This is a genomic window from Shinella yambaruensis (assembly GCF_022899355.1).
GTDB classification, from domain to species: domain Bacteria; phylum Pseudomonadota; class Alphaproteobacteria; order Rhizobiales; family Rhizobiaceae; genus Shinella; species Shinella yambaruensis.
The window spans coordinates 108,882-165,035 of record NZ_JALJCK010000014.1; the positions used below are offsets into that span (position 1 = coordinate 108,882).

At 66.5% G+C, this 56,154-nt stretch carries 51 protein-coding genes and 1 tRNA gene (2 of these 52 running past the window's edge); 16 read left to right on the plus strand and 36 right to left on the minus strand.

Annotation, left to right across the window (positions count from 1 at the left end; translation table 11 throughout):
- The 7 genes in view from deoA to MUU56_RS27135 are tightly spaced (at most 5 nt apart) and all read right to left on the minus strand, a layout consistent with a single transcriptional unit that may run on beyond the window.
- A protein-coding gene (gene deoA, locus MUU56_RS27105) for a thymidine phosphorylase (RefSeq protein ID WP_244770386.1) crosses the window boundary here: on the minus strand, positions 1 to 1,053 show its 5' portion. 261 nt of this gene lie to the left of the window's left edge; 1,053 of the gene's 1,314 nt are visible here — the first part of the coding sequence; its start codon is at positions 1,051 to 1,053; its stop codon lies off the left edge, out of view.
- Position 1,054: 1 nt separating this feature from the next.
- Complete coding sequence (deoC, locus tag MUU56_RS27110; protein WP_244770387.1) at positions 1,055 to 1,828, minus strand: deoxyribose-phosphate aldolase; 774 nt, start codon at positions 1,826 to 1,828, stop codon at positions 1,055 to 1,057.
- Entirely contained in the window at positions 1,821 to 2,633 is an 813-nt protein-coding gene (locus MUU56_RS27115; RefSeq protein ID WP_244770388.1) for a purine-nucleoside phosphorylase, read from the minus strand. Before MUU56_RS27115 ends, deoC begins: the two co-directional genes overlap by 8 nt.
- Positions 2,630 to 3,022, minus strand: a complete 393-nt coding sequence (locus MUU56_RS27120) for a cytidine deaminase (protein ID WP_244770389.1) — start codon at positions 3,020 to 3,022, stop codon at positions 2,630 to 2,632. Before MUU56_RS27120 ends, MUU56_RS27115 begins: the two co-directional genes overlap by 4 nt.
- A gap of 2 nt (positions 3,023 to 3,024) precedes the next feature.
- Complete coding sequence (locus tag MUU56_RS27125) at positions 3,025 to 3,996, minus strand: ABC transporter permease (protein ID WP_244770390.1); 972 nt, start codon at positions 3,994 to 3,996, stop codon at positions 3,025 to 3,027.
- Positions 3,997 to 4,001: 5 nt separating this feature from the next.
- Positions 4,002 to 5,135 (minus strand): ABC transporter permease, encoded by a 1,134-nt coding sequence (locus tag MUU56_RS27130; protein WP_244770391.1) that lies wholly within the window; start codon positions 5,133 to 5,135, stop codon positions 4,002 to 4,004.
- Complete coding sequence (locus tag MUU56_RS27135; protein ID WP_244770392.1) at positions 5,132 to 6,667, minus strand: ABC transporter ATP-binding protein; 1,536 nt, start codon at positions 6,665 to 6,667, stop codon at positions 5,132 to 5,134. The genes MUU56_RS27130 and MUU56_RS27135 overlap by 4 nt, the downstream gene beginning before the upstream one ends.
- A gap of 161 nt (positions 6,668 to 6,828) precedes the next feature.
- Between MUU56_RS27135 and MUU56_RS27140 the strand changes: the two genes are divergently transcribed.
- The gene (locus MUU56_RS27140) at positions 6,829 to 7,053 is read left to right on the plus strand and encodes a SlyX family protein (RefSeq protein ID WP_244770457.1); all 225 of its coding nucleotides are present in this window, start codon (positions 6,829 to 6,831) and stop codon (positions 7,051 to 7,053) included.
- Between the two features lie 106 nt (positions 7,054 to 7,159).
- Here MUU56_RS27140 and MUU56_RS27145 read toward each other — a convergent pair whose 3' ends face one another.
- The 3 genes from MUU56_RS27145 to MUU56_RS27155 all read right to left on the minus strand — a co-directional run bounded on the left by MUU56_RS27145 (position 7,160) and on the right by MUU56_RS27155 (position 9,423).
- Complete coding sequence (locus MUU56_RS27145; RefSeq protein ID WP_244770393.1) at positions 7,160 to 8,152, minus strand: BMP family lipoprotein; 993 nt, start codon at positions 8,150 to 8,152, stop codon at positions 7,160 to 7,162.
- Between the two features lie 217 nt (positions 8,153 to 8,369).
- Complete coding sequence (gene msrA, locus MUU56_RS27150) at positions 8,370 to 9,020, minus strand: peptide-methionine (S)-S-oxide reductase MsrA (protein ID WP_244770394.1); 651 nt, start codon at positions 9,018 to 9,020, stop codon at positions 8,370 to 8,372.
- 82 nt (positions 9,021 to 9,102) lie between these two features.
- The gene (locus tag MUU56_RS27155; protein WP_244770395.1) at positions 9,103 to 9,423 is read right to left on the minus strand and encodes a hypothetical protein; all 321 of its coding nucleotides are present in this window, start codon (positions 9,421 to 9,423) and stop codon (positions 9,103 to 9,105) included.
- 234 nt (positions 9,424 to 9,657) lie between these two features.
- On the opposite strand from MUU56_RS27155, the gene MUU56_RS27160 reads away from it, so the two are divergent.
- Positions 9,658 to 9,747, plus strand: a tRNA-Ser gene (locus MUU56_RS27160).
- Between the two features lie 115 nt (positions 9,748 to 9,862).
- Here the strand turns inward: MUU56_RS27160 and lhpI are convergent.
- From lhpI to MUU56_RS27195, 7 genes are all read right to left on the minus strand, one after another.
- A complete protein-coding gene (gene lhpI, locus MUU56_RS27165) occupies positions 9,863 to 11,545 on the minus strand; it encodes a cis-3-hydroxy-L-proline dehydratase (RefSeq protein WP_244770396.1) in 1,683 nt (560 codons plus the stop codon).
- A 204-nt stretch (positions 11,546 to 11,749) separates the two neighbouring features.
- On the minus strand, positions 11,750 to 13,000 hold the full coding sequence (locus tag MUU56_RS27170; protein WP_244770397.1) for an NAD(P)/FAD-dependent oxidoreductase: 1,251 nt from the start codon (positions 12,998 to 13,000) through the stop codon (positions 11,750 to 11,752).
- A 7-nt stretch (positions 13,001 to 13,007) separates the two neighbouring features.
- Positions 13,008 to 13,730: an amino acid ABC transporter ATP-binding protein gene (locus tag MUU56_RS27175; RefSeq protein WP_244770398.1), complete on the minus strand. Its 723-nt coding sequence runs from the start codon at positions 13,728 to 13,730 to the stop codon at positions 13,008 to 13,010.
- Positions 13,723 to 14,373, minus strand: a complete 651-nt coding sequence (locus tag MUU56_RS27180; RefSeq protein ID WP_244770399.1) for an amino acid ABC transporter permease — start codon at positions 14,371 to 14,373, stop codon at positions 13,723 to 13,725. Before MUU56_RS27180 ends, MUU56_RS27175 begins: the two co-directional genes overlap by 8 nt.
- A 12-nt stretch (positions 14,374 to 14,385) precedes the next feature.
- The gene (locus MUU56_RS27185) at positions 14,386 to 15,051 is read right to left on the minus strand and encodes an amino acid ABC transporter permease (RefSeq protein WP_244770400.1); all 666 of its coding nucleotides are present in this window, start codon (positions 15,049 to 15,051) and stop codon (positions 14,386 to 14,388) included.
- A gap of 65 nt (positions 15,052 to 15,116) precedes the next feature.
- A complete protein-coding gene (locus MUU56_RS27190) occupies positions 15,117 to 15,926 on the minus strand; it encodes an ABC transporter substrate-binding protein (RefSeq protein ID WP_064332107.1) in 810 nt (269 codons plus the stop codon).
- A 178-nt stretch (positions 15,927 to 16,104) separates the two neighbouring features.
- A complete protein-coding gene (locus MUU56_RS27195) occupies positions 16,105 to 17,622 on the minus strand; it encodes an aldehyde dehydrogenase (NADP(+)) (RefSeq protein ID WP_244770401.1) in 1,518 nt (505 codons plus the stop codon).
- A 149-nt stretch (positions 17,623 to 17,771) separates the two neighbouring features.
- Here MUU56_RS27195 and MUU56_RS27200 point away from each other — a divergent pair, with 149 nt between their 5' ends.
- Positions 17,772 to 18,809, plus strand: coding sequence for an Ldh family oxidoreductase (locus tag MUU56_RS27200; RefSeq protein ID WP_244770402.1), 1,038 nt, complete (start codon positions 17,772 to 17,774; stop codon positions 18,807 to 18,809).
- A 278-nt stretch (positions 18,810 to 19,087) separates the two neighbouring features.
- On the opposite strand, the gene MUU56_RS27205 is transcribed toward MUU56_RS27200, so the two are convergent.
- The 4 genes from MUU56_RS27205 to epmA form a co-directional block, all read right to left on the minus strand.
- Positions 19,088 to 20,050: a dihydrodipicolinate synthase family protein gene (locus MUU56_RS27205; RefSeq protein ID WP_244770403.1), complete on the minus strand. Its 963-nt coding sequence runs from the start codon at positions 20,048 to 20,050 to the stop codon at positions 19,088 to 19,090.
- A 122-nt stretch (positions 20,051 to 20,172) separates the two neighbouring features.
- Positions 20,173 to 20,877 carry a GntR family transcriptional regulator gene (locus MUU56_RS27210; protein WP_244770404.1) on the minus strand — a complete coding sequence of 235 codons (705 nt, stop codon included), beginning with the start codon at positions 20,875 to 20,877 and terminating at the stop codon, positions 20,173 to 20,175.
- Between the two features lie 229 nt (positions 20,878 to 21,106).
- Positions 21,107 to 22,168 (minus strand): lysine-2,3-aminomutase-like protein, encoded by a 1,062-nt coding sequence (locus MUU56_RS27215; protein WP_244770405.1) that lies wholly within the window; start codon positions 22,166 to 22,168, stop codon positions 21,107 to 21,109.
- The gene (gene epmA, locus MUU56_RS27220; protein WP_244770406.1) at positions 22,165 to 23,220 is read right to left on the minus strand and encodes an EF-P lysine aminoacylase EpmA; all 1,056 of its coding nucleotides are present in this window, start codon (positions 23,218 to 23,220) and stop codon (positions 22,165 to 22,167) included. Before epmA ends, MUU56_RS27215 begins: the two co-directional genes overlap by 4 nt.
- Before the next feature lie 161 nt (positions 23,221 to 23,381).
- Between epmA and efp the strand changes: the two genes are divergently transcribed.
- A complete protein-coding gene (gene efp, locus MUU56_RS27225) occupies positions 23,382 to 23,951 on the plus strand; it encodes an elongation factor P (RefSeq protein WP_064332100.1) in 570 nt (189 codons plus the stop codon).
- 278 nt (positions 23,952 to 24,229) lie between these two features.
- Positions 24,230 to 25,222, plus strand: coding sequence for an adenosine kinase (locus MUU56_RS27230; RefSeq protein WP_244770407.1), 993 nt, complete (start codon positions 24,230 to 24,232; stop codon positions 25,220 to 25,222).
- Here the strand turns inward: MUU56_RS27230 and MUU56_RS27235 are convergent.
- Positions 25,215 to 25,754 carry an SH3 domain-containing protein gene (locus tag MUU56_RS27235; RefSeq protein ID WP_244770408.1) on the minus strand — a complete coding sequence of 180 codons (540 nt, stop codon included), beginning with the start codon at positions 25,752 to 25,754 and terminating at the stop codon, positions 25,215 to 25,217. The two genes, MUU56_RS27230 and MUU56_RS27235, sit on opposite strands and share 8 nt — an antisense overlap.
- A 180-nt stretch (positions 25,755 to 25,934) precedes the next feature.
- On the opposite strand from MUU56_RS27235, the gene MUU56_RS27240 reads away from it, so the two are divergent.
- Positions 25,935 to 26,939, plus strand: a complete 1,005-nt coding sequence (locus MUU56_RS27240; RefSeq protein ID WP_244770409.1) for a 2-hydroxyacid dehydrogenase — start codon at positions 25,935 to 25,937, stop codon at positions 26,937 to 26,939.
- 181 nt (positions 26,940 to 27,120) lie between these two features.
- On the opposite strand, the gene moeB is transcribed toward MUU56_RS27240, so the two are convergent.
- Entirely contained in the window at positions 27,121 to 27,894 is a 774-nt protein-coding gene (moeB, locus tag MUU56_RS27245) for a molybdopterin-synthase adenylyltransferase MoeB (protein WP_244770410.1), read from the minus strand.
- Positions 27,891 to 29,015, minus strand: a complete 1,125-nt coding sequence (gene recF, locus MUU56_RS27250; protein WP_244770411.1) for a DNA replication/repair protein RecF — start codon at positions 29,013 to 29,015, stop codon at positions 27,891 to 27,893. The genes moeB and recF overlap by 4 nt, the downstream gene beginning before the upstream one ends.
- A 391-nt stretch (positions 29,016 to 29,406) precedes the next feature.
- On the opposite strand from recF, the gene MUU56_RS27255 reads away from it, so the two are divergent.
- Positions 29,407 to 30,081, plus strand: a complete 675-nt coding sequence (locus MUU56_RS27255) for an HAD-IA family hydrolase (RefSeq protein ID WP_244770412.1) — start codon at positions 29,407 to 29,409, stop codon at positions 30,079 to 30,081.
- Between the two features lie 181 nt (positions 30,082 to 30,262).
- Here MUU56_RS27255 and dnaJ read toward each other — a convergent pair whose 3' ends face one another.
- Complete coding sequence (gene dnaJ, locus MUU56_RS27260) at positions 30,263 to 31,393, minus strand: molecular chaperone DnaJ (RefSeq protein WP_244770413.1); 1,131 nt, start codon at positions 31,391 to 31,393, stop codon at positions 30,263 to 30,265.
- 241 nt (positions 31,394 to 31,634) lie between these two features.
- On the minus strand, positions 31,635 to 33,551 hold the full coding sequence (dnaK, locus tag MUU56_RS27265) for a molecular chaperone DnaK (RefSeq protein WP_064332092.1): 1,917 nt from the start codon (positions 33,549 to 33,551) through the stop codon (positions 31,635 to 31,637).
- Between the two features lie 799 nt (positions 33,552 to 34,350).
- On the opposite strand from dnaK, the gene MUU56_RS27270 reads away from it, so the two are divergent.
- The gene (locus tag MUU56_RS27270) at positions 34,351 to 34,719 is read left to right on the plus strand and encodes a hypothetical protein (RefSeq protein WP_244770414.1); all 369 of its coding nucleotides are present in this window, start codon (positions 34,351 to 34,353) and stop codon (positions 34,717 to 34,719) included.
- 349 nt (positions 34,720 to 35,068) lie between these two features.
- Positions 35,069 to 35,245: a hypothetical protein gene (locus MUU56_RS27275; RefSeq protein ID WP_244770415.1), complete on the plus strand. Its 177-nt coding sequence runs from the start codon at positions 35,069 to 35,071 to the stop codon at positions 35,243 to 35,245.
- Between the two features lie 9 nt (positions 35,246 to 35,254).
- Here MUU56_RS27275 and MUU56_RS27280 read toward each other — a convergent pair whose 3' ends face one another.
- The 5 genes from MUU56_RS27280 to MUU56_RS27300 form a co-directional block, all read right to left on the minus strand.
- A complete protein-coding gene (locus MUU56_RS27280) occupies positions 35,255 to 37,471 on the minus strand; it encodes a transglycosylase domain-containing protein (RefSeq protein ID WP_244770416.1) in 2,217 nt (738 codons plus the stop codon).
- Positions 37,472 to 37,677: 206 nt separating this feature from the next.
- On the minus strand, positions 37,678 to 38,106 hold the full coding sequence (locus MUU56_RS27285) for a BA14K family protein (RefSeq protein ID WP_398432458.1): 429 nt from the start codon (positions 38,104 to 38,106) through the stop codon (positions 37,678 to 37,680).
- 101 nt (positions 38,107 to 38,207) lie between these two features.
- Entirely contained in the window at positions 38,208 to 39,155 is a 948-nt protein-coding gene (locus MUU56_RS27290) for a lysylphosphatidylglycerol synthase domain-containing protein (RefSeq protein ID WP_244770417.1), read from the minus strand.
- Positions 39,156 to 39,351: 196 nt separating this feature from the next.
- Positions 39,352 to 40,743, minus strand: coding sequence for a dipeptidase (locus tag MUU56_RS27295; protein ID WP_244770418.1), 1,392 nt, complete (start codon positions 40,741 to 40,743; stop codon positions 39,352 to 39,354).
- A 117-nt stretch (positions 40,744 to 40,860) separates the two neighbouring features.
- Positions 40,861 to 41,301 carry a MarR family winged helix-turn-helix transcriptional regulator gene (locus MUU56_RS27300; protein WP_244770419.1) on the minus strand — a complete coding sequence of 147 codons (441 nt, stop codon included), beginning with the start codon at positions 41,299 to 41,301 and terminating at the stop codon, positions 40,861 to 40,863.
- Positions 41,302 to 41,734: 433 nt separating this feature from the next.
- Between MUU56_RS27300 and polA the strand changes: the two genes are divergently transcribed.
- Positions 41,735 to 44,722 carry a DNA polymerase I gene (polA, locus tag MUU56_RS27305; protein ID WP_244770420.1) on the plus strand — a complete coding sequence of 996 codons (2,988 nt, stop codon included), beginning with the start codon at positions 41,735 to 41,737 and terminating at the stop codon, positions 44,720 to 44,722.
- 174 nt (positions 44,723 to 44,896) lie between these two features.
- On the opposite strand, the gene MUU56_RS27310 is transcribed toward polA, so the two are convergent.
- Positions 44,897 to 46,702: an ABC transporter ATP-binding protein gene (locus tag MUU56_RS27310; RefSeq protein ID WP_244770421.1), complete on the minus strand. Its 1,806-nt coding sequence runs from the start codon at positions 46,700 to 46,702 to the stop codon at positions 44,897 to 44,899.
- 315 nt (positions 46,703 to 47,017) lie between these two features.
- Here MUU56_RS27310 and MUU56_RS27315 point away from each other — a divergent pair, with 315 nt between their 5' ends.
- A complete protein-coding gene (locus MUU56_RS27315) occupies positions 47,018 to 48,019 on the plus strand; it encodes a glycoside hydrolase family 5 protein (RefSeq protein ID WP_280531199.1) in 1,002 nt (333 codons plus the stop codon).
- Positions 48,020 to 48,119: 100 nt separating this feature from the next.
- Here the strand turns inward: MUU56_RS27315 and MUU56_RS27320 are convergent, their stop codons facing one another.
- A complete protein-coding gene (locus MUU56_RS27320) occupies positions 48,120 to 48,308 on the minus strand; it encodes a hypothetical protein (RefSeq protein ID WP_244770423.1) in 189 nt (62 codons plus the stop codon).
- A 153-nt stretch (positions 48,309 to 48,461) separates the two neighbouring features.
- Here MUU56_RS27320 and MUU56_RS27325 point away from each other — a divergent pair, with 153 nt between their 5' ends.
- Positions 48,462 to 49,043 carry an IMPACT family protein gene (locus MUU56_RS27325; RefSeq protein ID WP_244770424.1) on the plus strand — a complete coding sequence of 194 codons (582 nt, stop codon included), beginning with the start codon at positions 48,462 to 48,464 and terminating at the stop codon, positions 49,041 to 49,043.
- Positions 49,044 to 49,351: 308 nt separating this feature from the next.
- Positions 49,352 to 50,011: a peroxiredoxin gene (locus MUU56_RS27330; protein WP_244770425.1), complete on the plus strand. Its 660-nt coding sequence runs from the start codon at positions 49,352 to 49,354 to the stop codon at positions 50,009 to 50,011.
- Between the two features lie 141 nt (positions 50,012 to 50,152).
- On the opposite strand, the gene MUU56_RS27335 is transcribed toward MUU56_RS27330, so the two are convergent.
- Positions 50,153 to 51,139 (minus strand): Gfo/Idh/MocA family protein, encoded by a 987-nt coding sequence (locus MUU56_RS27335; RefSeq protein ID WP_244770426.1) that lies wholly within the window; start codon positions 51,137 to 51,139, stop codon positions 50,153 to 50,155.
- 260 nt (positions 51,140 to 51,399) lie between these two features.
- On the opposite strand from MUU56_RS27335, the gene MUU56_RS27340 reads away from it, so the two are divergent.
- Entirely contained in the window at positions 51,400 to 52,350 is a 951-nt protein-coding gene (locus tag MUU56_RS27340) for an aldo/keto reductase (RefSeq protein ID WP_244770427.1), read from the plus strand.
- A 3-nt stretch (positions 52,351 to 52,353) separates the two neighbouring features.
- Positions 52,354 to 52,797: a GNAT family N-acetyltransferase gene (locus MUU56_RS27345; RefSeq protein ID WP_133035507.1), complete on the plus strand. Its 444-nt coding sequence runs from the start codon at positions 52,354 to 52,356 to the stop codon at positions 52,795 to 52,797.
- A 21-nt stretch (positions 52,798 to 52,818) separates the two neighbouring features.
- On the opposite strand, the gene MUU56_RS27350 is transcribed toward MUU56_RS27345, so the two are convergent.
- On the minus strand, positions 52,819 to 53,709 hold the full coding sequence (locus tag MUU56_RS27350; RefSeq protein WP_244770428.1) for a LysR family transcriptional regulator: 891 nt from the start codon (positions 53,707 to 53,709) through the stop codon (positions 52,819 to 52,821).
- 152 nt (positions 53,710 to 53,861) lie between these two features.
- Here MUU56_RS27350 and MUU56_RS27355 point away from each other — a divergent pair, with 152 nt between their 5' ends.
- Entirely contained in the window at positions 53,862 to 54,860 is a 999-nt protein-coding gene (locus tag MUU56_RS27355; protein ID WP_244770429.1) for an aldo/keto reductase, read from the plus strand.
- Between the two features lie 188 nt (positions 54,861 to 55,048).
- On the opposite strand, the gene MUU56_RS27360 is transcribed toward MUU56_RS27355, so the two are convergent.
- Positions 55,049 to 56,154 carry the 3' portion of a glycerate kinase type-2 family protein gene (locus MUU56_RS27360; protein WP_244770430.1) on the minus strand. The gene runs 163 nt beyond the window's last position, so 1,106 of the gene's 1,269 nt are visible here — the last part of the coding sequence; its start codon lies beyond the right edge, outside the window — the gene reads right to left on this strand; the stop codon is at positions 55,049 to 55,051.

The following is a 56,154-nucleotide window of genomic DNA, read 5'->3' on the forward strand; positions in this document are numbered from 1 at the left end:
GCAGGCGGCAAGATAGCCGGAATGCGGCGCGATGACCGGCCGGATGACAGGGGCGGGCGCAAGATAGGCCTCCGGCCGCTCCATGAGGTCGGCCGGGCCGCCGAGCGCCTGCACCATGCGCCCGAACGTCTCGGCCGCCGCGCCGCTGGCAAGGGCCGTGGCGGCCCGGCCTTCGGCGGCGGCGATATCCCGCTCCAGCCCTGAGAGCACGAGCATTTCCGCCGCGAAGGCGAGCACGATGCGCTCCAGGCGCGTCCCGGCCTTCCCGCCCTTCAGGAAGGCGATGCAGTTGGCGATCTCGACGGCGTTGCCGGCGGCATCCGCGAGCGGCTGGTTCATGTCGGTGATGAGGGCGGCGGTCGTGACCCCGGCCCCGTTCGCGACCGCGACCAGCGAGCGGGCCAGCGTCTCCGCCTCGCCCCTCTCCGCCATGAAGGCGCCGTTGCCGACCTTCACGTCGAGCACCAGCGACCGAAGGCCGGCGGCAAGCTTCTTGGAGAGGATGGAGGCGGTGATCAGCGGCACCGAATCGACCGTCGCCGTGACGTCGCGGATGGCATAGAGGCGCTTGTCGGCCGGCGCGAGATCCGCCGTCTGGCCGATGATGGCACAGCCGACCTCCCGGACCGTGCGGCGGAAGCGCTCGGCGGAGGGCATGATCGTGTAGCCGGGGATCGATTCCAGCTTGTCGAGCGTGCCGCCGGTATGGCCGAGGCCGCGGCCGGAGATCATCGGCACGGCAAGGCCGCAGGCTGCCGCGATCGGCGCCAGCATGAGGGAGACATTGTCGCCCACCCCGCCGGTCGAATGCTTGTCGGCGATCGGCCGGTCGATATCCGACCAGTCGAGCACATCGCCCGAATCGCGCATGGCGAGCGTCAGCGCGACGGTCTCCTCGCGCGCCATGCCGTTGAACCAGACCGCCATGGCGAAGGCCGCCACCTGGCCTTCCGAGACGCTGCCATCCGTGAGGCCGGCGATGAAGCGGGCGATCTCCCCGGCGGTGAGGGGCTCGCCGTTCCGCTTGCGGCGGATCGTCTCCTGCGGGAGCATGCTAGTAGCTCGCGGGCGGCGGCGGCGCGGACTGGCCGCCGAGCACGGAGAGGATGTCGCCGAGAAGGCCGGAGGCGCCGAAGCGGAAGGTTTGCGGCGTCGCCCAGCCTTCGCCGAGGATCGAGGCGGCAAGCGCGAGGTATTCGCCGGCATCGGCGACCGTGCGCACGCCGCCGGCCGGCTTGAAGCCGACCGGCTTGCCGCTGTCCCTGATCGCCGTCAGCATGATCTCGGCGGCCGGCAGGGTCGCATTGACGGACACTTTTCCGGTCGAGGTCTTGATGAAGTCGCTGCCGGCGGCAATGGCGAGGTCCGAAGCCTTGCGGATGAGCGCCGCATCCTTGATGTCGCCGGTTTCCAGGATGGTCTTGAGATGCACCGGCGGCGTGCAGGCGGCCTTGACCGCCGCCACCATCTCGCTCACCGCCGCCGCGTTGCCGGCGAGGAAGGCGCGATAGGGGATGACGAGGTCGATCTCGTCAGCGCCGTCGGCGATCGCCTGCCGCGTCTCCGCCAGCACGTCCTCGACCGCAAGGTCGCCGGAGGGGAAGTTGACGACGGTCGCGATCTTCACCGCGTGGCCCGCGCCGAGGATGCTCCGCGCCTGCGCCACGAAGCGCGGCCAGATGCAGATGGCGGCCGTGTTTCCGAAACGCGTCTGCGCCTGGGCGCAGAGCGTGTCGATGGCGGCGGCATCGCAGGTGTCGGTGAGGTCCGTCAGGTCGAGCAGCGAGAGCGCCTTCTGCGCGGTGGCCTTGATGCTGTCCTCATGCATGGTCTTCGTCTCCGCCCGCAATCATTTCGGCAAGGATCGCGGCAAGCCGCTTCCCGCCGATCGGGGCCATGTCCTTGGTTTCGTGATGGCTGAGTTCGCCGCCCGTCATGCCGGCACCGAAATTGGTGATGACCGAGGCGGCGGCGACCTTCAGGCCGAGATGGCGGGCGATCAGCACTTCCGGCACGGTCGACATGCCGACGGCATCGGCGCCGAGGACGCGCGCCATGCGAATCTCCGCCGGCGTTTCGAAGTTCGGTCCCGAGAACCACATATAGACGCCGGAGGACAGCGGGATGGCCAGTTTTGCGGCTGCCCTGTGCATGCGGGCGGCAAGGTCCGCGTCATAGGCATTGGTCATGCCGACGAAGCGGTCGTCGCTGTCGATGCCGATCAGCGGATTGGCGCCGGAAAAATTGATGTGGTCGGAAATGCGCATGACCGAGCCGGGCGGCATGTCCTCGCGCAGCGAGCCTGCCGAATTGGTGAGGATGAGCGACGTGACGCCGAGCCCCTTCAGCACCTCGATGGGCGGACGCATGGCATTGGCGTCGCCGCGTTCGTAATAGTGCACGCGGCCGGACAGCACGATGACCGGCACCGCGCCGAGCGTGCCGATGACCATTTCGCCGGCGTGTCCCGAGACGGAACCGACGGGAAAACTCGGCAGGTCCGAATAGGGTATGCACAGCGGGTTCTCGACGGCCTCGACAAGCGAACCGAGGCCGGAGCCGAGCACGATGCCGTAGCGCGGCAGCACGCCGCCGAGGCGGGCGCGAAGGAGTTCTGTCGTTTCCGCGCTCATCCGATCACATCCGTCGCAAAGCCGTGCGGCAGCAATTCTTCCATGGTCATGGTCTTCTTCACCCCGGCCTCGTCGCACAGGTAGATCGGCGTCCTGGCGGTGGCGAATTCCGCGATCTTCTGCCGGCAGCCGCCGCAGGGCGGGCAGAGCGGCAGCTTCTCGGCGACGACGGCCATTTCGACGATTTTTTTGTTGCCGGCCATGATCATGTGGCTGATGGCGGTCGGCTCGGCGCACCAGCCCTGCGGGAAGGACAGGTTCTCGATATTGGCGCCGGCATAGATCCGGCCGTCCTCGGCGCGGATCGCCGCGCCGACGGGGAATTTCGAATAGGGCGCGTGCGCGAAGGCCATCGCGGCGCGCGCCGCCTCGAAGAGGTCGTGGGACATTTTCAGCGCTCCTTGACGTAGGGCACGCCGCCGGCCTTCGGCGGAATGGCCTTGCCGATGAAGCCTGCAAGCAGGATCACCGTCAGGATATAGGGCAGCGCCTGCATGAACTGTACCGGCACCCTGCCGATCAGCGGGAAGGCGTAGCCCTGGTAGCGGATGGCGAAGGCATCGAGGAAGCCGAAGAGCAGGCAGGCGAAGAGGATGTTCTTCGGCCGCCACTTGGCGAAGATGAGGGCCGCGAGCGCGATATAGCCCTTGCCCGCCGTCATGCCCTTGGTGAAGCCGGCATTGGCGGCAAGCGAAAGGTAGGCGCCGGCAATGCCGCACAGGATGCCGCAGCAGATGACGGCGCGGTAGCGCAGCCAGATCACCGAGATGCCGGCCGTATCGACCGCGCCCGGATTCTCGCCGACGGCGCGAAGGCGAAGGCCGAAGCGCGTGCGGTAGAGGATCCACCAGCTCGCCGGCACCATCAGGAAGGCGAGATAGGTCAGCGGCGAATGGCCGGACAGCAGGCCCGAATAGAGCGGGCCGAGGATCGGCACCTCGCGCACCGCATCGGCAAACGGCAGCGTGATCCGCCCGAAGCGGCCGTCCTCCGTCAGCGCCGGCGTGCGCCCGCCCTGGCGGAACCAGGCCTCGCCGAGGATGACCGTGGAGCCGGCGACGACGAAGTTGATGGCGACGCCCGAGACGATCTGGCTGCCGCGCTGGGTGATCGAGGCATAGCCGTGCACCAGCGAGAGCAGCACCGAGACGAGCACGGCGGCGAAAAGCCCCATCATCACGGATTGGCTGATATAGGCGACGCAGCCGGCGGCGAAGGCCGCGCCCAGCATCTTGCCTTCGAGCCCGATGTCGAAGACGCCGGCTCGTTCGGTGAAGAGGCCGGCAAGCGCGGCAAGGATCAGCGGCGTCGAGAGGCGGACGGTCGACTGGGCCAGCTCGATGAAGACCTGAAAGAAATCCATTGATATCAGGCTCCCTTGGTGGCGGCGACGTTGCGCGTCTTCGGCGACAGCCCGAGGACGAGGCGCGTGATGGCCGGGCGGAACATGTGCTCGAGCGCGCCGGCAAACAGGATGACGAGGCCCTGGATGATGACGATCATGTCACGCGAGATCGAGGGCATCTCGAAGGAGATTTCCGCCCCGCCCTGGTAGAGCATGCCGAAGAGCAGCGCGGCGGGAATGATGCCCGCCGGATGCGAGCGGCCCATCAGCGCCACGGCGATGCCGACGAAGCCCGCGCCCTGCACGAAGTCGAGCTGCATGCGGAACTGCTCGCCCATGATCGGGTTCAGCGCCATCATGCCGGCCAGCCCGCCCGAGATCATCATCGTGATGACGATGATCTTCGCCTCCTTGATGCCGGCATAGCGCGCGGCGGCGGGGCTGTGGCCCATGGTGCGCATCTCGTAGCCGAGCCGCGTGCGCCAGATCAGCACCCAGACGCCGAAGGCGGCAAGAAGCGCCAGCAGGAAGGAAATGTTGAACGGCGCCGTGCCGACGGAAAGGCCGAAGATCGACATCAGCCAGTCGAGCTTGGGCAGCTGGCCGCCGGCATCGAAGGTGCGGGTTTCCAGCGACATGGAGCCGAGCGGCTTGAACACCTTGTTGAGCAGGTAGTTCATCAGGCTGGCGGCGATGAAGTTGAACATGATCGTCGTGATGACGATATGGCTGCCGCGCCTGGCCAGCAGCCAGCCGGGGATCAGCGCCCAGAGCGCGCCGAAGAAGGCGGCGCCGAGGATCGCGATCGGGAAGACGAGATACCAGGGCAGCGTGTGGTCGAAGGACAGGCAGGCGAGCGCCACGCCGATGCCGCCTATATAGGCCTGCCCCTCGCCGCCGATGTTGAACAGGCCGCAATGGAAGGCGACGGCCACGGCAAGGCCGGTGAAGATGAAGGTGGTCGTATAGTAGAGCGTGAAGCCGATATATTCGCCGCGGCCGAAGGCCCCGTTGATCATGTGGTAGGCGGCTTCCAGCGGGCTTTCGCCGACGATGAGCACGACGAGGCCGGAAATCAGGAAGGCGACGGCGAGATTGACGAGCGGGATCAGGCCGTATTCGGCCCAGCCGGGCAGTTTCGCGTGCGGGACACTCATTCCGCGGCCTCCTTCCGGCCTTCCACCCCGGCCATCAGGAGGCCGAGTTCTCCTTCGCTGGCGTCGGGCGTGCGCTCGCCGACGACGCGGCCGGCGAACATGACCAGGATGCGGTCGGACAGCGCGCGGATCTCGTCGAGCTCGACCGAGACGAGCAGCACCGCCTTGCCCTGGTCGCGCATCTCGATGATGCGCCTGTGGATGAACTCGATGGCGCCGACATCGACGCCGCGCGTCGGCTGGCCGATGACCAGCACGTCCGGATCGCGCTCCATCTCGCGCGCCAGCACGATCTTCTGCTGGTTGCCGCCGGAGAAATTGGCGGTCTTCAGCCGCGGGTTCGGCGGGCGGATGTCATAGGCGGCGATCTTCTCCTCCGCATCGGCGCGGATGGCGTCGATGTCGAGCAGCATGCCCTTGCGGTACTTCGGATCGTCGTGGTAGCCGAGGATGGCGTTCTCGCTCTCCTCGAATTTCAGCACGAGGCCGACATGGTGCCGGTCCTCCGGCACATGGGCGAGGCCGCGCTTGCGCAGCTCGGCCGGGTCGGCATGGCCTGTGACGTCGATGGGCTTGCCGTTCAGCAGCACGGTGCCGGATTTCGCGCGGCGGATGCCGGAGATCGCCTCCAGCAGCTCCGACTGGCCGTTGCCGGCAACGCCGGCAATGCCGACGATCTCGCCGGCGCGGATGTCGAAGGAGACGTCGTCGACCATGGTCACGCCGCGGCTGTCGCGCACGGTGAGGTTCTTCACCGAGAGCTTGACGTCGGCCGGCTTCGCCTCGCCCTTTTCGACGCGCAGCAGAACGCGGCGGCCGACCATCAGCTCGGCCAGCTCCTCCACCGAGGTTTCCTTCGTCGTGCGCGTCGCCACCATCTCGCCGCGGCGCATGACGGAGACCTCGTCGGTGATCGCCATGATCTCACGCAGCTTGTGGGTTATGAGGAGGACGGTTTTGCCCTCGGCCTTCAGCTGTTCGAGGATGCGGAAGAGGTGGTCGGCCTCGGCCGGCGTCAGGACGCCCGTCGGCTCGTCGAGGATGAGGATATCGGCCCTGCGGTAGAGCGCCTTCAGGATCTCCACGCGCTGCTGGATGCCGACCGGCAGTTCCTCGATGACGGCGTCCGGATCGACCTCCAGCGCATATTCCTTCTCCAGCCGCTTCAGCTCGGCGCGCGCCTTGGTGATGCCGGCATTGAGGATCTGGCTCTCTTCCGCGCCGAGCATGATGTTCTCCAGCACGGTGAAATTCTCCACCAGCATGAAATGCTGGTGCACCATGCCGATGCCGGCGGCGATCGCCGCGTTCGGATCGCGGATATCGGCCTTCCGGCCGTCGACGAGGATGTCGCCATGGTCGGCCTGGTAGAAGCCGTAGAGGATCGACATGAGGGTGGATTTGCCGGCGCCGTTTTCGCCGATGATGCCGTGAATGGTACCCTTGCGGACCTTCAGGTTGATGTTCCGGTTGGCGTGGACGAGGCCGAAGCTCTTGTCGATGCCCTGCAGTTCGATTGCCAATTCGCTCATGACGATCCACTCTTACGGGGATTTGAGGCCGACGGGCCTTTCGGCCGACCGGTCTTAGTCTTGTTGCTTCCGCCGCCCTTGTCCAGTCCGATTGCGGGCCCGGGCCTCTGCCGCTATAGCTCCTGCCGCCCGGCATTCGGCCGAGGAGGAAAGCCATGACCATGCCCGACCGCCCCGACGAGACCGGGGCCGACCGCCTCGCCCGCCTGGAGGAACACGTCGCCCATCAGGCCAACACGATCGAGGAACTCTCCGACCAGCTCGCCGAGCAATGGCGCGTGGTCGAGCAACTGCGGTCGAAGCTCGACCGGCTGACGGAACGTTTCCTCGCGCTGGAAGAGGGCTCTCTCGACGCCCCGGCCATCACCCGCCCGCCGCATTACTGAAGCACGTCCAGCAGGCGCGCACCGGTTTGCCTGCGCAAGGCAAGCCCGGGATCCGGGAAGACGGAATCGGCCCGTCTGCGCGATGCAAACGGGCCGTCGCTGCCGCTTAGTAGGGGCAGGTCTCGTCCGACATGTAGTCGTGCACCTTCACCGTGCCGGCGATGATGTCGGCGCGGGCCTTGTCGACCGCGGCCTTCATTTCCGGGGTGATGAGCGGCGCGTTGTTCTCGTCCATGGCGACGTCGACGCCGTTCTCCTTGAGGCCCAGCACGTTGACGCCGGGCTGGAACGTGTCGTTCTTGGCGGTGATGAACGCGTCGTAGACGGCGACGTCGACGCGCTTGACCATGGAGGTCAGCACCTTGCCCGGATGCAGGCCGTTCTGGTTGGAATCGACGCCGATGCCGAGCTTGCCCGCATCGACGGCCGCCTGGAGGACGCCCACGCCCGTGCCGCCGGCCGCGTGGTAGACCACGTCGGAGCCCTGGTCGAACTGCGACTTGGCGATCTCCCCGCCCTTGACCGGGTCGTTCCAGGCATCCGGCGTCGTGCCCGTATAGGCTTCGAGCACGTTCATGTCGGAGCCGAGCGACTTGACGCCGCCGATATAGCCGCAGGCGAACTTGTGGATCAGCGGGATATCCATGCCGCCGACGAACGAGACGGTCTTCGTCTTGGACGCCATGCCGGCGAGGATGCCGGCGAGCCAGCCGCCTTCCTCTTCCTTGAAGACGACCGAACGGACGTTCGGCTTGTCGACGACCATGTCGATGATGGCGAATTTGGTGTCCGGATATTCGGCCGCGACCTTCTCGAGCTGGGCCGCCCAGGAGAAGCCGGCCATCACGATCGGGTTGTTGCCGTCGCTGGCGAAGCGCCGGAGCGCCTGCTCGCGCTGGGCGTCATTGGCGATTTCGAAGTCGCGATATTCGATACCGGTCTCGGCCTTGAACTTCTCCGCGCCGTTATAGGCTGCCTCGTTGAACGACTTGTCGAACTTGCCGCCGAGGTCATAGATGATCGCCGGCTTGATGTCCGCGGCAAACGCGCTTGCCGACATGGCGGCCGTGGCAAGAAGGGTGAGAAGGGTTTTTTTCATTGTGCAGCCCTGTTCGCTATTGGTTTTATAGGGACCTTCCGCGTGGGCGCCCGAAAGGCGCGCAACGGAGCCACCGACCCGTTCCCTTGGGTCAGGCTGGCGGCATCCTTGCACGGCTCCGGGAAAAATTCACCAGAAATTTTTCAACTGGTAAAAAATAGAAGCCGCCGCGAAAGCCCTTCGCGGCGGCGCGCATCCTTTTGAAAATTCTGCGAAATCAGCCGATGGCGCAGGAAACGCCCGTGCCCCGCAGGCCGCAATAGCCGCCCGGGTTCTTGGCAAGATATTGCTGGTGCACATCCTCGGCGAAGTAGAACGGCCCGGCCTCGGCGATCTCGGTGGTGATCCTGTCGGTGCGTCCCGCCGCCGTCAGCGCGGCCTGGTAGGCGTCGCGCACGCGGCGCGCGGTCGCAAGGTCCGCCGCGTCGTCGAGATAGATCGCCGAGCGGTAGGTGGTGCCGATATCGTTGCCCTGGCGCATGCCCTGGGTCGGGTCATGCGCCTCGAAAAACGCCTTCAGCAGCGTCTCCAGGCTCACCTCGGCGGGATCGTAGACGACGCGCACGACCTCGGCATGGCCGGTCAGGCCCGTCGTCGTCTCGTGATAGGTCGGGTTGGGCGTGAAGCCGCCGGAATAGCCGGCCGCCGTCACATGGACGCCCGGGATCTTCCAGAGCAGCCGCTCGGCGCCCCAGAAGCAGCCCATGCCGAGCAGCACGGTCTTGAAACCGTCCGGATAGGGACCTTCCAGCGGCCGGCCGTTGACGAAGTGGGTCTTGGACGTCGGGATGGGTTCGGCGCGGCCTGGCAGGGCTGCGCCGGGCGCGGGCATGACGGTCTTCTTGTTGAACATGTCGATCAGGAACATTTCTGGCCTCCTGGCCGGTTGGGCAATTCCAGCGAAGGTGCAAAGCGTCTGGCTTGGCGGCACCTGCGCGAAAAGGCGTGTTTCAGGCGGTGAAGCGGCCCGCGACGGGCGGGCGCCGGTAGGCGATCACCCAGAAGAACAGAGAGACGGCGAGCAGGACGACAAAGGCCGGCTGCGAGAGCACCCACATGGCCGCCGGATCCCAGGCATAGGGATGGAGGTTGCGCATGATGCCGTCGGCGACGAGCGCGATCGTGTCCGGGCTGGCCGTGCTCCAGGCGACGGCCAGCGGCGTCAGCACCGGCTCGGAGGCCGAAACCGACTGGATCGCATCGATCGTGCCCGCCATGACGGCGACGACCAGCGCAACGAGGCTGATGGCCTTCAGGATGAACCGTATCATCGCGCACTCTCCAGATATCGCCCGCGCAAGCCCAAATCCGCTCCGCTTCATTCCTGCCTATAGATAGGAAGACGTCCAGCCCTGCGCAATCCTTCGCCCGAACCCGAACATCCTTCAAAAATCTGTCAGAAAGCGGTTGATCCCGCCGCAAACCTCGGTATATATCGCGCCGTCCCGCCGGAATGGAAACAGGAAAGCGGTCCGCGCCGGATTGACCGTCGGCTGCGAGCGGACGGACAGGTGGCCGAGTGGTTGAAGGCGCACGCCTGGAACGCGTGTATAGGGGAAACTCTATCGAGGGTTCGAATCCCTCTCTGTCCGCCATATTCCCTTCAAGGTTCTCCCCTGATTTTCCGCAGGAAATCCACGCCAAGGCATATGCCTTGGCGTTCCCTGAACGCCCGCCCGGCAAACTCCGGCGGGCATTGTCGTCCTGCGGTCAGGAAAGCCAGGCGGGCAGGCGTGGGGGGACGCGGCCGGTCAGGGCGGCTTCGATACAGTCGGAGAGGTTGCCGAAGCGGACGGTGCGGCCGGAAAGGCCCGGGCCGTAATGGGCGTATTTGCCGGAATTGGTGAGGAGCGTGCGGGTCTTGGGCGGGAAGACCGGTTCGGAGATCGAGCACCAGCAGAGGTCGGGCAGGACCTGGACGCCGCCTGCCCTCAGCCGGGCAACGGTATCCCCGGCTTCCGCCATCACGTCGAGGCCGGCGGTGACGATCACGGCGACGTCCGCGTGGCACCTGCGGCCGGCGAGGGCATCGGCGAGGGCCGCGCATTCCGAGAGCGAGGCATGCGGGCTGCCGATGGCGACGAGCTCGACCTCGGCCGGGCCTTCGTTGAACATCGTCCAGACCTCGACCATGTCGGCGCGGGTGATCGTCACCCGGTCGGCCGCGGGCAAGGCCGCGCCGTCCGCCTCGGGCGTCACGCCCTCGATGTGCAGCATGGGCGCGGCGGAGGTGGTGCCGAAGGCGGCGCAGAGGGCCTTGAGGTCGTCCCGCGTCGGCCTTGCCGCGGCAAGGCCGCGCAGCAGCGGGATGCGGTCGGGCGCGGCACGGCCGGCAAGGTAGCCGATGAGCGGCCAGAAGGCATCGTCGATCCCCTCAGGCAGATCGACGTCGATGACGCGGCGCGCCTTGCGGTGCTCGTCGAGATAGACGCCGGACAGCGGCGCGCGGCCGGTGAGCGCGATGCACAGGTCGAGGAAATCGGGGTGCTTCGCCGTGCGGGCGCCGAGTACGGTGTTGGCGAAGATCACGGCATTGGATTCGGCCCAGGCGATGGCCTCGCCGGTCTTCGGCGCGCTGTCCAGCAGATAGGGCGAACAGGTGAAGGTCGGGCGGCAGCCCATGCGGACATAGGCATCGGCGAGGCGGGCGGCGGGATCGCCGAAGGACGGCGGCACGCCCTGCGCCTGCCAGTTGGCACGGTCGACGGAGATGGCGTTCATCGTGGTCGGCACGCGGACCTTCGCGCCCATCTCCGCCATCGTTTCCGCGAAGGTGAGGTTGGCGGGGCTGGCATAGATGCAGCCGTCGATATGGCCCTGCACGACGTCGACGAGTTCGCGCGCGCCCTGCTGGGCCGCCATGGCCGTGGTGATGCGCATGGCGAGCGCAACGGCGATGCCGTCGCGGCCGTCCAGCATGGCGCGGTCGTCTTCCGTCAGATCGAGCGCGGCGGTGGCGGGCGGGGCGACGGGGATCGTGAGGCCGTCAGCCTCGATGGCGGTTTCGCCGATCCGTGCGGTCCCGGCGCGACAGAGGGCATCGAAGGCCGCCTGCGAGAGGCGCAGGACCGGCAGGGATTTTCCGAACATCTCGGCGGCGATCAGGGCGCCGAGGGTCAGGACGTCCTCCGCCTCGCTGAAGACGAGGGCGGCGGGGGCGCGGCCGGTGAGGGCAAGGTCGAGCAGGACGCCGGAGCCGGTGCACGAGCCGCGGCTCGACGGCATCATCAGGATGCCGCCGGTGATCGTGACGCCATGCAGCGGGTGGTGCACGTCGATGACCCGGCCGGTGGCGGGATCGACGCCGCCCCAGAAGCTCAGCGCCTCGCCCGTCGCGATGACCGGGCCGGCGGCGGCGCCGGAAAGGAGGCTGCGGGCGGAGAGGTCGGCCATGGGACGGGTCCTGTGCTGCTGGGTGGTTCCATCAAGGATAGGCGGCGCGCGCTTGCCGGAAACGCGCGAAAACCAAGGTATGGGCGCCCGCGATCCCGAGGGACGCGGGCACGGCCTGGAGCAGGTCCGGTGACATCCGGCGCGCCGGATTGCTCCAGGATAGTGTTTTCCCGCGCCGAAGCGATACCGCTCCGGCGCAGTCGCCTAGAAACGCTGCGGCGAGAAGGGCGCGATGTCGATCGCCGCCGGCCGGCCGGTCACGAGGTCGGCGACGAGCCGCGCCGTGCCGGCGGACTGGGTGAGGCCGAGATGGCCGTGACCGAAGGCGTAGACGATATCGGGCGTGGCGCGGGCGCGGCCGATGGCGGGCAGGCTGTCGGGCAGCGAGGGGCGGAACCCCATCCACTGCACGCCGCCCGCCGGCTTCAGGCCGGGCAGGAAGGCTTTCGCCTTTTCCAGCATGGCCTCGGACCTGCGGAAGTTCGGCGGCAGCTTCAGCCCGCCGAGTTCCACCGCGCCGCCGACGCGGATGCCGGTCGACAGCCGGGTCACGACGAAGCCGTGGCCGCCGAAGGTGACCTGCGTCCTGAGGTCGAAGGCGCCGGGCGGCAGGGTCGTGTTGTAGCCGCGCTCGGTCTCGAGCGGGATGCTCTCGCCGAGCGTGCGGGCGACCTGGTGCGAGAAGGCGCCGGCCGCGAGCACGACCTTTTCCACGCGCCGCGTCCCGCCATCCGCCGTCGCGATCTCGACGCCGCCCTCGACGGGCCTGAGGCCAGAGACCTCGGCACGCTCGATCCTGCCGCCCTTCGCGCGAAAATGATCGGCGAGCGCCAGCGTGTAGAGTTTCGGGTCCGCGATGGAATACCAGCCGGGCGTGAAGGTGCCGTGCGTGAAGCGCGGGGCGAGGCCGGGCTGGATCGCGACCATTTCGGCGGCATCCATGTGGCGGAATTCGATGCCGTGCGCTTCGCGGGCCCTCCAGCCCGGCAGCGAGGCGTTCAGCTCGGCCCGGCTTTCATAGACCTGAAGATTGCCCTCCTTGCGTAGCATGGCAAGCGTGCCGGTCGCGCCGAGGAAGGGCTCCAGCTCGGCCCTGGAAAGGTCCATCAGCGCGGTCTGCGCGGCGGTGGAATGGGCGACGCGGCGTGCCGAGCAGGCGCGCCAGAAGCGGAACATCCAGGGGGCGATCTGCAGCGCGTAGGACGGCGGCACGGAAAGCGGCCCGAGCGGGTCGAGCAGCCATTTCGGCGCCTTCCTGAGGATGCCGGGCGAGGCGAGCGGCAGGATGTCGGTGAAGGCGAAGGCGCCGGCATTGCCGGCGGAAGCGCCGGCGGCGGGGGCTTCGCGTTCGAGCACGGTGACGGCGAGGCCGCGGGCCTGGGCGGCAATGGCCGCGGAAAGGCCGACCACGCCGGCGCCGATGACGACGACGCCCGGTTCGATTCCAGTCTTCATCATCGCCTCAGTGCGTCGCAGCGAGGAAGGTTTTCAGGTCGGCATCCTTCGGCGCGCCGAACAGCGCTTCCGGCGGGGCGATCTCGGCCATCACGCCCTTGTGGAAGAAGGCGACACGGTCGGAGACCTCGCGGGCGAACTTCATTTCGTGCGTGACGCAGATCATCGTCATGCCCTCGGAGGCGAGCATGCGCAGCGTGTCGAGCACTTCGCCGACGAGCTGCGGATCGAGCGCCGAGGTCACCTCGTCGAACAGCATGTAGGCCGGCGACATGGCAAGCGCCCGGGCGATCGCCATGCGCTGCTGCTGGCCGCCGGACATGCGGCTCGGATAGACTTTCAGCTTGTCGCCGAGGCCGACATGGGTGAGCTGCCTGACGGCCATCGCCTCGGCCTCGGCCTTCGACTGGCCCAGGACCTTGACGGGGGCCAGCATGACGTTTTCGAGCACGGTCAGGTGCGGGAAGGCGTTGAACTGCTGGAAGACGATGCCGAGCTTGCGGCGCAGCTTGTTGAGGTCCGTGCCCTTGGCATGCACGTCGGTGCCGTCGACGACGATGCGCCCGCCGTCGATGGTCTCCAGCCCGTTGATGCAGGTGAGCAGCGTCGACTTGCCCGAGCCCGAGCCGCCGATGATGGTCAGCACCTCGCCCTTCTCCACGGTGAGGTTGATTCCCTTCAGGACTTCGAGCTGGCCGAAGGATTTGCGGACGTTTTCGATCTCAATCATTGGACCACCGTCTTTCGAGAGAACCGCCGAGCCGGGCGATGGGGAAGCTGATGATGAAGTAGATGGCGCCGCAGATGAGCAGGATGAACAGCGGCTCCTGCAGGCGCGTGACGAGGATCTGCGAGGCACGCAGGAGCTCGATGAGGCCGAGCCAGAGCACGAGCGCCGAATCCTTCATGACGCCGAGCGTCAGGCCGATCCAGGCGGGCAGCGAGACCCGCGTGGCGAGCGGGGCCACGATGTAGCGCATGTCCTGCCACCAGGTCATGCCCAGCGAGCGGGCCGCGCGGCGCGTGGTGGCCGGCACGGAGGAGATGCCGCCGCGCACGATCTCGGTGCAATAGGCCGCCGTATAGAGCGACAGCACCACGCAGGAGGTGGTGAACGGCGCCCAGCCGAGCTTCATGATCGACTGCAGCGCATTGCCGAGCACGAGCTGGATGAGCAGCGGCACGGAGCGGAAGATGTCGAGCAGGAAGGTGAGCGGCATCGACCAGTAGGGGCCGGCCTGGTTGCGGATGACGCCGAAGAGGATGCCGAGCACGGTGCCCGCGAGGACGGAGACGGCGGTGACGGCGAGCGTCATGGCCGCGCCCTTGGCGAGGAAGCCGAGATCGGCAAGGGTGAGAGCGGTATCGAACATGGCTTACCCCTCTCAGTAGCGGAACATGCGCGCCGCGAGCACGCGGGCTGCAAGCGTCACGGCCTTGGCGATCAGGTAGTAGATGACCGCCGCGATCGCGAAGAATTCGAAGGTGCGGAACGAGCGGGCGTTCAGCTCCTGGGTGATGCCGGCAAGATCGGTGTTCATGCCGACGGTGACGCCGAGCGACGTCATCAGGATCGCCCAGACCATCTGGTTGGTGGCGGGCAGGAAGGCGACGCGCAGCATCTGCGGCATGACGATATAGCGGAAGGCCTGCAGCGAGGTCATGCCGAGCGAGCGGCCGGCGCGGGTCTGCGTCTCGGGGATCGCCTTCAGCGCGCCGCGGAAGTTTTCCGCGAGATAGCCGGCATTGTTGAAGGCGATGCCGGCCAGGAGCGCCGCATAGGGGCTGAGGTGGATGCCGAAACTGCCGAGGCCGAAATGGGCCATGTAGATCTGGAAGAGGGCCGGCGTGTTGCGCGCGATCTCGACCCAGGCGGTGGCGAAGCCGCCGAGGATGCGGTTGCCGGACAGCCGGAAGAGCGTCAGCGCCAGGGCGACGGCAAGGCCGATGGCCATGGAGAGCAGCGCGATCTGGAGCGTGACCAGCGCGCCGTCCAGCATCTGGGGCAACGCCTTCAGCGCCTGGTTCCAATGGAAAGTGTAACTGAACATTGCCGTCTCACCCTTCGGAAACGATGGACGGCGCGGGATGTCCCGCGCCGCCTTGGAAACGGCTCTTAGCGGTAGACGCCGCCGACCGAGAGGTCCGGCACGTCGCCGCCGACCCACTTCTCGTAGAGTTCCTTATAGCGGCCGGTGCGAACCTGCTGGTTGACGAAGAGGTTCAGGTAGTTGATCAGGCCGTATTCTTCGCGGTTGGTGAAGAGCGCGACATAGTCGATGTCATAGGGCGCCTTGCCGACGACGGAGATGCCGGCGAACTTGCCGCTCTTGACGTTGGACTGGGCGACCGTCGAGGTGGAGACCGTGGCGTCGATCTGGCCCTGGCTCAGCGCGAGGAAGACGTCGGCCTGGGTCTGGTACGGACGGAACTCGCCGGCGCCCCATTCCTTGACCGAGTTTTCGAGCGCGATGGCCTCGAACGTGCCGGCGGTGGCGCCGACGGTCTTGCCCTTCATGTCCTCGAAGGACTTGATGCCCGACTTGTCGTTGGCCGTCACGGCCATCTCGAAGGCGAAGTAGGGGATCGACATGCCGACGGTCTTGGCACGCTCCAGCGTGTCGGAGGTCGAGGCGACGCCGACATCGACGCGGCCGGACATCAGCGCCGGGATGCGCTCCGGGAAGGGCGTTTCGACGATCTCGGCGGTGACGCCGAGGGCCTTGGCCAGGTCGTTGCAGTAGTCGACGTCGAAACCGATCGGGTTGTTGTTCTCGTCGCGCGCGCCCATCGGCGGGAAGTCGAGAACGACGGCGCAGCGCAGCGTGCCGGACGAGATGATGTCGTCCAGCTTGTCGGCCTTGGCCGGGCTGGTCAGAGCGGTGGCGGCCACGAGGCCGAAGGCGAGGACCGAGGTCTTCTTCATAAACTCTCTCCCTGGATTGGTCTGTCGATTCACGCGGCGAAGGTCCGTCCTGCGCCGAGACTGTAAACCGCTACTAAAATACAACTAATATACAAAAAGTATATACCTGGAAGGAGAAAATATGACGGCCGGGCTTCCTCACGGGAAGCCCGGCCGTCAGGAGCGCTAGGATATTGAATCAGTTCAGGAAGTCTTCCGGCAGCAGGCCTTCCGGCATGTTCTGGTAGGAGACCGGGCGCAGGAAGCGGCGGATCGACATGGTGCCGACACTGGTGGCGCCGAAGTTCGTGGAGGCCGGATAGGGGCCGCCATGCACCATGGAATCCACCACCTCGACGCCGGTCGGGAAGCCGTTGACGAGCACGCGGCCGGCCTTGCGTTCGAGGACAGGGCGCAGGCGCCTGGCATCGGCAAGGTCGCCTTCATCCATGTGGATGGTCGCCGTCAGCTGGCCTTCGAAATTGCGGGCGAGCCTCTCCATCTCGTCGACCGAGGAAACGCGCACGACGAGGCCGAGCGGGCCGAAGACCTCTTCCGAAAGCGCGTGGTCGGCGAGGAACTGTTCGCCGGAGATCTCGAAGAGGTTCGGCAGCGCGTTGCGGCCGGTGGATTCCGTCGTCAGCAGCGGCTTGACGGTGTTGCGGCTTGCAAAGCGCGCCTGGCCGTCCTGGTAGGCCTTGGCGATGCCGTCGGTCAGCATGGTCTGCGGGCCGACCTTGCCGAGCGCTTCCACGGCGGCGGCGGTGAAACGGTCGGCATCCGCGCCGTCGGCGACGATGGCGATGCCCGGATTGGTGCAGAACTGGCCGGCGCCCATGGTGAGCGAGCCCGCCCAGCCCTGGCCGAGGCCTTCCGCGCGCACCTTCATGGCCTGCGGCAGCAGGAACATCGGGTTGACCGAGCCGAGCTCGCCGAAGAACGGGATCGGCTCCGGGCGGGCGGCGCACAGGTTGAAGAGGGCGCGGCCGCCGGCGAGCGAGCCGGTGAAGCCGACGGCCTTGATCAGCGGATGCTGCACCAGCGCCTCGCCGACCTGGCGGTTGCCGCCCTGGATGAGCGAGAAGACGCCGGGATGCACGCCGGTCTTCCTGATGGCAGCCTCGATGGCCTCGGCGATGATCTCGCCCGTGCCCGGATGGGCCGAGTGGCCCTTGACGACGACGGGGCAACCGGCGGCAAGCGCGGCGGCCGTATCACCGCCGGCAGTGGAGAAGGCGAGCGGGAAGTTGGAGGCGCCGAAGACGGCGACCGGGCCGATCGGCCGCTGGATCAGGCGGATTTCGGGGCGCGGCGCCGGCTGGCGGTCGGGAAGGGCCGCGTCGAAGCGGCGGTCGAGATAGTCGCCCTTCTCGATATGATCGGCGAAGAGGCGGAGCTGGCCGGTGGTGCGGCCGCGCTCGCCCTGCAGGCGCGCGACCGGCAGGCCGGTCTCCTGCGTGCCGATCTCGGTGATGGCCTCCGCCCGGGCCTCGATCTCGTCCGCGATGGCGCGCAGGAACGCGGCGCGTGTCGCGCGGGAGGAATAGCCGTAGCTGAGGAAGGCGTCTTCGGCGGCTTCCGCGGCCTTGTTCACCAGATCCACCGTGCCGACGGCAAAGTCGTGCGCCGGGCCATGGGCGGGCGAGGAGGTGAAGGTGCCGTTTCCATCAAGCCATTCGCCTGCGACGAGATGTTTACCGTTGGGAGTGAAAGCCATTAGACGTACCTTTCTCACGGGAAGAGGGATTCGCCCCTGACATAGACTCTTGCTGGGCGAATTGCACTTGTCGAAATCTTGTATACTCTATGTATGCAAATGATCAATCGCCAACCTGCCCCGGTCGGCAAAAGCGGAAGAGACCAAAGATGACGCAGACCTCCACCCTGACGATTGCCGCCCTTCACGAACGGGTGGAAGCGATCTTCCGCAAGGCCGGCCTCAATGCCGTGCAGGCCGGCGCGCTCGCCCGCGTCATCGTCGCCGGGGAGCGCGACGCCTGCAAGTCGCACGGCATCTACCGTATCGAGGGTGCGCTGCGCACCGTCAAGGCCGGAAAGGTCAAGCCGGACGCCGTGCCGGTGCTGGATGCCAACGAGGGCTCGGCCATCGTCAAGGTCAATGCCGGCGGCGGCTTTGCCAACCCGGCCTTCGAACTCGGCGTGCCGGTTCTTGCCGCCCGCGCCCGCACGCTCGGCCTTGCCGCGCTCGTCATCAACGACTGCACGCATTTCTCCGCCCTCTGGCCGGAAGTGGAGGCCGTGACCAAAGAAGGCCTTGCCGGCCTCGTCATGTGCCCGAGCTATGCCACCGTCGCGCCCACCGGCGGCAACAGGCCGCTGCTCGGCACCAATCCCTTCGCCTTCGGCTGGCCGCGCAAGGGCGATGCGCCCTATGTCTTCGACTTCGCCACCTCGGTCGCCGCCCGCGGCGAGATCGAGCTGCACCGCCGCGCCGGCAAACAGCTGCCCGAGGGCTGGGCGATCGACGCCGAGGGCAACCCGACCACCGACCCGGAAGCCGCGCTCGCCGGCGCCATGCTGCCCTTCGGCGGCCACAAGGGCTCGGCCATCGGCACGATGATCGAACTGCTCGCCGGCATCATGATCGGCGACCTGACGAGCCCGGAAGTGCTCGACTATCTCGGCACCACGACGCTTGCGCCCTTCCATGGCGAGCTGATCATCGCGATGTCGCCGGAGTCCTTCTCCGCCGGCCGGCCCGGCGATCCCTTCGCCCGCGCCGAAGTGCTGTTCGAGGCCATCGTCGGCCAGGGCGCCCGCCTGCCCTCGCAGCGCCGCTTCGTGGCGCGCAGGAAATCCGAGGCGGACGGTGTCACGCTCACCGCCGCCGAGATCGAGCAGCTCGACCGCCTGCTGGAGAAGGGGCTGGATGCGATCTCCTGATCGCGTCGCTCTTTTCATTAGCCGGCGAATAGTCTCGCGGCTCTGGCGCATTAACGCATATCCACTCCACCCACCGTCGTCATCCTCGGGCTTGACCCGAGGATCCATTCCACAGCGAGGACGTAGCGGGAAGGTGGATCCTCGGGTCAAGCCCGAGGATGACGAAGGAGAGGGCAGAGTGCGGAGGGTAGAGTGCGGGAGGAGCGGTCGATCATCGCCGCCAAAACAAAAGGCCCTCCTTGCGGAGGGCCTTTCCTGTTGCGAGAAGGCGTCAAACCTTACGCCTTGTAGGTCTGCACGGCGCCCGGCAGCTTGCTCCACTCGGCATACCAGGTGTCGAACAGCTTCAGCTGGGTCTCGACATAGCCGCGCTGGCTGTCGGAGAGCGCGTCGGTCTCGTTGAAGTGCAGCGTGTATTCCTTGTCGCCCTTCAGCACCATCATGTGCTTGAAGTAGAGGACGAGGTCCGGGCCTTCGTCGAAGGAGGAGAGCACGGCGAGCGCCGATTCCAGCTCCAGCGCGCGGGCGCGGGCATCCGGGTCGCCCTTGGCGGCGGCCTGGGCGAGATTGCACATGTGGAGCACTTCCTTGGGCAGCACGCAGCCGATGCCGGTGATCGCGCCGACGGCGCCGCAATCGACGAAGCCGGTGAAGACGCAGGTATCGACGCCGATCATCAGCGAGACGTCATCGTCGCGGCTGGTGATGTTCTCGGCCGCATAGCGCATGTCGGCCGCGCCGCCGAATTCCTTGAAGCCCACGAGGTTCTTGTGGTCCTCGCGCAGCGCGAAGAACAGGTCGGCCCGGGTGGCGAAGCCGTAATAGGGGCTGTTGTAGATGACGGCCGGCAGGTCCGGGGCGGCCGAGAGGATCGCCTTGAAATGGTTCTTCTGGGCCGCGACGACGGAACCGCGGGAGAGCACGCGCGGGATGACCATGAGGCCCTGCGCGCCGACCTTCTGGGCATGCGCGGCATGGGCGACGGCCGAGGTGGTGTTGACGGCGCCGGTGCCGACGATGACCGGGATGCCCGCCTTGACGAGGCGCTCGACGCCTTCCATGCGCTGCTCGTCGGTCAAAAGCGGCCAGTCACCCATCGAGCCGCAATAGACGACGGCCGACATGCCCTTTTCGATGAGTTCCCTGCCCTTGCGCACCAGCTGGTCGAAATCCGGCGTGCGGTCGTCCTTGCAGGGGGTCATCAGGGCGGGAATGACACCGGAAAAAATCTTGGCCTTCATGTCGGTCTCCTTTGGCGGTTCGTCGGATGGGCGGCCGGCACATGGCACGGGGCCTTTCCCCTCTCTGAGGACGGGTATAGCATCTTGTATTTTATTTGTCGACAAGAAAAATACAAATTCCGTCAGAGCGTGATGTCGAGCCTGTCGTTGCGGCTGAACAGCTTCTGCACCTGAGCAACGATCGCCTCGGCATGGGCTTTGCCGAGCCGGTCCGCCTCCTCGATGTCGCGCGCCGCGATGGCGGCGATGATCGCGGCATGTTCGTCCACGAAGCGCCGGGGGAACTGTTCGTCGTAGGACTGGTAGTAGAGCTGCAGGATGCGCCGTCCCTCGTCGAGCAGCCGGCGGAACAGGCTGGTGAAATAGGGGTTGCGCCCCGCCTCGGCGATGGCGGCATGGAAGGCGGCATTGGTGGCGATCATCTTCAGGGCGTCGCGCGCCTCGAGTGCCGCCGCATAGTCCTCGTGGAAGCCCCTGATGACGGCGAGGTCCTCCGGACGGTGCGCCTGCGCCGCAAGCCGCGTCGTCACGCGGTACATCAGCACCAGCGCGTCGAAGAAGGTGTGCAGGTTGAGGAAGTCGATGTTCGAGACCATGGTCGAGCGGTTCGGCAGGGTCTCGATCAGTCCCTCGCCGGCCAGCCGCACCAGGGCCTCGCGGATCGGCGTGCGCGACATCTTGAACCGCTCGGCAAGCTGCACCTCGTCGATCGGGCTGCCGGGGGCGAGCTTCAGGTCGAGGATCTCGTCGCGCAGGAGGTCATAGACCATCTTCACGCCGGAGCCGCGCTTGCGTTCGGGCAGGGAACTGGAATCGGTATCGGTCATCGAAAATCCTCTTGTCGACAAAAGAAATACAGTTGTCCGGCAGTGCTATCAATCGTTTAAAGTGGGCATTTTGACGAAACTGTCGTCAAGTCTCCAGGGGCCGGGATTCCGCGAAATCCGGCGCCTGCCGCGCACAAAGATGAAAAAACGCGTTTGAAAGCCCCGCACGACAAGCCGCTCCTTTGTCCTGACGGGCGCTTCCGTCCCGTGCAGGCCGCTCGCGCCGGCGCTACGTCTCGTCCTGCCGCGGCGGATAGAGATGCGTTTCCCCGCGGAAATCGCGAAGGCGGAAACAGCCGTCGTCCGCCTCTTCGACCGCCGCCGAATCCGCCCGCACCTTGCCGTGCCCGCCGGGAATGTCGAGGATATAGGCCGGCTGGCAGAGGCCGGAGACGCGGCCGCGCAGGCTTTCGACCAGCGCCCTGCCCTCGGCAAGCGTCAGGCGGAAATGCGCGGTGCCGGGCGCCAGGTCGGGATGGTGCAGGTAATAGGGCTTGACCCGGTTCTCGACGAAGGTGCGCATCAGGTCGGCCAGCACCGCCGCATCGTCGTTGACGCCCTTCAGCAGCACCGTCTGGCTGACCATCACCAGGCCGGCATCGACGATGCGGGCGATGGCGGCGCGGGCCTCGGCCGTGAATTCGCGCGGGTGGTTGGCATGCAGCGCCACATAGGTCGTCTTGCCGGAGGTCTTCAGCGCCGCGATCAGCGCGGCATCCACCCGCGCCGGATCGACGACGGGCACGCGGCTGTGGAACCGCACGATCTTCACATGGGGGATGGCGGCAAGCCGTTCCAGGATCGCCTGCAGCCGGCGCGGCGAGAGCACGAGCGGGTCGCCGCCGGTCAGGATCACCTCCCAGATCGCCGGCCGGGCCGCGATATAGGTGATCGCCGCGTCGAGCGCCTGGGCGGAGAGGGTGCCGAGCCCTTCCGGCCCGACCATCTCGCGGCGGAAGCAGAAGCGGCAATAGACCGGGCAGACATGCACGGCCTTCAGGAGGACGCGATCGGGATAGCGGTGCACGATGCCCTCGACGGGGCTGTGCGCGAGGTCGCCGATCGGGTCGGCGCGCTCCTCCGGCAGGGTCACGAGCTCCGCGGCATCGGGCACGAACTGGCGGGCGACCGGATCGTTCGGATCGGCCGGATCGATCAGCGCGACGAGCGACGGCGTGACGGCGACGGCATAGCGCGCGGCGACCGCCGCCGCGCCCGCCCGTCGCGCCTCGGGAACGAGGCCGGCCTCGACCAGCTCGGCCACCGTCGTCAGGCTGCGCGCCGCCGTCATGGCGCGGTCTCCGCGACCGGCGCCCAGATCACCTGGTCGATGCGCGCGGCGCCCGTCGCCAGCATGACCAGCCGGTCGAAGCCGAGCGCGATGCCGCTGGCCTCGGGCATATGGGCGAGCGCGGCGAGGAAATCCTCGTCGAGCGGATAGGTCTCGCCATAGACGCGGGCCTTTTCCGCCATTTCCAGCTCGAAGCGCCGGCGCTGCTCGCCCGCATCGGTCAATTCGCCGAAGGCATTGGCCAGCTCCACCCCGCAGGCATAGAGCTCGAAGCGCTCGGCGACGCGCCGGTCCCGTGCCGCCGGGCGGGCGAGCGCGGCCTCCGCGGTCGGATATTCGCACAGGATGGTGGCGCGGCCGAAACCGAGCTGCGGCTCCACCTTTTCCACCAGCACGCGGCTGAAGAGGTCGGCCCAGGTGTCGTCCTCCGCCACGCGCAGGCCGGCCGCCCGCAGGGATGCGGCAAGGCGCGCGCGGTCCGTCGCGCCGTCGGGATCGATCGAGCCGAGGAGGTCGATGCCGGCATGGCATCGGAAGGCCTCCGCCACCGTCAGCCGCTCGGGCGGCAAGGCCGGATCGCAGGTCGCGCCGCGGTAGGCAAGCATCGCGGCCCCCGTCACCCCGGCGGCCAGCGCGAGGATCTCCGCGCAATCCTCCATCAGCACGTCATAGGCCTCGCCCGCACGATACCATTCCAGCATGGTGAATTCCGGGTGGTGCAGCGGCCCGCGCTCGCGGTTGCGATAGACATGGGCGAAGCAGGCGATGCGCCTTTCCCCCGCCGTCAGCAGCTTCTTGCAGGCGAATTCCGGCGAGGTGTGCAGGTAGAGCGGCGTCCTTGCGCCGGAATGGCCGATCGCGGCGGTCTCGAAGGCGTGCAGATGCGCCTCGTTGCCGGGTGAGACCTGCAGCGTCGCGGTGTCGACCTCGATGAAATCGCGCGCGGCGAACCAGCCGCGCAACGCCGCCTGGATGCGGTTTCGCGCCAGGAGGAACGGCCGGCGGTCGGCATGGACATCGGGCGTCCACCAGGGCGAGGGCTTCGGGCTCATGGCGTCTCTATGACAGGTTTCTTCGCGCTTGCCGGCGGACAGACTGGTGTTTTGCCGGAATATAGGGTAGTTGCGGCCCCGAAAACACATTTTCGGCACTTGGGGAAGGCGTCTCACGGCGGTCCTCTACGCCGCGATCCATTCAGTTACAAGGAAGACTTATGGTAAAGATCATCGCCTCTTCCGTCCGCAAGGGCAACGTCCTCGAGGTCGAAGGCAAGCTCTATGTCGTGCTGACGGCGCAGAACTTCCACCCGGGCAAGGGCACGCCTGTCACGCAGATCGACATGCGCCGTATCTCCGACGGCGTGAAGGTTTCCGAACGCTACCGCACGACCGAACAGGTCGAGCGCGCCTTCGTGGAAGACCGCGAGCACAACTTCCTCTACGAGGATGGTGACGGCTACCATTTCATGAACCCGGAGACCTACGACCAGCTGACCATGTCCCACGAGGACATCGGCGACCTGAAGGCCTATCTCCAGGAGGGCATGACGGTCATCCTGTCGGTGCATGAGGGCGTCGCCATCGCCATCGACCTGCCGCGCCACGTCACGCTCGAGATCGTCGAGACCGAACCGGTCGTCAAGGGCCAGACGGCCTCGTCCTCCTACAAGCCGGCGATCCTGTCGAACGGCGTGCGCACGCTGGTGCCGCCGCATATCACCGCCGGCACGCGCGTCGTCATCGCGACGGAAGACGGTTCCTACGTGGAACGCGCCAAGGACTGACCGGTTTTGCGGGAAGCGGCGGGCGATCGGGGTCGATGCACGCCCTGCACCAAGCCCTCCGTCATCCTCGGGCTCGACCCGAGGATCCACAATCCACGGTGTGCCGGTGGATGGGTGGTCGCATCAGGCCCGACCATGACGAAAGAGAGGCTTGGCGGACTTCGCCAACAATCCAAGCCGCCGCGCCGTTTCCGGCAGGCGGCTTTTTTCCTTCCAGTTTCCGGAAAAACCGTTAAGACCGACTCCCGGCTCTCACCCAACGGAGACGGAACTTTCGCATGACCAAATTCGACGTGCTGACGGTCGGCAATGCCATCGTCGATATCATCGCGCGCTGCGACGAGAACTTCATCACGGACAACGGCATCATCAAGGGCGCGATGAACCTCATCGATGCCGAACGGGCCGAACTGCTCTATTCCCGCATGGGCCCCGCGCTCGAGGCCTCGGGCGGCAGTGCCGGCAACACCGCCTCGGGCGTCGCCAGCTTCGGCGGCAGGGCCGCCTATTTCGGCAAGGTGGCGCACGACCAGCTCGGCGAGATCTTCATCCACGACATCCGCGCCCAGGGCGTGCATTTCGAGACCAAGCCGCTGGCCGGCCCGCCGCCGACCGCCCGCTCGATGATCTTCGTCACGCCCGATGGCGAGCGCTCGATGAACACCTATCTCGGCGCCTGCGTGGAACTCGGGCCGGAAGACGTGGAGGAAAGCGTCGTCGCCGAGGCCAAGGTCACCTATTTCGAAGGCTATCTCTGGGATCCGCCGCGCGCCAAGGACGCGATCCGCGACTGCGCCCGCATCGCCCATGCGAACGGCCGGGAAATGTCGATGACGCTGTCGGACAGCTTCTGCGTGCACCGCTACCGCGACGAGTTCCTCGACCTCATGCGCTCCGGCACGATCGACATCGTCTTCGCCAACAAGGCCGAAGCCCTGGCGCTCTACGAGACCGAGGATTTCGAGGAGGCGCTGTCGCGCATCGCTAAGGATTGCCGGCTGGCGGTGGTGACGATGAGCGAGGAAGGCTCGGTCATCCTGACCGGCGGCGAACGCACCAGGGTGGAGGCGATCAGCATTCCGAGCGTCGTCGACACGACGGGCGCGGGCGATCTCTACGCCGCCGGCTTCCTCTACGGTTATACGGCCGGGCGGTCGCTGGCCGATTGCGGCCGGCTCGGCAGCCTTGCCGCCGGCCTCGTCATCCAGCAGGTCGGCCCCCGCCCGCTGCTCTCGCTGGCGGAAGAGGCCAGGAAGGCCGGCCTTACTTGAAGGCCTCGCCCGGATAGGCGCCCCAGATCTCGTTCTGCGAGACCCATCCGGCCGTGCCGTCCGCTTCGGCGCGGCACCAGTCGCCGTTGCATTCGCCGACCTTGATGACGACGCCGGGCTGGATCTTCGCGATGACCGTCGAGTTCGACATCGCCTCGCGTCGCATGTTGACGAAGATGCCCTCGCCCTTGCCGCGCATCCATGGCGCGGTGACGGCGGTGCGCTCGCCGGAGAGCAGCGCCTGGTTGACCCAGCCCTCCGTGCCATCCGCGTCGCGGATGCGGCGCCAGTTATCGTATTCCTGGATGATCTCGACCGGCACGCCGGATTTGAGATAGCGCCAGGCGACGGCATAATCGACGCTGGGCCCGACGCGCAGGTTGACGCTTTTCGCCTTGAGGCTGACGAAGCGGGGCAGCGGCAGGCCGCTCGGCCCCTTGGCCGCCTGGGCATGGGCGAACTGGACGCCGGCAACGGAGACGAGGAGGCCCGCAAGGGCGGCAAGGCTGAGACGCAGGACAAGGTGACGCATGGACGATCCGCACAGATTGGAGAGGGCATGACGCTGCCGAACCGGCGCAAATTGGCAAATCGCAGGAACGCCAAAGAGGGCGGATTGTCTTCGCGACCGGGTCTGGTAGAAAATGCCCCTGATGAAGCAATCCTTGCCCAACTTGGTTAAGGACCCGTCAACAGGACGCCGGAACAGCCCATGACCCAGAAGAAAAAACCGAAGGTCTACATCACCCGCCGCCTGCCCGAGGTTGTGGAGACCCGGATGCGCGAACTGTTCGACGCGGAGCTCAACATCGACGACACGCCGCGCAGCCAGCCCGAGCTCGTCGCCGCTGTCAAATCGGCCGACGTTCTGGTGCCGACGCTGACGGACCGGATCGACGCCGCGCTCATCGAGCAGGCCGGCCCGCAACTGAAGCTGATCGCCTGCTTCTCCAACGGCGTCGACAATGTCGACGTGGAGGCGGCGGCACGGCGCGGCATCACCGTCACCAACACGCCGAACGTTCTCACCGAGGACACGGCCGACATGACGATGGCGCTGATCCTCGCCGTCCCCCGCCGGCTGGCGGAAGGGGCGCGCATCCTGACGGACCGCAGGGGCGAATGGGCCGGCTGGTCGCCGACCTGGATGCTCGGCCGACGCATCTGGGGCAAGCGCCTCGGCATCGTCGGCATGGGGCGCATCGGCACCGCCGTCGCCCGCCGCGCCAAGGCCTTCGGCCTCTCCATCCACTACCACAACCGCCACCGCGTGCGCCCGGACACGGAGGACGCGCTGGAGGCGACCTATTGGGACAGCCTCGACCAGATGCTGGCGCGCGTCGACATCGTCTCGGTCAACTGCCCCTCGACGCCGGCGACCTATCACCTTCTGTCGGCCCGCCGGCTCGAGCTGATGCAGCCGACGAGCTATATCGTCAACACAGCGCGCGGCGGCATCATCGACGAGACGGCGCTGATCAAGTGCCTGCGCGAAGGCAAGATGGCCGGCGCCGGCCTCGACGTCTTCGAGAACGAGCCTTCGGTCAACCCGAAGCTCCTGAAGCTCGCCGCCGAGGGCAAGGTCGTGCTCCTGCCGCACATGAGCTCGGCGACGCTCGAAAGCCGCGTCGACATGGGCGAGAAGGTCGTCATCAACATCCGCACCTTCTTCGACGGCCACCGCCCGCCGGACCGCGTGCTGCCGAACCGGGTGTGATCGACGCGGGCTGAGCCCCCCTCTGCCCTGCCGGGCATCTCCCCCTCAAGGGGGGAGATCGGCCAGAAGCAGGAACCTCGCTCGATCAGCAGCGCCTGAGATAGGCGAAACGTTGCTCCATCCAATCTCCCCCCTTGAGGGGAGATGCCCGGCAGGGCAGAGGGGGGTGGCAACCCGGCTCTCAGGAACGAGCGCTACTCCCCTTCCGCCGCCTGTATTTCAGCGTTTCGAACCGCGCCGCCAGCCCGTCGTAAAGCAGCAGCCGCCCGACCAGCGGGTCGCCGGCGCCCGTGACGAGCTTGATCACCTCCATCGCCATCAGCGTGCCGACGACGCCGGTCAGCGCGCCGACGATGCCGGCTTCGGCGCAGGCCGGAACGACGCCGGGCGGTGGGGCCGTGGGGAAGAGGTCACGGTAGCCGGGGTGAAGCGTGCCGTCCGGCCCGGCCTCATAGGGTTTCAGCACGGTCAGCGAACCGTCGAAGCGGCCGACGGCGCCGGTGACGAGCGGAATGCGCGCAGCCTCCGCCGCATCGGCAGAGGCATAGCGCGTGTCGAAATTGTCCGAACCGTCGACGAGGAGGTCGTAGCCGGCAAGAAGGCGCGCGGCCGTTCCGGCCGTCAGCCGCTCGGCGATGCCGGTGAAGGCGACATGCGGGTTGAGGCGGGCGACGGCGGCCTCGGCGCTCGCGATCTTCGGCGTGCCGAGGCCGGCCGTGTCGTGGATCACCTGGCGCTGGAGGTTGGAGAGGGAGACCGTGTCGTCGTCGAGAACGCCGATATGGCCGATGCCGGCGGCGGCGAGATACTGGATGACCGGCGCGCCGAGGCCGCCGGCGCCGACGATCAGCACATGCGCCTGCTTCAGCTTCTGCTGGCCCGCGCCGCCGATCTCGGCGAGCACGATATGCCGGCGGTAGCGGTCGATCTCTTCGGGGCTGAGCGGATCGGTCATGGCACGATGCCTCCATGCGAGACGGTGAGGAACTGCGCGCGCTCGCCGAGCGCGTCGAACATCGACCGGTCGGTGCCGGTCATGAAGGCCTGGCCGCCAAGCGCATCGACCCGGTCGAACAGCGCGGCCCTGCGACCTTCATCGAGATGGGCGGCGATCTCGTCGAGCAGCAGCACCGGCGCATGGCCGGTCATGCCCCCGACGAGGCCGGCATGGGCGAGGATGAGGCCGACGAGCAGTGCCTTCTGCTCGCCCGTCGAGCAGCGCTCGGCCTCCATGTCCTTCTCGCGATGGCGGATCATGAGATCGGCGCGGTGCGGGCCGTCCAGCGTGCGGCCGGCGGCGGCGTCCCGGTAGCGGCCGTCCTGCAGCATGCCGAGATAGATGTCCTCGATCTCGTAGGCCGGGCGCTGCCATTCCCCGTCGAGGAAGCCGGAAAGGCGCATGGTAGCCGAGGGGAACGGCCCGTCGTCGCGCGCCGCCTCCACGAGGCCGGAGAGGAGGCCGACGAGCTCGTGGCGGGCATGCGCCATGGCGATGCCGAGCTCGGCCATCTGCCGCTCCAGCGCCGTCAGCCAGGCGGGATCTGGCCGCGGCTCGGAGAGCAGCCGGTTGCGGCCGCGCATCGCCTTCTCGAAATCCGCCGCCCGGCGGCCGTGCTCGGGATCGAGCGACAGCACCAGCCGGTCGAGGAAACGGCGGCGATCGGCGGAGGGACCGGTGAAGAGGCCGTCCATGGACGGCGTCAGCCAGACGACGCGCAGATGATCGAGCAGTTCGTCGACGGTGCGGGCGGGCGTGCCGTTCAGCCGGAGTTTTCGCGCCTGGCCCTCGTCGCCGCCCTCGGTGCCCGTGCCGATGTCGACCTCGCCCATCATGCCGTCGAGCGTGGCGAAGACGGAAAAGCCGCCGCTCGCGCCGGCGCGCACGACATCGCCATAGGGCGCGCGGCGCAGGCCCCGGCCCGGCGAAAGCAGGGAGACGGCCTCCATCAGATTGGTCTTGCCCGCACCGTTCTGCCCCGTCAGCACGACATGCCGGCCGTCGAGCGGCAGCGACAGGCCCGCATAGTTGCGGAAATCCGTGAGCTTGAGGCGGGAAAGGGAAACCTTGTGCGGCATGGGGGTGAGAGCTAGAGCATTTTGCCGCCAAGGGGAATCACCCTGCGGCGCATAAATCGGGCAACAACAGAAAGATGGGCAGGCGCCGGGCGCCGCACAAGCCGCCCCGGCCCGCAGGGGCAGACTATCGCATATGGAGTTCGGCCCTGCCGCTCTCCCCTTCTCCTCGCGGGGAGAAGGGAATGTGGCAGCGGCTTGCTTCCATAGGCGATGGCTCTTGGGGAGAGATGCCGGCAGGCAGAGGGATCTTTGCAGCCGATCGCGCTACGCTAGCGGGAAGATGAGCCCCTGGCGGCGCCGGGCCGGTTGCCTGCATGATGCGGAGCAGGTAAAGCCAGAACCTCCCGCCATGCCTTGCATCCTACCCCTCCCAGCCCGCAGGTCCTCCGCCTTGTCCTCTTCCCGTCCCGTCTTCGACCGTTCGTTCTCCGCCTTCCTCTTCGACATGGACGGCACGATCATCAACTCCATTCCGGCCACCGAGCGCGTCTGGACGCGTTGGGCGCTGAAGCACGGGCTGGACGTGGCGACCTTCCTGCCGACCATGCATGGCGTGCGCGGCATCGACACGATCACGCGGCTCGGCCTGCCGGGCGTCGATCCCGTCGCCGAGGCCAAGGAGGTCGAGCGCGAGGAGATGGAGGATGTCGAGGGCGTGCTGCCGATCCCGGGCGCGATCGCCTTCCTTTCCGCCCTGCCGGCCGGCCGCTGGGGCATCGTCACCTCGGCGCCGGTGGCGCTCGCCCATCGCCGCCTCGCCGCCGCCGGCATTCCGCTGCCCGCGGTCATCGTGACGGCCGACGACGTGACGCGCGGCAAGCCGGCACCGGACGGCTACCGGCTGGGCGCCGAGCGGCTCGGCTTCGACCCGGCCGATTGCCTCGTCTTCGAGGACGTGCCGGCGGGCATTCTTGCCGGCGAGGGCGCCGGCGCCCATGTCGTGGTGATGACCGCGACGCACCATCACCCCATCGAGACCGGCCATCCGACGCTGCAGAGCTACGAGGGCATCACCACGCAAGCCGATGCGGACGGCCGGTTGACGCTGCTGCGGGCGGCGGGCTGACACGCAGGCTCCCGTTTCACGAAACAGGAAAGCCGGGATGTCTCCATCCCGGCTTCCGGCTGCTGACAAATCCGCCAAGCTCCCCTTTGTCATGGCCGCCCATAACCCATTGAAAAATGGATCCTCGGGCCAAGCCCGAGGATGACGGAGAGCTTGGGGCGATGTTTGTTCGAGAGCGCGGTCAGCCCTCGAAGAACTCCTTCATCCGCGCGAAGAAGCCGGCGGATTCCGGGTTGTTGTCCTTCGAGGAGATTTCCTCGAATTCCTTGAGCAGCTCGCGCTGGCGCTTGGTCAGCTTCTGCGGCGTCTCGATCTGGATCTGGATGTAGAGATCGCCGACCTGCGTGGAGCGCAGCACCGGCATGCCCTTGCCCTTGAGGCGAAACTGGCGGCCGGCCTGGGTGCCCTCGGGCACCGAGACGCGTGACTTGGTGCCGTCGAGCGTCGCCACGTCGAAGGTGCCGCCGAGCGCCGCCGTCGTCATGGAGATGGGCACGGTGCAGTAGAGGTCCGCCCCGTCGCGCTGGTAGAATTCATGCGGCTTCACCGACAGGAAGATGTAGAGATCGCCCGCAGGCCCCCCGCGCACGCCCGCCTCGCCCTCGCCGGAGAGCCGGATGCGCGTGCCGTCCTCGATGCCGGCCGGGATGTTGACCGACAGCGAGCGCTCTTCCGTGACGCGGCCATGGCCGTGGCACTTGGTGCAGGGATCGCTGATCGTCTGGCCGCGGCCATGGCAGGTCGGGCAGGTGCGCTCGATCGAGAAGAAGCCCTGTGCGGCGCGCACGCGGCCGGAGCCCTGGCAGGTGGCGCAGGTCTTCGGGCTGGTGCCGGGCTTGGCGCCGGACCCGGAACAGACGTCGCAGGTGATCGACGTCGGCACGCGGATCTGCGCCGTCTTGCCGGCATAGGCCTCTTCCAGCGAGATCTCCATGTTGTAGCGCAGGTCGCCGCCGCGTTCGCGGCCGCCGGCCGAGCGCCGCTGGCGCCCGCCACCCATCATCTCGCCGAAAATGTCCTCGAAGATGTCGGAGAAGCCACCGCCCTGGAAACCGCCGCCGCCGAAGCCGCCGCCCATGCCGCCCTGCTCGAAGGCCGCATGGCCGTAACGGTCATAGGCCGCGCGCTTCTGCGGGTCCTTGAGCGTGTCATACGCCTCGTTGACGTCCTTGAACTTCTGCTCGGCGGAGGCATCGCCCGGATTCTTGTCCGGGTGGTACTTCATCGCCATCTTGCGGAAGGCGCTCTTCAGCTCCTTCTCGTCGGCGCTCTTGGAAACACCCAGCGTCTCGTAAAAATCAGCTTTTGCCATTCGGGTTCACGTCCGTTTCGTGGGAACGGTCTTCTTGTTATGGACCTGGAAGCTTGCCTTAGCCTGCATGCCTGAAAAGCGCGCATGCAAAAGGCGGAAGCCGGAGCGAAGGAAAAGCCAAGACATCGTCGCCGCGGTAAACGGGAGTGATCATCTTGTCTTTTTCCCTTCGCGCTGACTTCCGCCTTCTCGCTATCCGTTGCACCGGCCGCGAGAGAGCGCGGCCGGCAGTTCAGGAGGCTCAGGCCGACTTCTTGCGGTCGTCCTCGTCCTTGACTTCCTCGTAGTCGGCATCGACGACATTGTCGCCGGCCTCGCCCGAGGCAGAAGAAGCGTTCTCCTCGGCCTGCTGGGCCTCGTAGATCGCCTGACCGAGCTTCATGGAGACTTCCATGAGCGTGTTGGTCTTCGCCTTGATGTCGTCCGCATCGGGCTCGGAAGCCTCGACGGCGGTCTTCAGCGCGGCGATGGCGTCCTCGATGGCCTTGCGGTCGGCCTCGGAAACCTTGTCGCCATATTCCTTCAGCGACTTTTCCGAGGAGTGGATCAGGCTTTCGGCCTGGTTCTTCGCCTCGACGCCCTCGCGGCGCTTCTTGTCGGCCTCGGCATTGGCCTCGGCGTCCTTGACCATCTTCTCGATGTCGGCGTCGGAAAGACCGCCGGAGGCCTGGATGCGGATCTGGTGCTCCTTGCCGGTGCCCTTGTCCTTGGCCGAGACCTGCACGATGCCATTGGCGTCGATGTCGAAGGTGACTTCGATCTGCGGCATGCCGCGCGGGGCCGGCGGAATGCCGACGAGGTCGAACTGGCCGAGCAGCTTGTTGTCGGCGGCCATTTCACGCTCGCCCTGCGAGACGCGGATGGTCACGGCCGACTGGTTGTCCTCGGCGGTCGAGAAGGTCTGGCTCTTCTTCGTCGGGATCGTCGTGTTGCGCTCGATCAGACGGGTGAAGACGCCGCCCAGCGTTTCGATGCCGAGAGACAGCGGGGTCACGTCGAGGAGGAGGACGTCCTTGACGTCGCCCTGCAGAACGCCGGCCTGGATGGCGGCGCCCATGGCGACCACTTCATCCGGGTTGACGCCCTTGTGCGGCTCCTTGCCGAACAGCTGCTTGACGGTTTCCTGCACCTTCGGCATGCGGCTCATGCCGCCGACGAGAACGACCTCGTCGATCTCGGCCGCCGAAACGCCGGCATCCTTGAGGGCTGCCTTGCAGGGCGCGACGGTGCGCTGGATGAGGTCATCGACGAGCGCCTCGAACTTGGCGCGGGTCAGCTTCATCGTCAGGTGCTTCGGACCGGTCGCATCCGCCGTGATGAACGGCAGGTTGATCTCGGTCTGCTGCGAGGACGAGAGCTCGATCTTGGCCTTCTCGGCGGCTTCCTTGAGGCGCTGAAGGGCGAGCTTGTCGTTCTTCAGGTCGACGCCCTGGTCCTTCTTGAACTCGTCGGCGAGGTAGTTGACCAGACGCATGTCGAAGTCTTCACCGCCGAGGAAGGTGTCGCCGTTCGTCGACTTCACCTCGAAGACGCCGTCGCCGATTTCCAGCACCGAGATGTCGAACGTGCCGCCGCCAAGGTCGTAGACGGCGATGGTCTTGCCGTCCTTCTTGTCGAGGCCGTAGGCGAGCGCGGCGGCCGTCGGCTCGTTGATGATGCGCAGCACTTCAAGACCCGCGATCTTGCCGGCATCCTTGGTCGCCTGGCGCTGCGCGTCGTTGAAGTAGGCCGGAACCGTGATGACGGCCTGGGTGACGGTCTCGCCGAGATAGGATTCGGCGGTTTCCTTCATCTTCTGCAGGATCATCGCGGAGATCTGCGAGGGGGAATAGCCCTTGCCGCGGGCATCGACCCAGGCATCGCCATTGTCGCCCTTGACGATCTTGTAGGGAACGAGACCCTTGTCCTTCTCGACGAGCTTATCGTCGTAGCGGCGGCCGATGAGGCGCTTGACGGCGAAGAGGGTGTTTTCCGGGTTGGTGACCGCCTGGCGCTTGGCCGGCTGGCCGGTCAGCCGCTCACCGTCTTCGGTGAAGGCGACCATGGAAGGCGTCGTGCGCGCGCCTTCGGCATTTTCGATAACTTTCGCGTCCTTGCCATCCATGACGGCGACGCAGGAATTGGTCGTCCCGAGGTCGATACCGATTACTTTAGCCATGTCATTCTCTCCTTGAAGCGAACTGCCGGAACCCATTCAGGCATTCGATTGGCAGCCCCTAATGGTATGGTCTTCACGAAAGCATGGGCCGCAGCCCTGCCTTGCGGCGTATATAAGGAGCCCTCCAGACGACTGCAAGACATTGCCGGGCCGCAAAGCTCGCAAAATCAGCGCGTCCGATGGACTTGGTGTACCGCCCTCGCAACCCGCAATCAACCACAATCCTCTCCGGTGTTTCAAGCAACGGCTCGAGGTCTTGGCGGCTTCCGGAGAGATGGGATCTTAAGACCCGGAAATGTAGAACATCCGGCATGGACGGAGGTGTCGAATAGAGAGCGACGGAAGGAAACATATAATATTTTCCTTCACTTGTACGCAGTGTAAAATTTTTCTCCAGGTAAATTTATCCCCGTCTTCGACAACGCGCACACACCGCAAGTATACGAAACGGTTGAGGGACTGATACGGGCCAACGAAGCAACGGCACAGGAGGCGATGCTCCGAGCGCTCCAGTTAAAATTACCTCGGACCGGTATCGGGCCGTTTGCAAAGGAGTGGATTGCCGCACCAGCAACCAATAAGTGGCTTACCAGAGCGGAACAGGCGGATATTGATCGCATAGGCTGGGCGTACGCATGTCATTGGTGTGGTACAAAGACGTCGGGAACGCCACAGGGCCATTTTGTCGGCGACCATCAGGTGCCAAAATCGTTGGGCAAACCTAGCAGGATTTATCCACACTGCTGGTGGTGCAGCAAATCACAAGGCGGCTTGATATCAAAGGCAAGTCATTGAGGTCATGTCTGTTGAAACGCTTACAATCGCTCCAGAATATCTTAGCATCTATATCGCCGGCCGCACCGGTGTCGATATTCCAATGCACATGGATCGACAGGGAATCTTTGCATCGTCTCAGTGTATAAACGTTCCTGCCTATGACTGGAACCATGGAGACACGAATGTCACTTTCGGCCCGTTCGATGAGCTGAATGAAACAGCCGAACCGGCATTTGATGGATTTCTCGAAACTTCACACAAGCGGCTTATTGTTTTTGTCGCAACAGTATCTGATTACGTCAGCACAACAGTTCCATCAACAAAAACGCGAATCCGCATTTGGCTCGATCATCCAATTGAGCCTTCAAATGTCGTTATTGCTTGTGGATAAGAAATCTAGTAATGTTCTGCGGCACTACTATTGCAAATTACATTTAATATAGAAAATAATTTTATAAATGGCACGACGTTATGACTGCATAGAACCATAACATGTTTATTATCTCCTGGAGACAGAAAGGCACGCTTGGCGAGAAGATGCTGCTCAAAGGAGGTGGGACACCCTAGAATAGCTACTCTTCGCTTCAGCATCACCGCCTTAATACAGCAGAATTTATCTGGCAAACCGGGATATACGCGACATTCCTTACAATCTCAGGGAAAAAATTCATTCCATCGACTCCTGACTGCATCATGATGGCGACACCAGTTTTTCCGTTGGAGAAGCTTCGGAAATAACCATGTCGACGCCCCCGACATTCGACGGGTTTCTCGACACGCCCGACAAGAGGCTTGTCTTCTTCGATGCCAACGAGCCGGAGTTTGCCAGCGTATCGGTGCCTACCGTCAAAACGCGCATACGGATCTGGATCGATCACCCGAGGGAGCCGGAAAATGTCGTCATCGCCTTCGGATGAACGCGACCGTCAGCCCCCCAGCAGCACGTCGAGAAGCGTCGTCCGGCGCGTGCCGGTCTGTCCCTGCTGGCCGACGTCTGCGGGCGGCGTAAGGCCGTCGTCGAGCGGAACGGCGCCCGTCTCGCCGTTCGCCATCGCCTGCCCGTCGCGGGCGGGCTCGTTGCCCAGCGTGCGGGAGATGATGTCGAAGAGCTGGTCGCCTTCCGGGGCCGGTTCCGTCCCGTCCACGACAGGATCTCCGCCGGCCGTGCCGAAGAGCGGCGAGGGCGAAAGACCCTCGTGGGCGGCGGTCATGAACTGGCTCCAGGCCTTCGCGGGAAGCCCGCCGCCCGTCACCTTCTTCATCGACTTGCCGTCGTCGTTGCCGAACCAGACGCCGGTCGTCAGGTTGCTGGTGTAGCCGACGAAGAGCGCGTCGCGGAAGGACTGCGTCGTGCCCGACTTGCCGGCCGCCGGCCAGCCGGGGATGCGGGCGTTCTTGCCGGTGCCCTCGGTGATGACGCGCATCATCATGCCGTTCATCTGGGAGACGACGCCGGGTTCCAATACGCGCGGCGGGTTGTCGTAGGTGTTTTCGTAGAGCACCCGGCCGTCGGCCGTCGAAATGCGGCGGATGATGTGCGGCGTCGCCTTGTAGCCGCCGTTCATGAAGGGAGCGTAGGCGGCGGTCAGCTCGACCAGCGTCACCTCCGACGTGCCGAGCGCGATCGAGGCGTTCGACTGAAGCTCCGATTCGATGCCGAGCCTGCGGGCGAGTTTTATGACGTCGTCCGGGCCGACCTCCATGACGAGCTGCGCGGCAATCGTGTTCAGCGACTGGGCGAGCGCGGAGGAGAGCGTCACCTCGCCGCGATATTTCTGGTCGTAGTTCTCCGGCGTCCACTTGCCGATCCTGACCGGCGCGTCGTTGCGCACGGAAAGCGGCGAGCGGCCGGCTTCCAGCGCCGCCGCATAGACGAAGGGCTTGAAGGCGGAGCCCGGCTGGCGCTTGGCCTTGGAGGCGCGGTCGAACTGGCTTTCCGCATAGTCCCGCCCGCCGACGAGGGCCCGGATGGCGCCGGTGCCGTCGATCGAGACGAGGGCGGCCTGCGAGGCGTTCGACTTTTCGCCCTCCTTGTCGAGGAGCGCGGTGATCGCCTCGTCGGCCTTCTTCTCGAGGTCGAGGTCGATCGTCGTATCGATGACGAGGTCCTCGGTGATGTCGCCGATCATGCCCGGCAGCTGGGCCATGACCATGTCGGCGGCATAATGCTGGGCGCCGGACCAGTAGCTCTTCGCCCGCGCCGGCGTCTGCGACATGGCGGTCTTGATCTCGGTGTCGGTGACGAAGCCCTCTTCGCGCATCGCGCCGAGCACGACCTGCGCACGCGCTTCCGCCGCCTCCGGGTCGCGTGCCGGGGAGAGGCGCGAGGGCGCCTTCAGGAGGCCGGCGAGAAGGGCGGCCTCGCCGAGATTGACGTCCCGCGCCGACTTGTTGAAGTAGCGCCGCGCGGCGGCCTCGACGCCGTAGGAATTCGAGCCGAAGAAGACGCGGTTGAGATACATCGCCAGGATCTGGTCCTTGGAATATTTGTGCTCCAGCCAGAAGGCGAGCAGAACTTCCTGAACCTTGCGCTCCAGCGTGCGCTCCGGCGAGAGGAACATGTTCTTGGCGAGCTGCTGGGTCAGCGTCGAGCCGCCCTGCACCATGCGGCCGGTGGTGATGTTGGTCAGCATCGCGCGGGCGAGGCCGAGCGGATCGATGCCGAAATGCGAATAGAAACGCCGATCCTCGATGGCGATGACGGCCTGCGGGATATAGGGCGACATGTTCTCCAGCGACAGCGCCTCGCCGCCGGTCACGCCGCGATTGGCGATGATGTCGCCGCTGACGGCGAGGATCTTCAGGTTCGGCGGCCGGTCGGGGATCGACCAGCTCGTGGCGCTCGGCATGCGCGCGCCGTAGTAGAGGACGAGGCCGCCGACGCCGATGGCGCCCCAGATGCCGAGCACGACGCACCAGTAGAAGAGCCGGCGGAAAAGGCCGAAGAAACCGCCGCCGGCCGCCCGCCGGCGCCCGCCGGAGCCGCGCCCCGGCCGCTCGGCCCTCGGTGGCTTGCCGCGCCCCTTGCGGCCGCCGCCTGCCACGCGATCTCCCGCGCCGACATGGAAATCATCCTCGTCGTCGTGCCCCCCCGATCCCCGGAAGGACGGTTCGATGCGCTGGGATTTGCGATTGGCTGCCATAAGCGGTCGGATACACCTCGAAAACGTCGCCGTCCGGTGGACCTTAAATGCGGCGATTTAAGGGGTCGTTAAGAAGCGGTGAACGCGCAGGCGACAGTTTGAGGGGGATTTGAGAGAAGATCGGGCGGCCTTGCGGGCCGCCCGGGATATCGCGTTCCGGTCCTGCGCCGTTGCCGGCGCAGACCGTTCAGGCACGTTTACCTTGCTCAATAGTAAGGCGAGAGGCACTCGCGGCGGCCGCCATAGTTGGGCTGGAACGTGTTGTCGTAGGCCCGGTACGAGCGGTAGCGCGCATAGCACCATTCGGTGTGGCGCGGATTGATGCCCTCGTAGCGCGGCCGGGCATAGCCGTCATTGGCGATCGCGCCGCCGATGATCGCACCCGCACCGAAGGCGGCCAGCGGATACCACCAGCCATCCGAATGGCGGCGATAGCCGCGACGTTCGTAGCGATAGCCGCGATGGCCATTGTGCCAGCCGCGGCGCTCGCGCCACTGGACCTGCTGGACATCGCTCGCCTGAGAAGCGCCGACCTTCGGCATCGGCACGGCAAAGGCCGGTGCGGATACGAATGTCGTGGCGAACATGGCGACGGCCATGGCAGCGGCAATGCCGCCCTTGATCGTTGTCTTCATGTCGGTCTCCCTTGGATTGTCACTGTTTCACAGTGATCAAGACGGATGACAGCATGAAACAATTCGACTGAATGCAGGATGAACCGAACTTCTCCATCGCCTCAGTCCTCGCCGTTGCCCAGCCGGCTGAGGAAACGCTGCCGTTCGAAGACGAGGATGACCACCAGCGCCATGATGAAGGGGATGATCAGGTAGAACAGCCGGAAGACGGCGAGCGCGGCCAGCACCGCCGCCGGATCCATGTCCGGCAGGCCGGCGATGAAGACGAGCTCCAGGACGCCGATGCCGCCCGGCGCATGGGACAGCAGCGCCACCGAGAAGGAGGCGAGGAAGATGCCGAGCACGACGAAGAAGCCCGGATTGCCCTCCGCCGGCAGCACGAAATAGATGATCGCCGCCGCGCCGATCAGCTCGATCGGCGCGATGATGAGCTGGCGGAAGACCAGCGAGGGCTTGGGATATTCCAGCTTCAGCCAGCGCGTATTGATCGGCCGGAAGCCGACGAGGCTGCCCACCACATAGAGCACGACCAGCGCCAGGATGAAGACACCGGTCGAGAACGCCGCCTCGATCGGCAGGAATTCGGCGAACCGCCCGACAATCTCCGGCTCCAGCACCAGCACCAGGCCGAACAGCATGACCGTGCCGAGCGCGAAGGTGAAGGAGCAGAAGGCGACGAGGACGCCCACCTCCGATCCGGTCAGCCCCTTCGACGTATAGGCGCGGTAGCGCACCAGCGCGCCGGAGAACACCGAGGCACCGATATTGTGCGACAGCGCATAGGTGGTGAAGGACGTGATGGTGATGAACCACAGCGAGATGCGATGGCCGAGATGCTCGAGCGCCAGGTGGTCGTAGGCGGCGAGCGCCGCATAGGCGACGAGCGTGGCGCCGCAGGCCAGCAGCCAGCCGGAGACCGGAATGGCATGGAGGCTCGCCATGAACTCGTCGAGCGACAGGCCGCGGAGATCCTTGTAGAGGATATAGACCGACAGGATGATCGCGGCGGTGCTGACGAGCGGCCAGAAGAACTTTTTCAGCCGCTTCATCCCGCCTTCCCCCCTGCTCCCGGCGCCCCACAGCCCGGGCAGCGAGGTGTTCTCGCAATCTTTCCTGACGCCATTCTCACCCTTTCCCCATGTCCGGGCCGTCGTCGCCTGTCCGCGCGCGGTCCTTGTCTTTTGAGGAAACCAGCATTTCCGTTCCGTCCGGTTAATGCTGGCCTCCCATGTCATCACATCTGTGTCAGCGCGCCGCGAGCGCCGAAAGAATGCGCACCCACGAGCGGATGCCCTTTTCGAAGGAGCGCAGCTCGTATTTCTCGTTCGGCGAATGGATGCGGTCATCCGACAGCGCAAAGCCGACAAGCAAGGATTCCATGCCGAGCATCTTCTGGAAATCGCCAACGATCGGGATGGAGCCGCCCATGCCGATGACGACGGCGGGCTTCGGCCATTCGTCCGAGAGCGCGCTCTTCGCCTTGCCGAGCAGCGCGGAATCGTAGGGTAGCTGGATGGCCGGCGAGCCGCCATGGGCATGGAACGTCACCGAGCAGTCCGCCGGGACGCGCGCCCGCACATAGGCGCGGAACGCATCGCGGATCTTCGCCGGATCCTGCTTGCCGACGAGGCGGAAGGAGACCTTTGCCGAGGCTTCGGCGGCGATCACCGTCTTGAAGCCCTCGCCCGTATAGCCGCCGGTGATGCCGTTGACCTCGGCGGTCGGGCGCGCCCAGGTGAGCTCCAGCACGGAGCGGCCCTTTTCCCCCGAGGGGATCGACAGGCCGATCTCGCCGAGGAAGCTCTCGGCCGTCTTGCCGAGCGTCTCCCACGCCGCCTTGATCTGGCTCGGCGTTTCCTCGACGCCGTCATAGAAGCCGTCGAGCGTCACGCGGCCGGTCTCGTCGTGCAGGCCGGCGAGGATATTCGACAGGATATGGATCGGGTTTGCCGCAGCCCCGCCGAAATAGCCCGAATGCAGGTCCCGGTCGGCCGCCTTGATGACGATCTCCTCGCCGACGAGGCCGCGCAGGCCCGCGGAGATGGCCGGCGTGTCGGCATCCCACATGCTGGTATCGCAGACGAGGGCGAAATCGGCCGTCAGCTCGGCGGCATTGGCCTCGAGGAACGGCTTGAGCGAGGGCGAGCCGGATTCCTCCTCGCCCTCGAAGAGGATGGTGACGCGGCAGGGCAGGCTGCCCGCCGTTTCCTTGTAGGCGCGGCAGGCTTCCACGAATGTCAGGAGCTGGCCCTTGTCGTCCGACGTGCCGCGGCCGGTGATGATACGCCGGCCCTTGCCGGCATCGCGCACCGCCGGCTCGAAGGGATCGTGGTCCCACAGGTTCAGCGGGTCGACCGGCTGGACGTCGTAGTGGCCGTAGAAGAGCACATGCGGCGCATCGGGCTTCGCGCCGTCGTGATGGGCGACCACCATCGGATGGCCGGGCGTGTCGCGCACCGTCGCGTCGAAACCGAGCGAGCGCAGCTCCTTGACCAGCCATTCGGCCGCCCGCCGGCACTCCGCCTTGAAGGCCGGATCGGTGGAGATGGACTTGATGCGCACCAGCTCGAACAGGCGTTCGAGGCTGGCCGGAACGCCGGCGCTGGCGCGATCGAGAACGGGCAGGATGTTGGTCATGGATGAACCCCCAGGACATGGTGCGGGCGCGCTCTTGCGGTGCAACATGCAGCAAATCAAATGAATTTCGGCGCGACATTAGACCGATCGGCTCGGTCAGGGCAAATCGTATGACGATCAGAGGCGCGGATCGCGGCCGAGATTGGCGAGCACCATGCGCATATACTCCAGGAGCAGCTCCCGCTCGAAGCGCCGGAAGCCCCGGAAGAGCGCGTCCTCGGTGGCCAAGGCCGCCGCCATCGCGGTCTCGCGCAGCGCCTTGCCGCGGCTCGTCAGGAAGACGAGCTGGGCCCGCCTGTCCTTCGGGTGGCGCCGGCGGGAGATGAGCCCGTCGCGCTGCATGCGGGCGAGCGTGCTGGCCATGGTCGCCTGTTCGATGTCGAGCCGGTCGAGAAGCTCGCGCTGGGTGAGGCCGTCGCCGCTCCACAGCTCCAGGAGGACCGGGAACTGGCCGGGCGCGAAACCGGCCCCGTCCGCCCGTGCCTGAAGGGCGCGGGACGCCGCCTTCGCCAGGAGATTGGCGAGGTACGCTGCCGACTCCTTCCGGTCAAATTCCATGGGGCGAAAGCTAAGCCGGTTTTGGGCGGAAGACAATGGATCGCAGGCGATGCTTTGGCGAGCGGGAGAGCTCCCCGGCCTCTCCCTGCACTCGCCCCATTCAGCGACGCGGCCCCAGAAACGAGAAGCCGCCGACGACAGGAGGCTTGTCGCGGCGGCTTCTTCGAATGATGGACAAAGGCCCGGAGAGGGGGATGAGGCCTTTGTCCTTTGTCTGGCGCGGCGGGGGACAGGCCGGGTGCCAGACAACGGCTTTGATCAGGTGCCGATGAACAATATCTGTGGGTTCGAATGTGGCTTTTCAAGGGTTTCAAGCGCCCGGGAAAATTACAAATCGGTAACGTTCGTGTGAGGCTTCCCGGCCACTGGAAAGGCCTGTTTGCCCACAATGAAAGATGGACGCGGAAAGCCGCCCGCGCTATCCATTCACCCCATGAAAAAAGGTGATCATCTCTTCCTCGTCGACGGCTCGGGCTTCATCTTCCGCGCCTTCCACGCCATCCCGCCGCTCAACCGCAAATCGGACGGGCTGCCGGTCAATGCCGTCTCGGGTTTCTGCAACATGCTGTGGAAGCTCCTGAAGGATGCGCGCAACACCGATGTGGGCGTGACGCCGACCCATTTCGCGGTCATCTTCGACTATTCGTCGAAAACCTTCCGCAACGACCTCTACGACCTCTACAAGGCGAACCGCACGGCACCGCCCGAGGACCTGATCCCGCAGTTCGGCCTGATCCGCCACGCGACGCGCGCCTTCAACCTGCCCTGCATCGAGAAGGAAGGTTTTGAGGCCGACGACCTGATCGCCACCTATGCCCGCCTTGCGGAGGCGGACGGCGCGGATGTCACCATCGTCTCCTCCGACAAGGACCTCATGCAGCTCGTGACTGAGAACGTCTCGATGTATGACGGCATGAAGGACAAGCAGATCTCCATCCCGGAAGTCGTCGAGAAATGGGGCGTGCCGCCGGCAAAGATGATCGACCTCCAGTCGCTGACCGGCGATTCGACCGACAATATCCCGGGCGTTCCCGGCATCGGCCCGAAGACCGCCGCGCAGCTCCTCGAGGAATATGGCGACCTCGACACGCTGCTTGCCCGCGCCGAGGAGATCAAGCAGGCCAAACGCCGCGAGAACATCATCGCCAACCGCGAGCTCGTGCTGCTCTCCCGCCAGCTCGTCACGCTGAAGACCGATACGCCGCTCGACACGCCGCTCGACGACCTGATCCTGCATCCGCAGGACGGGCCACGGCTGATCGCCTTCCTGAAGGCGATGGAATTCACCACGCTGACGCGCCGTGTCGCCGAAGCCTGCGATTGCGACGCGGGCGCCATCGCGCCGGCGGACGTGCCGGTCGAATGGGGCGCCGAGGCGCATGGCCCGGACCTCGACAAGGGCGACGTCGCCGGCCCCGCCCTCGTGCTCGATGGCAAGGAGACGGCGGCCGAGGCCGCCGCGACGCTGCTGCCCACCGCCGGCGCGGATGGCGACACGCCCTCGGCGCTCGCCAGGGCCCGCGCCGAACGCTTTTCGGCCGCCCCCATCGACCATGCCGGCTACGAGACCGTGCGGAATATCGAGACGCTGGACCGCTGGATCGCCGCCGCGCGCGAGACCGGCCTCGTCGGCTTCGACACCGAGACGACCTCGCTCGACGCCATGCAGGCGGAGCTTTGCGGCTTCTCCCTTGCGATCGCCGACAATGCCAAGGACCCGACAGGCACCGTCATCCGCGCCTGCTACGTGCCGCTCAACCACAAGAACGGCGTCGGCGACCTGCTCGGCGGCGGGCTCGCCGAGGGGCAGATCCCGATCCGGCCGGCGCTGGAACGGCTGAAAAGCCTGCTGGAGGACCCTTCCGTCCTGAAGGTCGCGCAGAACCTCAAATACGATTACCTCGTCATGCGCCGCCACGGCATCACCGTTCAGGGTTTCGACGATACGATGCTGATGTCCTACGCGCTCGACGCGGGTGCCGGCACGCACGGCATGGACACGCTCTCCGAACGCTGGCTCGGCCACAAGCCGATTTCCTACAAGGACGTCGCCGGCTCGGGCAAGGGCGCGCAGACCTTCGACATGGTGGATATTTCCCGCGCCACGGCCTATGCGGCGGAAGACGCCGACGTGACGCTGCGCCTCTGGCACGTCTTGAAGCCGCGGCTCGCCGCCAACCGCATGACCACCGTCTACGAGCGGCTGGAGCGCCCGCTGGTGCCCGTGCTCGCCCGCATGGAGGAGCGCGGCATCACCATCGACCGCCAGGTGCTGTCCCGCCTTTCCGGCGAACTCGCGCAGGGTGCCGCCGGCCTCGAGGAGGAGATCTACGAGCTTGCCGGCGAACGCTTCAACATCGGCTCGCCGAAACAGCTCGGCGACATCCTGTTCGGCAAGATGGGCCTGCCCGGCGCCTCCAAGACGAAGACCGGCCAGTGGTCGACCTCCGCACAGGTGCTGGAGGACCTCGCCGCCCAGGGCATTCCCTTGCCGCGCAAGATCGTCGACTGGCGCCAGCTCACCAAGCTGAAATCCACCTATACGGACGCCCTGCCCGGCTTCGTGCATCCCGACACGAAGCGCGTGCACACGTCCTACGCGCTCGCCGCCACGACGACCGGCCGCCTCTCCTCCTCCGATCCCAACCTGCAGAACATCCCGGTGCGCACGGCGGAAGGCCGCAAGATCCGCACGGCCTTCATCTCGACGCCCGGCCACAAGCTGGTCTCGGCCGACTACAGCCAGATCGAACTGCGCGTGCTCGCCCATGTCGCCGACATCCCGCAGCTGAAACAGGCCTTTGCCGACGGCATCGACATCCATGCCATGACGGCGTCCGAAATGTTCGGCGTCCCGGTGGACGGCATGCCCCCGGAGGTCCGCCGCCGCGCCAAGGCGATCAATTTCGGCATCATCTACGGCATCTCGGCCTTCGGCCTTGCCAACCAGCTCTCCATCGAGCGCTCGGAGGCCGGCGACTACATCAAGAAATATTTCGAGCGCTTCCCGGGCATCAAGGACTACATGGACCAGACCAAGGCCTTCGCCCGCGAGAACGGCTATGTCGAAACCATCTTCGGCCGCCGCGCGCATTACCCGGAGATCAAGTCGTCCAATCCCTCGGTGCGCGCCTTCAACGAACGCGCCGCGATCAATGCCCCGATCCAGGGCTCGGCCGCCGACATCATCCGCCGCGCCATGGTCAAGATGGAGCCGGCGCTCGCCGCCGCCGGCCTTTCCGCCCGCATGCTGCTGCAGGTGCATGACGAACTGATCTTCGAGGTCGAGGACGGCGAGGTGGAAAAGGCGATCCCCGTCATCATCGGCGTGATGGAAAACGCCTCCCTGCCGGCGCTCGCGATGAAGGTGCCGTTGAAGGTGGATGCACGGGCGGCGCACAATTGGGACGAGGCGCACTGAGGGCAGCGAACGGCCCCTCATCCGCCTGCCGGCACCTTCTCCCCGCAGGCGGGGAGAAGGGATCGAGGAGCAAAGCTTCCCTTCCCAACCAAGTTCATTGTTTGGGAAACCCGTGCGACATATGCCTTCTCCCCGCCTGCGGGGAGAAGGTCGCGGCAGCGGGATGAGGGGCCGCTACGCCTCCGCGATCTCCGCATGTCCCGTCTGGATGTTCCAGAGATTGCGATAAAGCCCCGGCCGCTCCACAAGCGCGCCGTGCGAGCCCGACTGGATCACCCGGCCCGCCTCCATCACATGGATGGCGTCGGCATGCACCACCGTGCTCAGCCGGTGCGCGACGAGGATGACCGTGCGCCTGCCCTTCATCCTGGCGAGCGAGCGCTGGATCGCCGCCTCCGTCTCGTTGTCGACGGCGCTCGTCGCCTCGTCGAGGATGAGGATCGCCGGATCGATCAGCAGCGCGCGGGCGAGCGCGATGCGCTGGCGCTGGCCGCCCGAGAGCTTCTGGCCGTATTCGCCGATCTGGCTTTCGTAGCCGTCCGGCAGGTCGCGGATGAAGCCGTCGGCCTCCGCCATGCGCGCGGCGGCCTCGACCGCCTCGCGGCTCGCGCCCGGCCGGCCATAGGCGATGTTGTCGGCGATCGAGCCGGAAAACAGTGTCACCTCCTGCGGCACCCAGGCCATGCTCTTGCGCAGACATTCGCCGGACCAGTCGGCGAGCGGCACGCCGTCGAGGAGGATGCGGCCCTTCTGCGGGCGGATGAAGAGGCCGAGCAGCTTGATCAGCGTCGACTTGCCGCTGCCCGTGGGCCCGACGAGGGCGACCGTCTCGCCCGCCTTGATGGCGAGGTTGATGTCGGTGACGCCGCCGGGGCTCGTCGCATAGCGGAAGGTAACGCCGTCGATCTCGAAGCGGCCGGAGACCTTTGCCTCGTGCGTGCCGTGCGGTTCGCCGCGCGGCTCGTCGAGCAGGCGCAGGATGCGGCGCGTCGAGGCCATGGCACGCTCGTAGAGGTCGGCGATCTCGGCAAGGCCGGTCATCGGCCAGAGCAGGCGCTGGGTGAGGAAGACGAGCAAGCCATAGGCGCCGACCTGCATCTCACCGTTCAGCGTCAGCCAGCCGCCGATCAGGAAGGTGGCGAGGAAGCCGGACAGGATCGCCATGCGGATGATCGGGATGAAGGCGGAGGAGACGCGGATCGCCGCCCGGTTCGCCTCGACATAGCCGCGGCTTTCCGCCGTCAGCGCCGCCGTCTCGCGCGCCTCGGCGCCGAAGGCGCGGATGGTCTGGAGGCCCTGCAGGTTGGTGGTGAGCCGCGCGCCGAGCCCGCCGGCCCGCGCCCGCACCGCATCGTAGCGCGCCTGCGCCCGCCGCTGGAACCAGAAGGCGCCGGCGATGATCGCCGGCACCGGCGTGAAGGCGATGACGGCGATCAGCGGGCTGACGATGAAGAACACCGCGCCGACCAGGATGACGGCGGAAAAGGTCTGGATCAGCTCGTTCGCGCCACGATCGAGGAAGCGTTCGAGCTGGTTGATGTCGTCGTTCAGCACGGCGACGAGGTCGCCGGAGCGGTTCTCCTCGTAAAAGCTCGACGGCAGGTGCTGGGCGTGGTCATAACAGAGGATGCGCAGGCGATGCTGCACGTCCTGCGCCAGGCCCCGCCAGAGAATCTGGTAGAAATATTCGAACAGCGATTCGCCGAACCAGATGAGGAAGGTGGCGATGCCGAGCAGGGTGAGCTGGTGCACGGGATCGGTGATGCCGACCTGCGCCACGAAGGAATCCTTGCCGCGCACCACCACGTCGAGCGCGATGCCGATCAGGATCTCCGGCATGACGTCGAAGATCTTGTTGATGACCGACGAGGCGACCGCCCGCATCACGCGGCCCTTCTCGTCGCTGACGAGCGACAGGAGAACACGCAGCGGATGGCGCTTGCCGGAGGAAAGGGGAGCGGACGTCTCGGGAGCGGGCATGGAAGGAACCTGTTGTCGGGACCGGCCGATCCATCGGACGGCCCTCCGCCTCTAGAACATTTTGCAGCGGAGTGGAATCGCCCGGGCCGCATGCCTGGGCGGATACAGGCCGAAACGGCACCGGGACGTCGTATTCTCTCAATTCATTCCACGAAAAGACGGGCCGCCTTAACACCGCCTTAAGATCGTGTGCGTCTTGATCGGCTCCCAAGCACGGGTGCAATACCCCACGGAACCAACCGGCGCCCGGCCGGAACGGAGGCAGGCGTGCAATCCCTATCTGGCGCGGCGGCGCGCTTTCGACTGGTGGCGGCCATGGCGGCCCTGATTCTTCCCGTTCAGGCGAGCGCGGCATGCCTCAGCGGTGTGAACCTCGCCGGCGCCGAATTCGGCGAGGGGCGCGGCACCTTCGGCAAGGACTATACCTATCCGTCCGCCGAAACGATCGCCTATTTCGCCGGCAAGGGCTTCAATGCCGTGCGCCTTCCCTTCAAATGGGAACGGCTGCAGCCGCGGCTGAACCGCGGCTTCGACAAGGCGGAGCGCAAGCGGCTCATCGACACCGTCAAGGCGCTGCGCGGCGCCGGCCTGACCGTCATCCTCGACCCGCACAACTACGCCTATTACGGTGACAAGCAGGTCGGCTCGGCCGAGGTGCCCGACAGCGCCTTCGCCGATTTCTGGCGCCGGCTCGCCGAGGACTACAAGGACGACGGCGGCGTGCAATTCGGCCTGATGAACGAGCCGCACGACGTATCCGCCCCGCAGTGGCTCGCCTCCGCCAATGCGGCGATCGCGGCGATCCGCGAGGCGGGCGCGAAGAACCTCGTGCTCGTGCCGGGCACGATCTGGACGGGGGCGCACAGCTGGGAAGAGGAGCGGGAGGGCGGCGCCAACGGCACCGTCATGCTCGGCATCGAGGACCCCGCCGACAACCACGCCTACGAGGTGCACCAGTATCTCGACGCCGATTTTTCTGGCAAGGCGGACACCTGCACGCGGGCGGACGACGCCGTGGCCGCGCTGGAGCGCTTCACCGACTGGCTGAAGCGCAACAACAAGCGCGGCTTCCTCGGCGAATTCGGCGGCGCGGCGGACAAGGCCTGCCTCGACGGGCTCGCCCGCATGACCGCGCTGGTCGGCAAGGAAAGCGCGGTCTGGACCGGCTGGGCCTATTGGGCGGGCGGCGACTGGTGGCCGGCGACGGAGCCGCTCAACATCCAGCCGACCGCCGACGGAGACCGGCCCCAGCTTGCCGCGCTCATCGCCGGCGGCGGACTGCCGGCCAGGGCTGGCACCTGCGCGGCGCTTCCCTGACCCGCCGGCTCCGGCACGATGTCGGAGCGGTCATGTCCCGCTGCCTTTGCCCGACCACAGGAAATCATCGATGATTTCCTGTAGCAGAGACTGTCCTACCTCAGAAGAAGACGTGCAGCGGCCACTGGACCGGGCGGCGGGAGGAGGAAAGCCGGCTGCCTTCGAGCGGCAGCCTGTCTTCCGTCGCGCGGCCGGCCGTGTCGTCGCTTGCGGATTGCTCGTCCTTCGGCTGGAAGCCGACCGGGTAGAGGTTGAAGTAACCAAGCGTCACGCCGCCGAGATAGATCATGCGGTAGGCTCCCGTTCCGTTTAACGTCCCGGTCAACATCATGGCGGAATCGTGGCACCTGTCAATAGTCTATAGAATTGGTGCTCTATTCCGCCCTTGAAACGCACCGCGCCGAGGGAGTACGAGGCAGCCTGACGCCACCGGGAAGACGCCTTGTACACGCTGGACCAGACAGAGCTGTTCGAAGAGGAAATCCGCAAGAGCCGGTTCCGCGCGATCGCCTGCCCCGTCGAGAGCGAGGCCGAGGCGAAGGCCCGGCTGGCCGAGGTCTCGGACCCCGCGGCCAACCACAATTGCTGGGCCCTGCGCATCGGCCAGACCTACCGCTTCAGCGACGACGGCGAGCCGAGCGGCACGGCCGGAAAGCCGATCCTGCAGGCGATCGACGGCCAGGCGCTCGACCGCACGCTCGTCGTCGTCACCCGCTGGTTCGGCGGCATCCTGCTCGGCAGCGGCGGGCTCATCCGCGCCTATGGCGGCACGGCGGCCGCCTGCCTGCGCGCCGCCGCCAAGACCGAATATGTCGAGCGCGTCGCGCTGTCCGTCTCGCTCGGCTTTTCCGATCTCGCGCTGGTCAAGGCGCGGCTTTCCGCCCTCGCCGGCCTCGTGATGGACGAGGAGACCTTTCACGCGCGGGGCGCGCGCCTTGCCTTCCGCGTGCCGGCGGAAAAGGCGGAGGAGATCGGCCGGATGATCGCGGACCTGACGAGCGGGCGCGCCGGGATCGGCAAGTAGACGGTTCGGACGCAAACCGCGGCACTCCCTTGCCGGAATGGCGCCGGGGCCGGAAATTTGCCCTTCCGGTCAAAAGAAATCCCCTTCCATTTCCCGCCGGCTTCGCGGAACGGTTTGGCGCGTCATCCACAAGCCGCCGAAAGCCTTCATCCCGCCGGCGCAAAGGGCGCAAAGATGCGCTTCCGCGCGGACGGCAGGCGACGGCGGGCCGCTATAGGCAAGGCGTTTTTTTCGTTCTATCTACCGCCTCGGACATATTTTCGCGGGGGCTATCCTGCGATCCCCGCATGAAAGAGAGGACGATCCCCATGAGCCTGCGCATCAACGACATCGCTCCGGACTTCACCGCCGAGACCACCATCGGCCCGGTCAGCTTCCACGACTTTATCGGCGACGGCTGGGCGGTGCTCTTCTCGCACCCCAAGAACTTCACCCCGGTCTGCACCACCGAGCTCGGCGCCATGGCCGGCGTCGAGGGCGAGTTCCGCAAGCGCGGCGTGAAGATCATCGGCATCTCGGTCGATCCGGTCGACAGCCACGCCAAGTGGAAGGACGACATCCGCACCGCCACGGGGTTCGACGTCGAGTACCCGCTGATCGGCGACAAGGACCTGAAGGTGGCGAAGCTCTATGACATGCTGCCGGCCGCCGCCGGCGACACGTCGGAAGGCCGCACGCCCGCCGACAATGCCACCGTGCGCTCCGTCTTCGTCATCGGCCCGGACAAGAAGATCAAGCTGATCCTCACCTACCCGATGACGACGGGCCGCAACTTCGCGGAGATCCTGCGCGCGATCGATTCGATCCAGCTCACCAGCAGGCACCAGGTGGCGACGCCTGCCAACTGGCAGCAGGGCGAAGACGTGATCATCACCGCCGCCGTCTCCAACGAGGACGCCATCACCCGCTTCGGCGCCTTCGACACCGTCCTGCCCTACCTGCGCAAGACGAAGCAGCCGGCCGCCTGATCCGGCATTGCGCCTCCGCCCTCCAGGCAGCGGAGGCCCGTGTGAAACGAGGCGTTGCCTCTTGCCCTTTCTCCCCGGCGGGGAGAAGGGAAGAGCGGGGCCGCCGCGCCGTTTCCGGGGCGGAGATGGATGCCTCCTGCCTCAGACCGGCTCCCAGCCGTCCTTCTCGCTGGCGCGGTAGATGGCGTCGATGAGCCTCTGGTTGAGGCGCGAGTTTTCCAGCGACACGACCTCCTCGTCCCCTCCGAGCGCCGCCCGTGTGAAGGCCTCGGCCTCGCGCCTGTACTGGCGGGCATCCTGGAAGCGGAAGAGCTGGCTTTCGCTGTGGCTCTGGTTGGTGAGCTCGATCTCCTCCGCCCCGTAGCGATCGGCATTGAAGGGCGACTTCACCTCGATGAAGCCCTTGTCGCCGTGGAAGACCATGACCTGGCGTTGGGCGAGCTGGGTGGAGACGTAGAAGGAGAGCTCGAAGTCGCCGAAATCGGCGCGCACGCTCGAATAGATGTCCGTGCCGAATTCCGGGTCGCGCTCCGTGCTCGCCTGCACGCGGACCGGCTCCTTGCCGGTGGAAAAGCGCGTGGTGATGGTCGGGTAGACGCCGATGTCGGGCAGGCCGCCGCCGCCGAGCGCCGGCACGTTGCGCATGTTGCCGGGGTCGCGGTTGAAATAGGTGAAGGCGCCCTGCACATGGCGCAGCCGGCCGATCGCGCCTTCGGCAAGCAGCGCGCGGACCTTCCGCCAGACGGGGCTGTAGGTGACCATGAAGGCTTCCGAGATCAGCACCCCGTTGCGGTCGCGCGCGGCGATCAGCGCGTCGATCTCCCCGGCCTTGAGCGCGATCGGCTTTTCGCACAGCACATGTTTTCCCGCATCCGCCGCCTTGATCGACCATTCCACATGCTGGGACGTCGGCAGCGGGATATAGACGGCGTCGATCGTGTCCGAGGCCAGCATCTCCTCGTAGGAGCCGAAGGCATGCGGCACCGAGAAGCGGTCGGCCATGGCGCGGGCCTTGGCGAGGTCACGGCTGGCAATGGCGGTGATGACGCAGTTTTCCGCGTCCTGGATGGCCGGCACGACGAGTTCGCGGCCGATCTTGGCCGTCGACAGGATTCCGAAACGCAGCATGATGATCTCTCCCTGATTGCGACAGGGGACTAAAGCATGTCGCGCAAAAGTGTGCAGCGGTTTTGCGGCAACGACATGCGAAAAATCAACGACCTAAAGCGCGGGGAGCGAAGCTGAAAGATCGCGACGCGCTTTCGCCGCGAGGTACGTTCCTCGCAAGCGCGGCGGCCGGCAAAAAGTCGGATCCACGGCGTGCAAAGGCGCCGGCCGCGCCCTATGTTGCAGGAAGCTTTTTCAGCACGAACCCCTTGGAGGACCCCATGCAGTTTCGCGCCCTCGGCAAGACCGGCCTTTCGATCGCCCCCCTCGTCTTCGGCGGCAATGTCTTCGGCTGGACGGCCGACGAGAAGACCTCCTTCGACCTGCTCGACGCCTTCACCGGCGCCGGCTTCAACGCCATCGACACGGCCGACGTCTATTCGCGGTGGGCGCCGGGCAACCAGGGCGGCGAATCCGAGACGATCATCGGCAAGTGGCTGAAGCGCTCCGGCATCGCCCGCGACAGGGTGGTGGTCATCACCAAGGTCGGCTCCGACATGGGCCAGGGGCGCCGGGACCTGCGCAGGCGCTGGATCGTCGAGGCGGTCGAGAACTCGCTGAAGCGGCTCCAGACCGATCATATCGACCTCTATCTCTCGCACTGGCCGGATCCGCAGACGCCCTACGAGGAGACGCTGGAGGCCCATGCAGGCCTCGTGAAGGCCGGCAAGGTGCGCGCCTTCGGCGCCTCGAACCTCGATGCCGGCCAGTTGCAGGCCTCGTTCGAGGCCGCCGACAAGGCCGGCCTGCCGCGCTACGGCGCGCTTCAGCCGGAATACAATCTCTATGACCGCACCGGTTTCGAGGGCGCGCTGGCCGATCTGTGCCGGAAGGAGGACCTCGGCGTCATCACCTATTACAGCCTCGCCTCCGGCTTCCTGACCGGCAAGTACCGCACGAAGGCGGACACCGAGGGCAAGGCCCGCGGCGAGGGCGTCGTGCGCTATCTCGACGACAAGGGCCTGCGCATCCTCGCCGCCCTCGACAAGGTGGCCGCCGAGACCGGCGCGACGCCGGCCGAAATCGCGCTCGCCTGGCTGATGGCCAAGCCTGCGGTCACCGCGCCGATCGCCAGCGCGACCAGCCTCGGCCAGCTCGCAAGCCTGATGAAGGCGGCAGCCCTCACGCTGAGCGCGGAGCAGATGGCCGCGCTCGACACGGCGGGGGCGTGAGCCATGGCCATCACCATCCGCGATGCGCTGGAGGGTGACGAGGCGGCCTGGAGAAAGCTCTGGGCCGGCTACCTCGCCTTCTACGAGACCGACGTGCCGGAGGAGGTGACCGCCTTCACCTGGGCACGCATCCTGGATCCCGGCTCGCGCGTCTCGATGCGGCTTGCCGAGGAGGACGGGACGGTGCTGGGCTTTGCCATCCATCACTACCACGATTCCACCTGGGGCATCGCGCCGGAAGGCTATCTCGAGGACATGTTCGTCGACGAGGGCACGCGCGGCAGGGGTATCGGCCGGGCGCTGATCGACGACCTCGTCACCATTTCCAGGCGCAACGGCTGGCGCGGCATCTACTGGCACACCCGCCAGGACAATGCGCGCGCCCGCAAGCTCTACGACAGCTATGTCGAGGCCGACGGGCATATCCGCTACCGGCTGAAAACCTGACACAGTTCCGTTGAGCCCGGGTCAGCCGCGGAACCGGAAGAAATCGACGAAGGCGCGCAGCGCCGGGCGCATCTGCCGGCGCGAGGGATAGTAGATCGAAAAGCCGTCGAAGGCCGGGCACCAGTCTTCCAGCGCTGCGACGAGCCGGCCGGCCTCGATATCCTCGCCGACGCGCTGGTCGAAGACATAGGCAAGGCCCGCGCCGTCCATCGCGGCCGCGCGCATCAGCCGCTGGTCGGAGACGATCAGCGGGCCGGCGACGTCGACCGTCACCAGCCGCCCGTCCTTTTCCAGCTCCCAGCGATAGATCCGCCCGCTGGAAAAGCGCCGCCGGATGCAGCGGTGCTGCATGAGGTCGCGCGGCTGGACGGGTTTCGGATGACACTCGAAATAGGCCGGCGCGCCGACGATGAGGCCGCGCCAGGGGCCGCTCGCCCGGACCGCGATCATGTCCGCCTCCAGATGTTCGCCGAGCCGCAGCCCGGCATCGAACCCCTTCTCGACGATGTCCTCGAAGCGGTCGTCGGTCCGAAGGTCCAGCTCGATCTCCGGATAGGCGGCGAGGAAGGCGCCGAGCCGCGGCATGACGATGTCCTCGGCGGCGATCAGCGGCATGGTGACGCGCAACGGACCGGCGGGGCGGCCCTGCCGGTCGGCAAGCGCCTCTATGGCCGAACCGATGTCGGAAAGCGCCGGCGCCAGCGTGTCGAGCAGCAAGCGTCCCTCCTCGGTCGGCGCCACGGAGCGGGTGGTGCGCGCGATGAGGCGCACGCCGAGACTCGCCTCCAGCGCCGAGACCGCATGGCTGACGGCGGAGGGCGCGATGCCGAGTTCGCCCGCGGCCTTGCGAAAGCTGCGCGTCTCCGCGACGATGGCGAGCACGGCGAGCTGGGAAAGCTGGGTCCGGTTCATTGTTCCAACAGATAGAACAAGCCGTTGGCTTTTGCAGCAATTTTCCGATGAGGCGCCGCGTCCTAGATTGGCTTTGCCCGGATGACGGCGGACCGTTCGCCGCCCGGCCGCGCGGACCCGCCTCCCGGGGTCCACAGAAGAAGGATTTCGCCATGAAACACAGACAGCTCGGTATCCTCGACGTTTCCGCCCTCGGCCTCGGCTGCATGGGCATGAGCCATGCCTACGGCCCCTCCAGCGACGAGACGGCGGCCATCGACACGCTGCACCGCGCCGTCGATCTCGGCATCACCCTGTTCGACACGGCCGAGGTCTACGGCCCCTACAGGAACGAGATCCTCCTCGGCAAGGCGCTGAAGCCGGTGCGCGACAAGGTGGTGATCGCCACCAAGTTCGGCTTCCGCATCGATCCCGCCAAACCCTCGGCCGAGATGATCACGGGCACGGACAGCCGGCCGGAAAACGTCAGGGCCGTCGCCGAGGCCTCGCTGAAGCGGCTCGGCATCGAGGTCATCGACCTCTACTACCAGCACCGCGTCGACCCGGACGTGCCGATCGAGGAGACGGTGGGCGCCATGGCGGAGCTGGTGCGCGCGGGCAAGGTGAAGGCGCTCGGCCTTTCGGAAGCCGGCAGCGAGACGATCCGCAAGGCCCATGCCGTGCACCCGATCGCCGCCATGCAAAGCGAATATTCGCTGTGGACCCGTGACGTCGAGGAAAACGGCGTGCTGGAGACCTGCCGCACGCTCGGCATCGGCTTCGTGCCCTTCAGCCCGCTCGGCCGCGGCGTGCTCACCGGCGCGCTGAAGAAGCTGGACGGCCTTGCCGACGACGATTTCCGCCGCTCGCTGCCGCGCTTCGCCGCGGAGAATTTCGACGCCAACCTCGCGCTGGTCGCCCTCCTGGAGGAGATGGCGGCGGAAAAGGGCGTCGCCCCGGCGCAGCTCGCGCTTGCCTGGGTGCTGGCGCAGGGCGATTTCATCGTGCCGATCCCCGGCGCCAGCAAGGTGCCGCACCTGGAGCAGAACGCCGCCGCCGCAGCTATCGTCCTGACGCCGGAGGAAGCCGCCCGCCTCGGCGACCTCCTGTCGCCGGTCAAGGTGGCCGGCGGACGCTACCCGCAGCGCATGGCCTCGATGGCCAACCGGTAAGGAAAGGCTACCCCGCCTCTCCTCCGTCATGGTCGGGCTCGACCCGACCATCCACAAGCCGCTGAAAAGACTGGATCCTCGGGTCAGGCCCGAGGATGACGGAGTGCTTGTAGCGATGTTTGCCACCAAACAGAAAGGCCGCGGACAGTTCCGCGACCTTCCTCATATTTAGCTGGATTCTCCCAATCCTACTGGATGAGGATAGCCCGGAAATCGTTGACATTGGTACCGGTCGGGCCGGGCACGAAGAGGTCGCCGAGCGCGTCGAAGGCGGTCCAGCTGTCGTTGCGGCCGAGGAATTCCGCGGCATCCTTGCCCTGGTCGGCGAGGCGCGCGACGGTGGTCCCGTCGGCGAAGGCGCCGGCATTGTCCTCCGAACCGTCGATCCCGTCCGTGTCGGCGGCAAGCGCAAAGAGACCCGGCAGGCCATCGATGCCGCAGGCGAGGGACAGGAGGAACTCGCCGTTGCGCCCGCCCTTGCCCTTGCCCCTGATCGTCACGGTCGTCTCGCCGCCCGACAGCACGACAACGGGCTTGCGGAACGGCCGGTCGCGGCGGACCACCTCGGCGGCGATCGCCGCATGCACGCGGCCGACCTCGGCCGCCTCGCCCTCGATGGCGTCAGAAAGGATGACGGCCTCGACACCCGCCTTGCGCGCCGCTTCGGCAGCGGCCTCCAGCGAAACGGCGGCGGAGGCGACGAGCTTGACCGCATTGCGGGCGAAGGCGGCCTCGGACGGCAGCGGCGGCTCGTCCTTGCCGTCGCGGATGTGGCGCATCACGGCTTCGGGCAGGTCGAGGCGGTAGCGCTCGATGAGGCGCAGGGCATCCGCGCGGGTGGTCTCGTCCGCGATGGTCGGGCCGGAGGCGACGAGGGCGGGATTGTCGCCGGGAATGTCGGAGACGACGAGCGAGACGACGCGGGCCGGATGGGCAAGCGCGGCGAGCCGGCCGCCCTTGATGCGCGAGACCTGCTTGCGCACGGCGTTCATGGCGCTGATCGGCGCACCGGAAGCGAGCAGCGCCTTGTTGACGGCGATCTCGTCGGCAAGTGTCAGGTCGCCGGCCGGCGCCGGCAGCAGGGCCGAACCGCCGCCGCAGACGAGGGCGACGACGAGGTCGTCCTCCGTGAGGCCCCGCACGGCGGCCATCAGCCGGCCGGAGGCGAGGAGCCCGCTGTCATCCGGCACCGGATGGGCGGCCTCCAGGATCTCGATGCGCTCGCAGGCCACGGCATAGCCGTAGCGCGTGACGACGACGCCGGTGAGCGGGCCGTCCCAGAGCCGCTCGAAGG

Coding starts and splice junctions, on each gene's coding strand:
- deoC (WP_244770387.1), bottom strand. CDS start 1,828: ATGCATGAGGACAGCATCAAGGCCACCGCGCAGAAGGCGCTCTCGCTG.
- MUU56_RS27115 (WP_244770388.1), bottom strand. CDS start 2,633: ATGAGCGCGGAAACGACAGAACTCCTTCGCGCCCGCCTCGGCGGCGTG.
- MUU56_RS27120 (WP_244770389.1), bottom strand. CDS start 3,022: ATGTCCCACGACCTCTTCGAGGCGGCGCGCGCCGCGATGGCCTTCGCG.
- MUU56_RS27125 (WP_244770390.1), bottom strand. CDS start 3,996: ATGGATTTCTTTCAGGTCTTCATCGAGCTGGCCCAGTCGACCGTCCGC.
- MUU56_RS27130 (WP_244770391.1), bottom strand. CDS start 5,135: ATGAGTGTCCCGCACGCGAAACTGCCCGGCTGGGCCGAATACGGCCTG.
- MUU56_RS27135 (WP_244770392.1), bottom strand. CDS start 6,667: ATGAGCGAATTGGCAATCGAACTGCAGGGCATCGACAAGAGCTTCGGC.
- MUU56_RS27140 (WP_244770457.1), top strand. CDS start 6,829: ATGCCCGACCGCCCCGACGAGACCGGGGCCGACCGCCTCGCCCGCCTG.
- MUU56_RS27145 (WP_244770393.1), bottom strand. CDS start 8,152: ATGAAAAAAACCCTTCTCACCCTTCTTGCCACGGCCGCCATGTCGGCA.
- msrA (WP_244770394.1), bottom strand. CDS start 9,020: ATGTTCCTGATCGACATGTTCAACAAGAAGACCGTCATGCCCGCGCCC.
- MUU56_RS27155 (WP_244770395.1), bottom strand. CDS start 9,423: ATGATACGGTTCATCCTGAAGGCCATCAGCCTCGTTGCGCTGGTCGTC.
- lhpI (WP_244770396.1), bottom strand. CDS start 11,545: ATGGCCGACCTCTCCGCCCGCAGCCTCCTTTCCGGCGCCGCCGCCGGC.
- MUU56_RS27170 (WP_244770397.1), bottom strand. CDS start 13,000: ATGAAGACTGGAATCGAACCGGGCGTCGTCGTCATCGGCGCCGGCGTG.
- MUU56_RS27175 (WP_244770398.1), bottom strand. CDS start 13,730: ATGATTGAGATCGAAAACGTCCGCAAATCCTTCGGCCAGCTCGAAGTC.
- MUU56_RS27180 (WP_244770399.1), bottom strand. CDS start 14,373: ATGTTCGATACCGCTCTCACCCTTGCCGATCTCGGCTTCCTCGCCAAG.
- MUU56_RS27185 (WP_244770400.1), bottom strand. CDS start 15,051: ATGTTCAGTTACACTTTCCATTGGAACCAGGCGCTGAAGGCGTTGCCC.
- MUU56_RS27190 (WP_064332107.1), bottom strand. CDS start 15,926: ATGAAGAAGACCTCGGTCCTCGCCTTCGGCCTCGTGGCCGCCACCGCT.
- MUU56_RS27195 (WP_244770401.1), bottom strand. CDS start 17,622: ATGGCTTTCACTCCCAACGGTAAACATCTCGTCGCAGGCGAATGGCTT.
- MUU56_RS27200 (WP_244770402.1), top strand. CDS start 17,772: ATGACGCAGACCTCCACCCTGACGATTGCCGCCCTTCACGAACGGGTG.
- MUU56_RS27205 (WP_244770403.1), bottom strand. CDS start 20,050: ATGAAGGCCAAGATTTTTTCCGGTGTCATTCCCGCCCTGATGACCCCC.
- MUU56_RS27210 (WP_244770404.1), bottom strand. CDS start 20,877: ATGACCGATACCGATTCCAGTTCCCTGCCCGAACGCAAGCGCGGCTCC.
- MUU56_RS27215 (WP_244770405.1), bottom strand. CDS start 22,168: ATGACGGCGGCGCGCAGCCTGACGACGGTGGCCGAGCTGGTCGAGGCC.
- epmA (WP_244770406.1), bottom strand. CDS start 23,220: ATGAGCCCGAAGCCCTCGCCCTGGTGGACGCCCGATGTCCATGCCGAC.
- efp (WP_064332100.1), top strand. CDS start 23,382: ATGGTAAAGATCATCGCCTCTTCCGTCCGCAAGGGCAACGTCCTCGAG.
- MUU56_RS27230 (WP_244770407.1), top strand. CDS start 24,230: ATGACCAAATTCGACGTGCTGACGGTCGGCAATGCCATCGTCGATATC.
- MUU56_RS27235 (WP_244770408.1), bottom strand. CDS start 25,754: ATGCGTCACCTTGTCCTGCGTCTCAGCCTTGCCGCCCTTGCGGGCCTC.
- MUU56_RS27240 (WP_244770409.1), top strand. CDS start 25,935: ATGACCCAGAAGAAAAAACCGAAGGTCTACATCACCCGCCGCCTGCCC.
- moeB (WP_244770410.1), bottom strand. CDS start 27,894: ATGACCGATCCGCTCAGCCCCGAAGAGATCGACCGCTACCGCCGGCAT.
- recF (WP_244770411.1), bottom strand. CDS start 29,015: ATGCCGCACAAGGTTTCCCTTTCCCGCCTCAAGCTCACGGATTTCCGC.
- dnaJ (WP_244770413.1), bottom strand. CDS start 31,393: ATGGCAAAAGCTGATTTTTACGAGACGCTGGGTGTTTCCAAGAGCGCC.
- dnaK (WP_064332092.1), bottom strand. CDS start 33,551: ATGGCTAAAGTAATCGGTATCGACCTCGGGACGACCAATTCCTGCGTC.
- MUU56_RS27270 (WP_244770414.1), top strand. CDS start 34,351: ATGTCTGTTGAAACGCTTACAATCGCTCCAGAATATCTTAGCATCTAT.
- MUU56_RS27275 (WP_244770415.1), top strand. CDS start 35,069: ATGTCGACGCCCCCGACATTCGACGGGTTTCTCGACACGCCCGACAAG.
- MUU56_RS27280 (WP_244770416.1), bottom strand. CDS start 37,471: ATGGCAGCCAATCGCAAATCCCAGCGCATCGAACCGTCCTTCCGGGGA.
- MUU56_RS27285 (WP_398432458.1), bottom strand. CDS start 38,106: ATGAAGACAACGATCAAGGGCGGCATTGCCGCTGCCATGGCCGTCGCC.
- MUU56_RS27290 (WP_244770417.1), bottom strand. CDS start 39,155: ATGAAGCGGCTGAAAAAGTTCTTCTGGCCGCTCGTCAGCACCGCCGCG.
- MUU56_RS27295 (WP_244770418.1), bottom strand. CDS start 40,743: ATGACCAACATCCTGCCCGTTCTCGATCGCGCCAGCGCCGGCGTTCCG.
- MUU56_RS27300 (WP_244770419.1), bottom strand. CDS start 41,301: ATGGAATTTGACCGGAAGGAGTCGGCAGCGTACCTCGCCAATCTCCTG.
- polA (WP_244770420.1), top strand. CDS start 41,735: ATGAAAAAAGGTGATCATCTCTTCCTCGTCGACGGCTCGGGCTTCATC.
- MUU56_RS27310 (WP_244770421.1), bottom strand. CDS start 46,702: ATGCCCGCTCCCGAGACGTCCGCTCCCCTTTCCTCCGGCAAGCGCCAT.
- MUU56_RS27315 (WP_280531199.1), top strand. CDS start 47,018: ATGGCGGCCCTGATTCTTCCCGTTCAGGCGAGCGCGGCATGCCTCAGC.
- MUU56_RS27320 (WP_244770423.1), bottom strand. CDS start 48,308: ATGATCTATCTCGGCGGCGTGACGCTTGGTTACTTCAACCTCTACCCG.
- MUU56_RS27330 (WP_244770425.1), top strand. CDS start 49,352: ATGAGCCTGCGCATCAACGACATCGCTCCGGACTTCACCGCCGAGACC.
- MUU56_RS27335 (WP_244770426.1), bottom strand. CDS start 51,139: ATGCTGCGTTTCGGAATCCTGTCGACGGCCAAGATCGGCCGCGAACTC.
- MUU56_RS27340 (WP_244770427.1), top strand. CDS start 51,400: ATGCAGTTTCGCGCCCTCGGCAAGACCGGCCTTTCGATCGCCCCCCTC.
- MUU56_RS27345 (WP_133035507.1), top strand. CDS start 52,354: ATGGCCATCACCATCCGCGATGCGCTGGAGGGTGACGAGGCGGCCTGG.
- MUU56_RS27350 (WP_244770428.1), bottom strand. CDS start 53,709: ATGAACCGGACCCAGCTTTCCCAGCTCGCCGTGCTCGCCATCGTCGCG.
- MUU56_RS27355 (WP_244770429.1), top strand. CDS start 53,862: ATGAAACACAGACAGCTCGGTATCCTCGACGTTTCCGCCCTCGGCCTC.